Source organism: Azospirillum brasilense (assembly GCF_007827815.1).
Classification (GTDB): Bacteria; Pseudomonadota; Alphaproteobacteria; order Azospirillales; family Azospirillaceae; genus Azospirillum; species Azospirillum brasilense_C.
Genome location: NZ_VITH01000004.1, coordinates 113123 through 168981, shown reverse-complemented (window position 1 = coordinate 168981; position 55859 = coordinate 113123). Strand labels below are relative to the sequence as shown.

At 69.2% G+C, this 55859-nt stretch carries 51 protein-coding genes and 1 tRNA gene (1 of these 52 cut by a window edge); 22 read left to right on the top strand and 30 right to left on the bottom strand.

Annotation, left to right across the window (positions count from 1 at the left end; translation table 11 throughout):
• Positions 1–1012, bottom strand: the 5' portion of a protein-coding gene (gene gltX / locus FBZ83_RS09780) for a glutamate--tRNA ligase (RefSeq protein ID WP_145682277.1). Its footprint begins 347 nt before the window's first position; only the first 1012 of its 1359 coding nucleotides appear in the window; it begins with the start codon at positions 1010–1012; its stop codon lies off the left edge, out of view.
• A gap of 399 nt (positions 1013–1411) precedes the next feature.
• Here gltX and ipdC point away from each other — a divergent pair, with 399 nt between their 5' ends.
• The 3 genes from ipdC (at position 1412) to FBZ83_RS09760 (ending at position 4201) form a co-directional block, all read left to right on the top strand.
• Positions 1412–3049, top strand: a complete 1638-nt coding sequence (gene ipdC / locus FBZ83_RS09770) for an indolepyruvate/phenylpyruvate decarboxylase (protein WP_145682276.1) — start codon at positions 1412–1414, stop codon at positions 3047–3049.
• A 176-nt stretch (positions 3050–3225) separates the two neighbouring features.
• Positions 3226–3795: a hypothetical protein gene (locus FBZ83_RS09765; RefSeq protein ID WP_014239485.1), complete on the top strand. Its 570-nt coding sequence runs from the start codon at positions 3226–3228 to the stop codon at positions 3793–3795.
• 157 nt (positions 3796–3952) lie between these two features.
• A complete protein-coding gene (locus FBZ83_RS09760; RefSeq protein ID WP_145682275.1) occupies positions 3953–4201 on the top strand; it encodes a hypothetical protein in 249 nt (82 codons plus the stop codon).
• 79 nt (positions 4202–4280) lie between these two features.
• Here the strand turns inward: FBZ83_RS09760 and FBZ83_RS31875 are convergent, their stop codons facing one another.
• The 3 genes from FBZ83_RS31875 to FBZ83_RS09745 form a co-directional block, all read right to left on the bottom strand.
• Positions 4281–7007, bottom strand: a complete 2727-nt coding sequence (locus FBZ83_RS31875; RefSeq protein ID WP_145682274.1) for a NahK/ErcS family hybrid sensor histidine kinase/response regulator — start codon at positions 7005–7007, stop codon at positions 4281–4283.
• A complete protein-coding gene (gene nosP / locus FBZ83_RS09750) occupies positions 7004–8140 on the bottom strand; it encodes a nitric oxide-sensing protein NosP (RefSeq protein ID WP_247888241.1) in 1137 nt (378 codons plus the stop codon). Before nosP ends, FBZ83_RS31875 begins: the two co-directional genes overlap by 4 nt.
• Before the next feature lie 304 nt (positions 8141–8444).
• Entirely contained in the window at positions 8445–9641 is a 1197-nt protein-coding gene (locus FBZ83_RS09745) for an acyltransferase family protein (RefSeq protein WP_186466029.1), read from the bottom strand.
• Between the two features lie 315 nt (positions 9642–9956).
• Between FBZ83_RS09745 and FBZ83_RS09740 the strand changes: the two genes are divergently transcribed.
• The gene (locus FBZ83_RS09740) at positions 9957–10421 is read left to right on the top strand and encodes a preQ0 transporter (RefSeq protein ID WP_137102420.1); all 465 of its coding nucleotides are present in this window, start codon (positions 9957–9959) and stop codon (positions 10419–10421) included.
• 114 nt (positions 10422–10535) lie between these two features.
• Here the strand turns inward: FBZ83_RS09740 and FBZ83_RS09735 are convergent, their stop codons facing one another.
• Together FBZ83_RS09735 and FBZ83_RS09730 are read right to left on the bottom strand one after the other, a co-directional pair.
• Positions 10536–12389, bottom strand: coding sequence for a CHASE domain-containing protein (locus FBZ83_RS09735; protein WP_145682271.1), 1854 nt, complete (start codon positions 12387–12389; stop codon positions 10536–10538).
• Between the two features lie 14 nt (positions 12390–12403).
• Positions 12404–12817 carry a response regulator gene (locus FBZ83_RS09730; RefSeq protein WP_014239494.1) on the bottom strand — a complete coding sequence of 138 codons (414 nt, stop codon included), beginning with the start codon at positions 12815–12817 and terminating at the stop codon, positions 12404–12406.
• Between the two features lie 313 nt (positions 12818–13130).
• Here FBZ83_RS09730 and cimA point away from each other — a divergent pair, with 313 nt between their 5' ends.
• The 6 genes from cimA (at position 13131) to rpsD (ending at position 17905) form a co-directional block, all read left to right on the top strand.
• On the top strand, positions 13131–14735 hold the full coding sequence (gene cimA, locus FBZ83_RS09725) for a citramalate synthase (RefSeq protein WP_145682270.1): 1605 nt from the start codon (positions 13131–13133) through the stop codon (positions 14733–14735).
• Positions 14736–14751: 16 nt separating this feature from the next.
• A complete protein-coding gene (locus tag FBZ83_RS09720; protein ID WP_145682269.1) occupies positions 14752–15522 on the top strand; it encodes an RNA methyltransferase in 771 nt (256 codons plus the stop codon).
• Between the two features lie 74 nt (positions 15523–15596).
• Positions 15597–16289: a PAS domain-containing transcriptional regulator gene (locus tag FBZ83_RS09715; protein WP_247888260.1), complete on the top strand. Its 693-nt coding sequence runs from the start codon at positions 15597–15599 to the stop codon at positions 16287–16289.
• A 156-nt stretch (positions 16290–16445) separates the two neighbouring features.
• Positions 16446–16658 (top strand): hypothetical protein, encoded by a 213-nt coding sequence (locus FBZ83_RS09710; RefSeq protein WP_145682267.1) that lies wholly within the window; start codon positions 16446–16448, stop codon positions 16656–16658.
• Between the two features lie 153 nt (positions 16659–16811).
• Positions 16812–17108, top strand: a complete 297-nt coding sequence (cowN, locus tag FBZ83_RS09705; protein ID WP_094303160.1) for a N(2)-fixation sustaining protein CowN — start codon at positions 16812–16814, stop codon at positions 17106–17108.
• A 182-nt stretch (positions 17109–17290) separates the two neighbouring features.
• Positions 17291–17905 (top strand): 30S ribosomal protein S4, encoded by a 615-nt coding sequence (gene rpsD, locus FBZ83_RS09700; RefSeq protein ID WP_014239501.1) that lies wholly within the window; start codon positions 17291–17293, stop codon positions 17903–17905.
• A gap of 398 nt (positions 17906–18303) precedes the next feature.
• Here rpsD and FBZ83_RS09695 read toward each other — a convergent pair whose 3' ends face one another.
• Positions 18304–19407 (bottom strand): alkene reductase, encoded by a 1104-nt coding sequence (locus tag FBZ83_RS09695; protein WP_145682266.1) that lies wholly within the window; start codon positions 19405–19407, stop codon positions 18304–18306.
• Between the two features lie 205 nt (positions 19408–19612).
• Between FBZ83_RS09695 and FBZ83_RS09690 the strand changes: the two genes are divergently transcribed.
• A complete protein-coding gene (locus FBZ83_RS09690) occupies positions 19613–20284 on the top strand; it encodes a TetR/AcrR family transcriptional regulator (RefSeq protein WP_145682265.1) in 672 nt (223 codons plus the stop codon).
• 6 nt (positions 20285–20290) lie between these two features.
• On the opposite strand, the gene rarD is transcribed toward FBZ83_RS09690, so the two are convergent.
• The 7 genes from rarD to FBZ83_RS09655 all read right to left on the bottom strand — a co-directional run bounded on the left by rarD (position 20291) and on the right by FBZ83_RS09655 (position 26834).
• Complete coding sequence (gene rarD / locus FBZ83_RS09685) at positions 20291–21295, bottom strand: EamA family transporter RarD (RefSeq protein ID WP_145682264.1); 1005 nt, start codon at positions 21293–21295, stop codon at positions 20291–20293.
• Between the two features lie 100 nt (positions 21296–21395).
• The gene (locus tag FBZ83_RS09680) at positions 21396–21830 is read right to left on the bottom strand and encodes a hypothetical protein (RefSeq protein ID WP_145682263.1); all 435 of its coding nucleotides are present in this window, start codon (positions 21828–21830) and stop codon (positions 21396–21398) included.
• A gap of 143 nt (positions 21831–21973) precedes the next feature.
• Positions 21974–22315 (bottom strand): Grx4 family monothiol glutaredoxin, encoded by a 342-nt coding sequence (gene grxD, locus FBZ83_RS09675; RefSeq protein WP_014239508.1) that lies wholly within the window; start codon positions 22313–22315, stop codon positions 21974–21976.
• Positions 22316–22374: 59 nt separating this feature from the next.
• On the bottom strand, positions 22375–22614 hold the full coding sequence (locus FBZ83_RS09670) for a BolA family protein (RefSeq protein ID WP_038531271.1): 240 nt from the start codon (positions 22612–22614) through the stop codon (positions 22375–22377).
• A 306-nt stretch (positions 22615–22920) separates the two neighbouring features.
• Complete coding sequence (gene purL, locus FBZ83_RS09665; protein ID WP_145682505.1) at positions 22921–25101, bottom strand: phosphoribosylformylglycinamidine synthase subunit PurL; 2181 nt, start codon at positions 25099–25101, stop codon at positions 22921–22923.
• 32 nt (positions 25102–25133) lie between these two features.
• The gene (gene purQ, locus FBZ83_RS09660; RefSeq protein ID WP_014239512.1) at positions 25134–25838 is read right to left on the bottom strand and encodes a phosphoribosylformylglycinamidine synthase subunit PurQ; all 705 of its coding nucleotides are present in this window, start codon (positions 25836–25838) and stop codon (positions 25134–25136) included.
• A gap of 99 nt (positions 25839–25937) precedes the next feature.
• The gene (locus FBZ83_RS09655; protein ID WP_145682262.1) at positions 25938–26834 is read right to left on the bottom strand and encodes a LysR substrate-binding domain-containing protein; all 897 of its coding nucleotides are present in this window, start codon (positions 26832–26834) and stop codon (positions 25938–25940) included.
• A 101-nt stretch (positions 26835–26935) separates the two neighbouring features.
• Between FBZ83_RS09655 and FBZ83_RS09650 the strand changes: the two genes are divergently transcribed.
• Positions 26936–28111: an MFS transporter gene (locus FBZ83_RS09650; protein WP_145682261.1), complete on the top strand. Its 1176-nt coding sequence runs from the start codon at positions 26936–26938 to the stop codon at positions 28109–28111.
• A gap of 4 nt (positions 28112–28115) precedes the next feature.
• Here FBZ83_RS09650 and FBZ83_RS09645 read toward each other — a convergent pair whose 3' ends face one another.
• The 5 genes from FBZ83_RS09645 to FBZ83_RS09625 all read right to left on the bottom strand — a co-directional run bounded on the left by FBZ83_RS09645 (position 28116) and on the right by FBZ83_RS09625 (position 31491).
• Positions 28116–28805, bottom strand: a complete 690-nt coding sequence (locus FBZ83_RS09645) for an MOSC domain-containing protein (protein WP_145682260.1) — start codon at positions 28803–28805, stop codon at positions 28116–28118.
• On the bottom strand, positions 28802–29455 hold the full coding sequence (locus FBZ83_RS09640) for a DNA-3-methyladenine glycosylase family protein (protein WP_145682259.1): 654 nt from the start codon (positions 29453–29455) through the stop codon (positions 28802–28804). Before FBZ83_RS09640 ends, FBZ83_RS09645 begins: the two co-directional genes overlap by 4 nt.
• Positions 29456–29532: 77 nt before the next feature.
• Complete coding sequence (purS, locus tag FBZ83_RS09635; RefSeq protein WP_014239518.1) at positions 29533–29775, bottom strand: phosphoribosylformylglycinamidine synthase subunit PurS; 243 nt, start codon at positions 29773–29775, stop codon at positions 29533–29535.
• A 61-nt stretch (positions 29776–29836) separates the two neighbouring features.
• Positions 29837–30601: a phosphoribosylaminoimidazolesuccinocarboxamide synthase gene (gene purC, locus FBZ83_RS09630; protein WP_014239519.1), complete on the bottom strand. Its 765-nt coding sequence runs from the start codon at positions 30599–30601 to the stop codon at positions 29837–29839.
• A gap of 116 nt (positions 30602–30717) precedes the next feature.
• Complete coding sequence (locus FBZ83_RS09625; protein WP_145682258.1) at positions 30718–31491, bottom strand: NRDE family protein; 774 nt, start codon at positions 31489–31491, stop codon at positions 30718–30720.
• Between the two features lie 152 nt (positions 31492–31643).
• Between FBZ83_RS09625 and FBZ83_RS09620 the strand changes: the two genes are divergently transcribed.
• Positions 31644–31964: a DUF1476 domain-containing protein gene (locus FBZ83_RS09620; RefSeq protein WP_145682257.1), complete on the top strand. Its 321-nt coding sequence runs from the start codon at positions 31644–31646 to the stop codon at positions 31962–31964.
• 157 nt (positions 31965–32121) lie between these two features.
• Here FBZ83_RS09620 and purB read toward each other — a convergent pair whose 3' ends face one another.
• Positions 32122–33417: an adenylosuccinate lyase gene (gene purB, locus FBZ83_RS09615; protein WP_035671612.1), complete on the bottom strand. Its 1296-nt coding sequence runs from the start codon at positions 33415–33417 to the stop codon at positions 32122–32124.
• A 337-nt stretch (positions 33418–33754) separates the two neighbouring features.
• On the opposite strand from purB, the gene FBZ83_RS09610 reads away from it, so the two are divergent.
• On the top strand, positions 33755–37009 hold the full coding sequence (locus tag FBZ83_RS09610; RefSeq protein WP_145682256.1) for a bifunctional diguanylate cyclase/phosphodiesterase: 3255 nt from the start codon (positions 33755–33757) through the stop codon (positions 37007–37009).
• Positions 37010–37034: 25 nt separating this feature from the next.
• On the opposite strand, the gene FBZ83_RS09605 is transcribed toward FBZ83_RS09610, so the two are convergent.
• The 4 genes from FBZ83_RS09605 to sfsA all read right to left on the bottom strand — a co-directional run bounded on the left by FBZ83_RS09605 (position 37035) and on the right by sfsA (position 40042).
• Positions 37035–37460, bottom strand: a complete 426-nt coding sequence (locus FBZ83_RS09605; protein WP_038529309.1) for a TerB family tellurite resistance protein — start codon at positions 37458–37460, stop codon at positions 37035–37037.
• Positions 37461–37544: 84 nt separating this feature from the next.
• Positions 37545–38336, bottom strand: coding sequence for a RadC family protein (gene radC, locus FBZ83_RS09600; RefSeq protein ID WP_145682255.1), 792 nt, complete (start codon positions 38334–38336; stop codon positions 37545–37547).
• Positions 38337–38408: 72 nt separating this feature from the next.
• Positions 38409–39242 (bottom strand): type I methionyl aminopeptidase, encoded by an 834-nt coding sequence (map, locus tag FBZ83_RS09595; protein WP_145682254.1) that lies wholly within the window; start codon positions 39240–39242, stop codon positions 38409–38411.
• A gap of 71 nt (positions 39243–39313) precedes the next feature.
• Positions 39314–40042 (bottom strand): DNA/RNA nuclease SfsA, encoded by a 729-nt coding sequence (sfsA, locus tag FBZ83_RS09590; protein WP_145682253.1) that lies wholly within the window; start codon positions 40040–40042, stop codon positions 39314–39316.
• Positions 40043–40133: 91 nt separating this feature from the next.
• Between sfsA and FBZ83_RS09585 the strand changes: the two genes are divergently transcribed.
• Together FBZ83_RS09585 and FBZ83_RS09580 are read left to right on the top strand one after the other, a co-directional pair.
• Positions 40134–40910: a competence/damage-inducible protein A gene (locus FBZ83_RS09585; protein ID WP_145682252.1), complete on the top strand. Its 777-nt coding sequence runs from the start codon at positions 40134–40136 to the stop codon at positions 40908–40910.
• 85 nt (positions 40911–40995) lie between these two features.
• Positions 40996–41256, top strand: coding sequence for a hypothetical protein (locus tag FBZ83_RS09580; RefSeq protein WP_247888259.1), 261 nt, complete (start codon positions 40996–40998; stop codon positions 41254–41256).
• A gap of 51 nt (positions 41257–41307) precedes the next feature.
• On the opposite strand, the gene FBZ83_RS31400 is transcribed toward FBZ83_RS09580, so the two are convergent.
• Positions 41308–41475: a hypothetical protein gene (locus FBZ83_RS31400; RefSeq protein ID WP_186466028.1), complete on the bottom strand. Its 168-nt coding sequence runs from the start codon at positions 41473–41475 to the stop codon at positions 41308–41310.
• A gap of 187 nt (positions 41476–41662) precedes the next feature.
• On the opposite strand from FBZ83_RS31400, the gene FBZ83_RS09575 reads away from it, so the two are divergent.
• The 4 genes from FBZ83_RS09575 (at position 41663) to FBZ83_RS09560 (ending at position 43717) form a co-directional block, all read left to right on the top strand.
• Positions 41663–41745: transfer RNA gene (locus FBZ83_RS09575), tRNA-Leu, on the top strand.
• A 175-nt stretch (positions 41746–41920) separates the two neighbouring features.
• Positions 41921–42538, top strand: a complete 618-nt coding sequence (locus FBZ83_RS09570; protein WP_145682251.1) for a hypothetical protein — start codon at positions 41921–41923, stop codon at positions 42536–42538.
• 273 nt (positions 42539–42811) lie between these two features.
• Entirely contained in the window at positions 42812–43288 is a 477-nt protein-coding gene (gene bfr / locus FBZ83_RS09565; protein WP_145682250.1) for a bacterioferritin, read from the top strand.
• 159 nt (positions 43289–43447) lie between these two features.
• Positions 43448–43717, top strand: a complete 270-nt coding sequence (locus FBZ83_RS09560) for a hypothetical protein (protein WP_145682249.1) — start codon at positions 43448–43450, stop codon at positions 43715–43717.
• Positions 43718–43816: 99 nt separating this feature from the next.
• Here the strand turns inward: FBZ83_RS09560 and FBZ83_RS09555 are convergent, their stop codons facing one another.
• The 3 genes from FBZ83_RS09555 to hisS all read right to left on the bottom strand — a co-directional run bounded on the left by FBZ83_RS09555 (position 43817) and on the right by hisS (position 50394).
• Complete coding sequence (locus tag FBZ83_RS09555) at positions 43817–46843, bottom strand: transglycosylase domain-containing protein (RefSeq protein ID WP_145682248.1); 3027 nt, start codon at positions 46841–46843, stop codon at positions 43817–43819.
• A gap of 218 nt (positions 46844–47061) precedes the next feature.
• Positions 47062–48987 carry a tetratricopeptide repeat protein gene (locus FBZ83_RS09550; protein WP_145682247.1) on the bottom strand — a complete coding sequence of 642 codons (1926 nt, stop codon included), beginning with the start codon at positions 48985–48987 and terminating at the stop codon, positions 47062–47064.
• 57 nt (positions 48988–49044) lie between these two features.
• Positions 49045–50394, bottom strand: a complete 1350-nt coding sequence (gene hisS / locus FBZ83_RS09545) for a histidine--tRNA ligase (RefSeq protein ID WP_145682246.1) — start codon at positions 50392–50394, stop codon at positions 49045–49047.
• A gap of 159 nt (positions 50395–50553) precedes the next feature.
• Here hisS and pyrC point away from each other — a divergent pair, with 159 nt between their 5' ends.
• Positions 50554–51609: a dihydroorotase gene (gene pyrC / locus FBZ83_RS09540; RefSeq protein WP_145682245.1), complete on the top strand. Its 1056-nt coding sequence runs from the start codon at positions 50554–50556 to the stop codon at positions 51607–51609.
• Positions 51610–51625: 16 nt separating this feature from the next.
• On the opposite strand, the gene FBZ83_RS09535 is transcribed toward pyrC, so the two are convergent.
• Positions 51626–52504 carry an ion transporter gene (locus FBZ83_RS09535; RefSeq protein ID WP_145682244.1) on the bottom strand — a complete coding sequence of 293 codons (879 nt, stop codon included), beginning with the start codon at positions 52502–52504 and terminating at the stop codon, positions 51626–51628.
• Positions 52505–52659: 155 nt separating this feature from the next.
• Positions 52660–54276 (bottom strand): exodeoxyribonuclease VII large subunit, encoded by a 1617-nt coding sequence (xseA, locus tag FBZ83_RS09530; RefSeq protein ID WP_145682243.1) that lies wholly within the window; start codon positions 54274–54276, stop codon positions 52660–52662.
• A 75-nt stretch (positions 54277–54351) separates the two neighbouring features.
• Here xseA and purD point away from each other — a divergent pair, with 75 nt between their 5' ends.
• A complete protein-coding gene (gene purD, locus FBZ83_RS09525) occupies positions 54352–55641 on the top strand; it encodes a phosphoribosylamine--glycine ligase (protein WP_145682242.1) in 1290 nt (429 codons plus the stop codon).
• Positions 55642–55859: the final 218 nt, after the last annotated feature.

Genomic DNA, 55859 nt, shown 5'->3' with positions numbered 1-55859 from the left:
CCAGGCCGAGCGCAGCCAGCTCCCCGGCGACCCGCTCGAAGGGCAGCAGGTGGAGGATGCGGGCGTTCAGCCGCAGCAGCTCCTCCGGGTCGAACTTCGGGGTGGCGCGGGACACCTTGGCGATGTCGAACTCGGCCACCAGTTCGTCCAGCGTCAGCCGCGGCTCGATTGCGTCGGAGGTGCCGAGCTTGGCGAGCAGGCTGGCCAGCGCCATCGGCTCGATCCCCTCCTCCTCGCGCAAGCTGGCCACGGACAGGCTGCCCAGCCGCTTCGACAGGCCCTGTCCCGTCGCGTCGGTCAGCAGCGGCAGATGGGCGAAGACCGGGACCGCTCCGCCACCCTCGATATTCGCGAGCGCCTCGAAGATCTGGATCTGCACCGCCGTGTTGGCGACGTGGTCCTCGCCGCGGATGACGTGGGTGATGGTGAGGTCGGCGTCGTCCACCACGCTGGTCAGCGTGTAGAGCGGCCGCCCGTCCTCGCGGATCAGCACCGGGTCACTGAGCGCCGACCCTTCGAAATGCACCGGGCCGCGCACGAGGTCAGTCCATTCGACCGGTGTGTGCTCCAGCTTGAAGCGCCAGTGCGGCGTGCGCCCCTCCGATTCGAAGCGGGCGCGGTCGGCGTCGGTCAGGCGGAGCGCCGCGCGGTCGTAGATCGGCGGGCGGCCCTGCGAGACGAGGCTGGCGCGCTTGAGGTTCAGCTCCTCCGGCGTCTCGTAGCAGGGGTAGAGCCGCCCGCTGGCCTTCAGCGCCGCCGCCACCTCGTCGTAGCGGCCGTAGCGGTCGCTCTCCCGCGCGAAGCGGTCCCAGGTCAGGCCAAGCCAGGTCAGGTCCCGCTCGATCCCCTCCGCGTATTCCGGCTTGGAGCGCTCCTCGTCCGTGTCGTCGAGGCGCAGCAGGAAATTGCCGCCCGCCTTGCGCGCGAACAGCCAGTTGACCAGCGCGAGGCGCACATTGCCGACGTGGAGGAGACCGGTCGGGCTGGGGGCGAAGCGGACGGCGACGGACATGCGGGCATCATTCGGAAGTCGGGACAGGGCGGCAGTCGTAGCACGCCGCGCGCCCGTCCGAAAGACGCCCATCAGGCGCCAAGGAGCCTATCGCGTTCGGAGAAAACCCCTCTCCCGACCCGGGAGAGGGTGCCCGCGAAGCGGGCGGGTGAGGGTCAGGCGAGGATCAAGACACCAGTCCTTGGCGGCACCCTCACCCTTCCCACGCTTCGCATGGGCCCCTTCCCTCTCCCGGGGCGGGAGAGGGAGGATCACGCGCGGCTCCCACCCCTCCACAATTTCCGGCGCATAAGAATTGTTTCGGATGAAACAATTCTTGCGCGGAGCGGTGGCGGAGGCGATGCTGTCCCCCTGTGCGGGTTTTCGGCCCGCGAAACCAATTGGAACGGGAGAGCGGCCATGAAGCTGGCCGAAGCCCTGCTGCGCGCGCTGAAGGATCGCGGCGCACAGGCCATGTTCGGGATTCCGGGCGATTTCGCCTTGCCCTTCTTCAAGGTGGCGGAGGAAACGCAAATCCTGCCGCTCCACACACTGAGCCACGAGCCGGCGGTGGGCTTCGCGGCGGACGCGGCGGCCCGCTACAGCTCGACGCTGGGGGTGGCGGCGGTCACCTACGGGGCGGGCGCCTTCAACATGGTGAACGCGGTGGCCGGCGCCTACGCCGAGAAGTCGCCGGTCGTCGTCATCTCCGGCGCTCCGGGCACGACGGAGGGCAACGCCGGCCTGCTGCTGCACCACCAGGGCCGCACACTGGACACGCAGTTCCAGGTGTTCAAGGAGATCACCGTCGCCCAGGCCCGGCTGGACGACCCGGCCAAGGCCCCGGCGGAGATTGCCCGGGTGCTGGGGGCCGCCCGCGCCCTGTCGCGCCCGGTCTATCTGGAAATCCCCCGCAACATGGTCAACGCCGAGGTCGAGCCGGTGGGCGACGACCCCGCCTGGCCGGTGGACCGCGACGCGCTGGCCGCCTGCGCGGACGAGGTGCTGGCGGCCATGCGCTCGGCCAAATCGCCGGTGCTGATGGTGTGCGTCGAGGTCCGCCGCTACGGGCTGGAGGCCAAGGTGGCGGAGCTGGCGCAGCGGCTGGGCGTGCCGGTGGTCACCACCTTCATGGGGCGCGGCCTGCTGGCCGACGCGCCGACCCCGCCGCTCGGCACCTACATCGGCGTCGCCGGCGACGCGGAGATCACCCGGCTGGTCGAGGAATCCGACGGGCTGTTCCTGCTCGGCGCCATCCTCAGCGACACCAACTTCGCGGTGTCCCAGCGCAAGATCGACCTGCGCAAGACCATCCACGCCTTCGACCGGGCGGTGACGCTGGGCTATCACACCTACGCCGACATCCCGCTGGATGGGCTGGTGGACGCGCTGCTGGAGCGGCTGCCGCCGTCCGACCGCACGACGCGCGGCAAGGAGGCCCACGCCTATCCGACCGGTCTCCAGGCGGACGGCGAGCCGATCGCCCCGATGGACATCGCCCGCGCCGTCAACGACCGCGTGCGCGCCGGGCAGGAGCCGCTGCTGATCGCGGCGGACATGGGCGACTGCCTGTTCACCGCCATGGACATGATCGACGCCGGGCTGATGGCGCCGGGCTATTACGCGGGCATGGGCTTCGGCGTGCCGGCGGGCATCGGGGCGCAGTGCGTGTCGGGTGGCAAGCGCATCCTGACCGTGGTCGGTGACGGCGCCTTCCAGATGACCGGGTGGGAGCTTGGCAACTGCCGACGGCTGGGCATCGACCCCATCGTGATCCTGTTCAACAACGCCAGTTGGGAGATGCTGCGCACCTTCCAGCCCGAATCCGCCTTCAACGACCTGGACGACTGGCGCTTCGCTGACATGGCGGCGGGCATGGGCGGCGACGGTGTGCGCGTGCGCACGCGGGCGGAGCTGAAGGCGGCGCTGGACAAGGCCTTCGCCACGCGCGGGCGCTTCCAGCTGATCGAGGCGATGATCCCGCGCGGCGTGCTGTCCGACACGCTGGCCCGCTTCGTCCAGGGGCAGAAGCGCCTGCACGCAGCGCCCAGGGAGTAGGCGCGGGAACCGCATTCGCAGGCGGCCGTGCTAAGCTGTTGTTGCGCTTGCGCTAAGGGGCGGGTGCCGAAGCGGGATACCCCCTTCGGCACCGCCGCGGCGCAACAATTCGTTAACCATAAAAGCCCACCCTGTCCCTGCTTTCGGGCGCAATTGATTCAGGGACGAGGACGGCGATGACCTGCATTGTTGGCTTGGTGGACGGCGATCGTGTGTGGATGGGCGGTGACAGCGCGGGCGTGAACGGCCTGGACATCACCGTGCGCGCGGACACCAAGGTGTTCCGCAACGCCGACCTGCTGATCGGCTTCACCAGCAGCTTCCGCATGGGCCAGCTTCTGCATTACCGGCTGGAGCCGCCGCACCGCGACCCCGAGGCCGACGTCTTCCGCTACATGGTCGTGGATTTCGTGGACGCCGTGCGCGGCTGCCTGAAGGACGGCGGCTACGCCCACCGCTCCAACGACGTGGAGACCGGCGGCACCTTCATGGTCGGCTACGAGGGGCGGCTCTTCTCGATCCAGTCCGACTATCAGGTGGGCGAGGCGGTGCGCGGCTATCACGCCATCGGCTGCGGGTCCGACTACGCGCTGGGCTCGCTCGCCTCCACGGTCGGCCTGCCGGCGGAGGAGCGGGTGCTGAAGGCGCTGGAATGCGCCGAACTGTTCAGTGGCGGCGTGCGCGCCCCCTTCACCATCCAATCGATGGTCCGCCGCCCGCATCTGGCGCTGACCGAAGCGGCGTAAAGCCACAATAAAATTCAGGACTTCCCGCGCCGTTTTCGCCATCCGGCAAGACGGCGCGAAGTCGTGTCCGCGCCACGGCAAGCTGTGTTATAGAGGCTGCGCTCCATCTTCCAGTGATGGAGAAGAAAAAGACCATAAATGCAGTGGGTGCTAGAGAATGGTGGACCAAACTGTTGGCGATGCGGATCGTTTGATTGGCGAAGAGTCGCGTGACGTCTCGGATCGGGTCTCGGGCCGGGTGCATGGCCTGCCGGCTTACTGCAATTCGCCTTATTTCGTATTCCCGGCGCTGATCCTTCTGCTGATCATGCCGCTGTCGATCCTTTTCCACCCGTCCTGGATCGTTCCGCTGGCCGAGCTGTACGCGGTCGGCATGATGGTGACGATCATCCGCCTGACGCGCTGAGTCCCTGGGTCTTCCGCCACCCCGGCCCTTCGCTCCCGCTTCCCAGGGAGCGGCCGGGGTGGAGGCTCATCGCGTCCCCTTACGCCAGCAACCCCGTCATCACCGCGCGAAGCTGCGCCGGCCGCACCGGCTTGTTCAGCACATGGCAGCCCCTGGCCTGCGCCTCCTCCACCACTTCGGCGGTGCGGTTGGCGGTGATGAGGACCGACGGCAGGTCCGCCCCGCAGCGCTCGCGCACCCGCGCGATCTCGGTGAAGCCGATCACCCCGTCGTCCAGGTGATAGTCCGCGAACAGCACGTCCGGCGCCACCGCCCCCAGCCCGGCCAGAGCCTCGTCGCCCGACGCCGCGGTGGCGACGCTGCACCCCCAGCCTTCGAGCAACGCGCGCATCCCGGCCAGCACCGCCGGCTCGTTGTCGATCACCAGCACCCGCGTGCCGGCCAGCCGGTTCGAGGCGGTCTGCACCGGCGCCTCCAGCGCGCGCACCGGGCGGGCGTAGCGTCCGAAGGGCACCGTCACCGCGAAGACCGAGCCTCGCCCCGGCTGCGACCGCACGGTGATCGGGTGGTCGAGCATCCGCGCCACCCGCTCCACGATGGCAAGGCCGAGGCCCATGCCGCGCACCCGCTCGTTGGCGCAGGGCGTGTCGAGGCGGCGGAACTCCTGGAAGATCTCGTCCAGCTTGTCGGCGGGCACGCCGGGGCCGGTGTCCCACACCTCGATCCGCAAACCTTCCGGCGTCCGCCGGCAGCCGACCAGCACACGCCCGGCGCCGCCCTTTGCCCCCCTTTTCGCCTGGGTGTAGCGCAGGGCGTTGGACAGGAAGTTCTGCAGGATGCGGCGGAGCAGGCGGATGTCGCTGCGCACCACGGCGTGGCTGGGAACGACGCAGAGCTCCAGCCCGCGCTCCTTCGCCACCGCCGCGTATTCGGTGGCCAGCGCGCCGAACAGGCTCTTGATCGGGAAATCGGCGATCTCCGGCCGCACCGCCCCGGCGTCCAGCTTGGAGATGTCCAGCAGAGCCGACAGCAGGTCCTCGACCGAAGCCAAAGCGACGTCGATGTTGTCGACCAGCCCGCGGTTGGGCTCCGGCTGCTCCAGGTCGCCCAGCGCCGAGACGAACAGCCGCGCCGCGTTCAGCGGTTGCAGCAGGTCGTGGCTGGCCGCCGCCAGGAAGCGCGTCTTGGACAGGTTGGCCTGCTCCGCCTCCGCCTTGGCGAGCCGCAGCGCCTCCTCCGCCGCGATGCGCTCGGCGATCTCCTGCTGGAGCTGGCCGTTGAGCCGGGTCAGCTCGGCGGTGCGCTCGACGACGCGGCGTTCCAGGCTGTCCTTGGCGTCGGCCAGCGCCTCCGCCGCCATGCGCCGCTCGGTGATGTCGTGGATCAGGCCGAAATAACCCAGCACCTCCGGCTTGCCGCCGCCGCGCCGCTCGCCGAAATGCGGGATGTAGGTGGCGACGGCGTAGCGCGGCGCGCCGTTCTCGCCGGGCAGCTCCAGGTCGAAGGTGACCTCCTCGCCGGCCAGTGCCCGCAGCACGTAGGAGCGCCGCACCTCGTAATAGAGATCGCCCAGCGCCGCCCACATGGGCTGGCCCTCGATCTCCTCGCGCTTGCGGTTGAACCAGCCCTCGTAGGCCTTGTTGACGAAGCGGAAGCGCTGCTCGGCGTCGACGTAGGCGATCAGCGCCGGAACCGCGTCGGTGACCAGCCGGATGCGCTCCTCGCTGTCGCGCAGGGCCTGCTCGGCGCGCTTGCGCTCGGTGATGTCGGTGAAGGTCAGGACGAAGCCGCCGCCCGGCATGGGGTTGCGGCTGATCTCCAGCACCGTGTCGTCCAGCCAGGGCTGCTCGACGAGGCAGCTCGGCATCATCAGCGCCTTCAGCGACAGGCCATGGTCGCCGAGCGCCGCGTGGTGCAGCACGAAATCGGCGAAGCCCGCCCCACGCTCCGCCACCTTGGCGGGCAGGCGCAGCAGGCCGGTGAAGCGCTCGTTCCAGGCGACCAGCCGCTGGTCGCGGTCGTACACCCCGACGCCCTGGGCGATGTTGTCCAGCGTCGCCTGGAGCAGCGCCGACTTCTCGGCCAGCTCGCGCTCGCGGCGGCGGGTTTCATGCTCCTTGATGTCGGTGATGTCGGTGTAGACGCCGACCACCCCGCCGTCGCGGGTCCGCCGCTCGTTGACCTGGACCCAGCGCCCGTCGGCCAGCCGGTAGACGTAGGGACCCTTCAGCGCCCGGTGCTGGGCCAGCCGTTCCGACAGCCAGCGGTCGGGCCGCGGGTAGGCGTCGGCGATGGTGCGCGAGGAGGCCGCCAACTCGGCGATCTCCTGGAAGCGGATGCCCGGCAGGATGCGGTCGCGGATCTCCGGCCACAGGGCCAGATACTTGCTGTTGCACAGCACCAGCCGGTCGTCGGCGTCGAAGATGGCGAAGCCCTCGTTGACCGACTCGATGGCCTCCGACAGGCGGCTGCGCATGGTGTCGGCCAGCTCCTTGGCGCGGGCCAGCGCGCGGTGGCTGTCCTCCAGCTCGCGCAGGGCGCGCTCCAGCTCCAGCGTGCGCTCGCGCACCTTCTGTTCCAGGACGATGGCGGTCTGGAACAGGGAGAAGGCGCCCCCCTGCACGTCCATCGACCGCTCCACCCGGTCCATCAGCACCTGGTTGATGCGGCGGAGCTTGGCGTTCTCGCGCTCCAGCGCCTCCAGCCGCTTGTCCTCGCCGGTGGGGGGAGGGGTGGCCGGGAGGGTGGCGGACGGCGGGTCGGCGGGTGGGCGGGACGGTTCCCGCCAGTCGAAGATGAGCGTCATCGCGCACCTATCGCGACACCGGTGAAGGTCTGGTTGACGTGCATGGCGTTGTACTGCTCGCCGTAGGCGCAGAAGCCGACGACGTTGTGCCGCGCCAGCGCCGCCGACATGACGTGCTTGAGCTGCCGCTGCTCCAGCTCCAGCCGGCGCAGGATGCAGTCGCAGCCGAGCACGAGGTCGGGCGGCCCGCCGACCTCCGCGGCCAGCTTGCGCATCATCTCCTCAAGATTCTCCACCGGGTCGACGCCGCGGGCGACGGTCAGCACGATGCCCTCGTCGATGGCGCAGTAGAAGGTCAGGCTCTCGTCGTCGTTGACCTTCTGGATGGAGCGGACATGGTACTCGCCCCCCACCCGCACGACGACGGGATAGGCGGCGAAGATCAGGGGGGTCAGCGGCTCCCCCTCCAGCCCGACCATGCGGGCGTACTCGCGGCCCGCCGGCTCGGCGTTGATCTCGGTGACGATGCGGCGCTGCGGGTCGGCGCCGGTCACCACCATCTTGGCGTCGGACGCCACGAAATGCTCGGTCCGGAAGACCACGAAGCGGCGCGCCGTGGTGACCAGCATCAGAACGGCGGCGTTGGTGTGGAACCGCCCCTCGTGCAGGACGAAGGTGCGCTCGAAGCGCAGTTCGTCCCCGGCGGAGCCGCCGAACAGCGGGATGTCCATCAGCACGCTGTGCAGCGCGCTGACCACCATCTCCTCCGCCCGCGACATGCCGTCGATCATCAGGAAGGCGAAGCTGCCATGGTCGGGGAAGGCCTCGGTGCGGGCGGCCAGGGCGACATCGCGCTGCTCCATCAGGCTGCGCAGGACGCGCGGCGCGTCGGCGATGGAGAAACGGTCGAGGTCGTCGATGCGCTGGGTGGCGATGGTGAAGTCGGCGCGCGGGAAGCCGATCCCGACCAGCGACCCGGCGGCGTAGCCGAAGGGCGTGATCTCCCCCGCCGTGGTGCAGCCGACCACCGGCACCGGCCCGAACAGCTCGGCCAGCGCCGCCGCCAGCTCCACGCGGTCGTAATGGGCGGAGCAGAAGACCAGCACCATCTCCAGCTCCGCGACGGCGGCGGGGTTCCGTCCGCACAGCCCCTCGAAGAGGTCCCGCGCGGCGGTGCCGGCGTCCTCCGCCATCGAGACGGCCCGCGGCAGGGACGGGCTGGGCGTATGGGCGCTTGGCACAGGGGCGCTGGGCGGAGCATCGGAAAGGAGAGCGTCCGAGGCCGGATGGCTGGTCACAATGCGGGTCCCGAAAAGCATCGGCATGGCATCCAACACCCCAGACCGCCACCCGACGCCGGAAGGCCGGCCGGGGAACGTGGGCGGATGACCTATAGGTTACTTCACCACCGCCCGCCGGGCAAAGCCGGCGCGGGGGTGCGGGCATGCGACCATGGTCTAAGACCGCCCGATTCCGAGTGTGCTCAACGGGTCCTGCTCAGCCGGCCCGGCGCGCCATCGCCTCGCGGTCGTGCGCCGGGCCGGTCCGCTTCTTCGCTTCCCCCGGCGGGACGCCGTTCATCAGGAAGCGCAGCGTCGGCGAGCGGCGGACCAGCCCGTGATGGACCGCCAGCGGCACGATCAGCCCCACCGCGGTGATCGCGGCGAACTCCAGCAGGGGCGGGGCGGTGACGGCCAGCAGGGCGAAGCCGAGGGCCATGACCACCAGATGGTGCAGCAGGTAGATGGTGTAGGACGCCTGCGACAGCGCCCGCACCCGGCGGCTCTCCGCCGAGAAGAAGGACTGCGTCAGGCCGAGGACGAAGCGGAAGGCCGACCAGGCGGCGACGGCGCGCAGCGCCTCGTCGAGGAAGCGGACCGGCATGGGCTTCTCGACGCCGACCATGCCGATGTGGATGGCGAAGCACACCAGATAGGTCAGAGCCACGCCCCAGCTCGCCTTGGCGTAGCGCGCGGCTCCGCCCGGCCAATGGGCGATCAGCACGCCGACCGCGAAGAAGCCCCCCGAGACGACGATGCTCACCGCCGTCGAGTTGGTCGGCACCAACGGCGTCACCAGCCAGTCGGAGATGTTGTCGAAACCCAGCACCCCCATCATGACGAGGCTGAGCAGGAGCGGCGGCAGCCAGTCCGGCGGATCGGCCAGCCAGCGGGCCAGCCCCGGCGCGCGCTCCGCCATCCGCCGGTGCAGCGCGACCAGCAGCGGGTAGGCGAGGCAGAGCGCCAGCACGCTGATGAACAGCTCGACCAGGAACCACAGGTGATAGACGAGCCCGCCGCTCCGGAACGCCGCGGGAATGGTCTGGGTGACGAACTCACCAGCGGTCAGGCCGGGGTCGATCGCGCGGCTTTCCATCCACAACTGCGCGACGTTCAGCGTCGCCGCCATGGCGACGAGCGGCACCAGCAGCCGCGAGGCGCGCGAGGTCAGCACCGCCCGCGGCCCGTGGCGGCGCAGGCTGTGGGTGATCAGCAGGCCGGAGATCAGGAAGAAGGCGGGCATGCGGAAGCTGTGGATGAAGTCCGCGAACAGCCCGATCCAGGCGATGCCGTCGGGGGAGTTCATCACCCAGTCGTAGCCCGGCGTGTAGATCAGCGCCGCGTGGTAGGGCACGCCGAGGATCATCAGCAGGCTGCGCGCCGCGTCCAGCGAATGATCCCGTGTGCCGCCCATTCCAATTGATACGCCCGCCGCCGCCATCGCCCTCACCTTTCGGGGTCTCTTTCGTTTCGCCTCTCCGAACGAACGCGCCAGGGCATCGTCCGGACGCGCTAGGGACGGTGGCGCATTCGGGGGACCGAGGTGGTGGTAAGCCGTTCTTGGCGGTTGCGCTCCCTCCGCACCGGCGCGCGCCGCGGGTTCACGACGCAAGGGTTCACGGCGATGGCCTGGACCTGTTACAAGACCGCTGCGGAGCGCTCGCATTCACGCGGGTGGCGCCGTCGTTCGCGCCCGTATTTCCGCGGGTGGCTTTTGGAGGATTCCGTCATGCTCTGGCTCGCCGCCTACATTGGCAGCGTACTCGCCATCAACTACGCCTTCAGCCTGGCGCCGCATCTGGATCTGGTGTGGTCCTGCTGGGCCGGGTTGATCTTCATCCTGCGCGACATGGTCCAGGTCCGCTACGGTCACTGGTCGCTGGCCGCCATGCTGGCTGCCACGCTGCTGTCCTTCCTGCTGGCCGACCCCTTCGTCGCGACCGCCAGCGTCACCGCCTTCGCGGTGTCGGAACTGATCGACTGGGGCGTCTTCACCGTCACCCGCCGCCCGCTGCGCGACCGGCTGTGGATCAGCGCCGCCCTGTCGGTGCCGGTGGACACGGCGCTGTTCTTCGGCATGCTCGGCATCTGGGACCCGACGGTCTGGGCGGCCAGCCTCGCGTCCAAGCTGGCCGGCGTGTCGGCGGTGTGGATGCTGATGCGCGCCCGGTCGGCGCGGCCGGCGACGGCCTGATCCGGTCCCGGATTTGGCAATCGCCGACTCGGCGACCCGCCGGTTCCGGCGCGGCTGGTCCCGGCCGTGCCGGGACAAGGCGGCGTCGGCGATTGCCAAAAGGATCGCAGGGCGTCAGGCCACGGAGGTCGCGGTCTCGGTTGTCTGGCAAGGGGAGGGCGCCTCGTCGGGGATCTCGACCAGGAAGATGGCGCCGCGGCCCGGGCGCGACAGCACCCGCACCCGGTAGCCGAGCAGGCGGCTGAGCCGCGCCACCGTGGCGAGGCCGAGGCCGAGGCCCTTGCGCCGGTCGCGCTCCGGATTGCCGATCTGGTAGAAGTCCTCGAAGATCAGGTGCAGCCGGTCCTGCGGGATGCCGGGGCCGGTGTCCTGCACCTTGATGGCGGTGAAGCCGCGCGCCTGCCGGCAGGTCACCCGGATGGTGCCGTCGTGCGTGTATTTCAGCGCGTTGCTCAGCAGGTTGCGGACGATCCGCTCCAGCATCGCCGGGTCGGTCGTCACGCGGGCGCCGCCGCAGGTGACGCGGAAGCCTAGGCCCTTGCCGGCGGCCTCCAGCCGGCCCTCCTCGCAGATGCGCTGCAGGAAGACGGGCAGGTCCAGCTCGGACAGCTGCGGGCTGATCACCCCGGTTTCCAGCGTGGCGATGTCCATCAGCGAGTTCAGCAGGCGCTGCGTCGCCTCGAACCCGTCGCGGGCGGCGTCCACCAGCTTGCGCTGCCGCGGATTCTCCGCCTGCTCGCCGATCATGTGCAGATAGATGCCCAGCGTCTGGAGCGGCTGGCGAAGGTCGTGGCTGGCCGCGGCCAGGAAGCGCGACTTGGCGGCGTTGGCCTGCTCCGCCTCCGCGCGCGCCAGCGCCAGCGCGTCGTAGCTGCGGCGCAACTCGGCCATGCGGTCGCGGTCCTGCAGCACGGAGTTGACGGTGGCGACCAGCAGAAGCGTGATGATCAGGCCGGCGAACAGCACCCCCCGCGGCGTGGCGCTGGCCACGCTCTCCTCGAAGGCGTGGGTGCCGGACAGGACCAGCGTCCAGGGGCGCCCGAACACCTCGATGCGCAGGACGTCGCGAAAGGCGTCCCGGCTGGGCGCGGAATCGAACATCAGCGAGTCCGGCGAGGTCTCCGTCCCGTCATAGACGCGGATGTCCAGCAGTTGGGACGCGCCCTGGCCCATGATGCTGCGCATCAGGTCGTGCGCGCGGAAGGGGCTGTAGACGAAGCCCAGCAGCGCCTCGCGCCGGTCGGCGGCGGTGGTCAGCGGCAGGGTCTGGTCGTAGACCGGCACATAGATGAGGAAGCCGGGCTGCACGTCCTCCTCGGTTTCCTGGACCAGCCGCAGCCGGGCGGTCGCCGCGGCGGTGCCGGTGCTCCGGGCGCGCTCCATAGCGGCCTGGCGGGTCGGCTCGGCGTGCATGTCGAAGCCGAAGGCCCGCAGGTTGCGGCTGGCGAAGGGCTCGATGTAGACGATCGGGAAATACTCGGGCCGCTCCCCCTCCGGCGTCACGCGGTAGCTGTAGAAACCGGCGGCGTGCAGCGAGGCCTCGTGCTGCTCCCGGTCGTGGGCCTTCACGCGCCGGGCGTAGCCGATGCCCTGGATGCCGGGATAGCGGTCCTCGACATGCAGGCCGGTGACGTAGGCCCGCCATTCGCTGCGGCTGACCTGCCCGCCGCCGGCGTCCACCATCGCCACGGCGCCCTGGAGCATCTGTTCGTAAGTGTCGAGCCGCTCCCTGACGTCGCCCGCCAGATCGCGGGACAGCGCGCGGAAGCGCGCTTCGGCCAGCCGGTGGTTCTGCTCGGTCAGCAACAGCCAGGCGAGGCCGGTCAGCAGCAGCCCCAGCCCGAAGACCACCCAGCTTTCCCAGGAACGGAACAGCCGTCCGTCGGGAACGGCGGCGCGCTTGCGCTTCGGCTCGTTGGGCCTTGGCTTGGGCGGCGCGGCGGGTGCTGAGGGTAATGGAACATCCATGGCGGCCCGGCCCGTCACGCCGTGCCGGCGGGCTGCTCCCGCAGCACCTTGGTCAGCACCGCCTGGAGATGGGGCGGCAGCACCGGCTTCTGCAGGACGGTCAGCCCGCGGGCGCGGGCGTCGCGCAGCCCTTCGGTGGAGGTGTCGCCGGTGATGATGACGCCCGGCACCTCGGCCCCGGCCTCCGCGCGGATGCGGTCGATGGCCTGGACGCCGGTGCGCCCCTCGCGCAGGCGGTAGTCGGCCAGGATGGCGTGCGGCGTTTCCCCGGCGACGGACAGGCGGTCGACGGCCTCGCCCTCGCTTTCGGCGGTGACGACCCGGTATCCCCACATCTCCAGCAGGAGGTTGAGGGCCTGCAGAACCGTCCGCTCGTCGTCGATCACCATGACGAGCTTGTCCTGGTCGTCGTCACCCGCGGGAGTCACTGTGTCCAATCCATCCGTTCACAAAGGCCGGTGATCATACAGATCAACAGGCGTCCGGCCAGAAAAGAGTACCGCACCCGTGAGATGGGCGCCATGCAGAGGGGCGGCTGTGTAGCACAGACGATGGTTTATTCGGTCAGTACATTTGTCCTATTACCTCCATTGCGCGCCTATGGCCGGAGCGGCAAAGCCCCGCATTCCTGGCGGGTTCGATCAAAAGCATTGAGATGGCGAAGCGCATCGTCCATTCTTCCGGCCCTCCGGACAGTCCTATGACCTTCCTTCGGGCGACCAATATCTTCGGGCGGCGGCAATGACGGGCGAACGCATCTATCTGTACGACACGACGCTGCGCGACGGGGCGCAGACCCAGGACGTGGATTTCTCCGTCGCCGACAAGATCGCCATCGCCCGCGACCTCGACCGGCTCGGAATCGACTATGTGGAAGGCGGCTGGCCCGGCGCCAACCCGACCGACGACCAGTTCTTCGCCGAGGCGCCGGACCTCGCCCGCTCGACCTTCACCGCCTTCGGCATGACGCGCCGTCCGGGCCGCAGCACCGCGAACGACCCGCAGCTCGCCGCCCTGATCCAGTCCAAGGCGCGCGCCGTCTGCATCGTCGGCAAGACCTGGGACTTCCACGTCGACGTGGCGCTGGCCATCCCGCGCGAGGAAAACATCGCGCTGATCGCCGACAGCATCGCCGCGCTGAAGGCCGCCAAGGGCGAGGCGCTGTTCGACGCCGAGCATTTCTTCGACGGCTACAAGCGCAACCCGGCCTACGCCGCGTCCTGCATCAAGGCCGCCTACGAGGCCGGGGCGCGCTGGGTCGTGCTGTGCGACACCAACGGCGGCACGCTGCCGCACGAGATCGACGAGATCGTCCGGCAAGTGATCGGGGAGCACGGCATCCCCGGCGACCGGCTGGGCATCCATTGCCACAACGACACCGAGAACGCCGTCGCCAACTCGCTGGCCGCGGTGCGCGCCGGGGTGCGGATGGTGCAGGGGACGATCAACGGGCTGGGCGAGCGCTGCGGCAACGCCAACCTCGTGTCGCTGATCCCGTCGCTGATGCTGAAGATGGGCTGCGACGTCGGCATCAAGCCCGCCGACCTGCCGCTGCTGACCGAGATCAGCCGCAAGTTCGACGAGCGGCTGAACCGCGCGCCGAACCGCCACGCCCCCTACGTCGGCGCCAGCGCCTTCGCCCACAAGGGCGGGCTGCATGTCTCCGCCGTGGAGAAGGACCCGTCCTCCTACGAGCATGTCGAGCCGGAGGCGGTCGGCAACCGCCGCCAGATCGTCATGTCGGACCAGGCCGGCCGCTCCAACGTCATCGCCCGGCTGCGCGAGATGGGCATGGCCGTGGACCCGAAGGACGAGCGGCTGAACCGCCTGCTCGACGTCGTGAAGCAGCGCGACACCGAGGGCTACGCCTACGACACCGCCGAGGCCAGCTTCGAGCTGCTGGTCCGCCGCGAACTGGGCGAGGTGCCGGACTATTTCACCCTGAAGCGCTTCCACGTCACCGACGAGCGCCGCTACAACGCCAAGGGCGAGCTGGTGGTCGAATCCGAGGCCGTCGTCCGCGTGAAGATCGGCGGCAAGGAGTATCACGAGGTGGCGTCGGGCAACGGCCCGGTGAACGCGCTGGACACCGCCATGCGCAAGGCGCTGGAGCCGCTGTACCCGCTGCTCGACGGGGTGAAGCTGTCCGACTACCGCGTGCGCATCCTGGCGGCCAAGGACGGCACCGGCGCCATGCCGCGCGTGCTGATCCGCTCGCGCAACGGCGACGGGCAGGAATGGTCGACGCTGGGCGTCTCCACCAACATCATCGAGGCGTCGATGGAGGCGCTGGTGGACAGTTACACATTCAAGCTGTTTAAAGGCGGTGCAACACCGCGAAGCTGAGACCAAAGTTCAGATCATGACCTCCGGCAAAGACCCCAACCGCCCCTCCGTCCTGGGCGGTCCGACCATCATCCTCGTGCAGCCCCAGCTCGGCGAGAACATCGGCGCCTGCGCGCGGGCCATGCTGAATTGCGGCCTGACCGAGCTGCGTCTGGTGAAGCCGCGCGACGGCTGGCCGAACGAGAAGGCGGTGGCCGCGGCGTCGGGCGCCGATCCGGTGCTGGATGGGGCCAAGCTCTACGAGACGACCGCGGAGGCCGTGGCCGACCTGAACGTGGTCTTCGCCACCACCGTCCGCACCCGCGGGATGATCCAGGAGTTCGTCACCCCGCGCGTCGCCGCAACGGAACTGCGTGCCCACGTCGACTCCGGGCACAAGACCGGCGTGCTGTTCGGGCCGGAGCGCACCGGTCTGGTCAACGACGACCTGACGCTGGCGTCAACGCTGATCACCGTTCCGCTGAACCCGGCCTTCTCCTCGCTCAATCTGGCGCAGGCGGTCCTGCTGATCGGCTACGAGTGGTTCCAGACCGGCGAGACTCCGCCGGACCGCGTTCTGCACACCGGCCAGACCCGCCCGGCGACCAAGGCGGAGCTTGTGAACTTCTTCGAGCATCTGGAAGGCGACCTCGACCGCACCGGCTTCTTCACCTCGCCGGAGAAGCGCCCGTCGATGGTCCGCACCCTGCGCAACGCGCTGGAGCGGATGCAGATGACCGAGCAGGAGGTCCGCACCTTCCACGGCGTCGTCGCGGCGCTGACCGGGCGGCGCAAGGGCGAACCGTAACCCTCATCCCTAACCTCTTCCCTTTCGGGGCCAATCGCTGCCTATACTGCCGCATGGAATACACCTTGCAGCATATGGACGTTGGCCTCGTCCTGCTCGACGGCGACCGGCGCGTGGTGTCGGTCAACGCCTCCGTAGCGCGGATGCTGGGGCGCGACCGTCCGCTGCTGGGGGCCAGCCTGCACGACCTGCATCCGCCGGGCAGCCGCGCCAAGGTGGAACTGCTGCTGGCCGCGGCGCACGACCCGGACTCCCCGGCGGCGGCCAGCTCCATGATGGTGGCCCTGCCGGGGCGGACCATCGTGGTGAAGGCCACCGCCCTGCCGCCGGGCGGCGGGGCCGCGCTGGCCCTGATGCTGTTCGAGGTGAACGGGAAGGCGTTTCCCGAGCCAGTTCCGCCCGTGCCTGTGGACGCGGCGCCCGAACCGGTCACGCCGCTGGTCAAGCTGCCGATCACGACGCGCCAGGGCGTGGTGCTGATCGACCCCTCCGACGCGGTCTATGTGCAGGCCGACGGCCATTACACGCGGGTCCACACGGCGGATGGCGCCTTCTTCTGCTCGCTCTCGCTGTCGGAGCTGGAGGCGCGGCTCGACGTGCGGCAGTTCGTGCGGGCGCACCGCCGCTATTTGGTCAATCTGCGCCACGCCCAGGCCATCGACCGCAGCGACGGGCGGGCCGCCTTCGTCATGGCCGCCCCCGGATCCCCCCGCGTGCCGGTCAGCCGCGGCCGGATCGAGCAGTTGAAGAAGCTGTTGGCCCTTTAGCCTTTCCCCTTGCGCGCATCAGGGTTGTTCCCGCCGGCCTGTGACTTCGGGTGTCGGTTGATCCGCCTCAATCGTTCGGGCCCGCCGCAGGCGTAGAACAAGGCCATGGCCGGCGCCCGCATCGGGTGGGCGCCACGATGACGAGGAGATACGGCCATGGCTTTCCTGGACGACGACCGCGCCTATGTGGACCAGCTGGTGGTGGAATATTATGGCGACCGTCTGAGCGCGCTCTCGCCGGAACGGCTCGCCGCCCTGCACGCCCTGTTCGGCGAGGTGATGTGGCACGAGGGGATCGAGGCGCTGACCCCGCAACGGCTGAACACGCTGCTGGAGTTCACCGAGGAAGAGCTGTCGCACGCCGCCTGAATGGGGCGCCTGAATGGTAAGAGCGCGAACCGTTCGCGCAGAACACCCGCCGTTCACGCCGCCCGCCCGCCGTTCGTGCAGCGGGTCTTGTTCCAAGACCCGCCTTCCGCGAAGAGGAATGTCAAGACATCCTCCTTTGTGGGAATCACGACCGTGGACGCAACCGACACCCCCGACCGCTACGTCTCCTTCAAGGGCATCGACTGCGAGGGCAACTCCCGCCGCATCATCGAGCGCCTGTACATGCACATCGACGACCCGGCCAAGACCAACGCCTTCTGGGAACGCTTCCGGGCGAAGCTGGCCGTCGCCGACGATCCGTTGAAGCGTCAGGCGGACGGGCTGTGCCTGCTCTGCGCCAACGTCTATTACATCTCCGACCTGTTCGAGGAGCATGAGGACGAGGAAGGTCTGGCCATGCTGCGCCAGCTCGAGGACGAGTGCTGCTGACGCCGTGTGGTGGACACGACTCATGGTTTGACCCGACTCATGGTTTGACAAGGCGCGCCGAATCCGTATAGTGCGCGCCTTCACTCCTGGGAAAGCGGGCGTGCCTCTTGTTTGCGCCCCGTCCGCGGCCTGTTCCGCGGAACTACCGGGACAAAACCAACTCGTGTTCCATCGAGGATCAAATGGCCAAGCGTCAACAGTCCAAGTACAAGATCGACCGCCGCCTCGGCGTAAACCTCTGGGGCCGTGGCAAGTCGCCGATCAACAAGCGTGAGTATGGCCCCGGCCAGCACGGCCAGCGCCGCAAGAAGCCGTCCGACTACGGCCTGCAGCTCATGGCGAAGCAGAAGCTGAAGGGCTACTACGGCAACATCGGCGAGAAGCAGTTCCGCCGCATCTACGCCGAGGCCGTGCGCCGCAAGGGCGACACCGGCGAGAACCTGGTGGGCCTGCTGGAGCGCCGCCTGGACGCGGTGGTCTACCGCATGAAGTTCGCGCCGACCCCGTTCGCCGCGCGCCAGATCATCAACCACGGCCACATCCTGGTCAACGGCCGCCGCCTGAACATCCCGTCGGCCCAGATCAAGGAAGGCGACACCATCGAGGTGCGCGCCAAGTCCAAGCAGATGGCCCTCATCCTCGAGGCCACCGCCTCGGGTGAGCGCGACACCCCGGACTACCTGGAAGTCGACACGGGCGCCCTGAAGGGCCGCTTCGTCCGCGTCCCGCTGCTGGCCGACATTCCGTACCCGGTCCAGATGGAACCGAACCTGGTCGTCGAGTTCTACTCGCGCTGACCGTTCGGCCCAACCGACACGCGAAAGGCCGCGCCTCCGGGCGCGGCCTTTTTCGTTTGGGCCCTTTTCGTTTGAGGATGGGCGGTCGGATTGAGTTCCCTCTCCCCTCTGGGGAGAGGGCTGGAAGGCGTCGTTGAGTACTGTGAAATAGGTTGTAAAGGTTCTGAGCGGTGTTCAAGAACCTTTCTCTGTCGCGGTCAGCGTGGCCCGGCATTCGGCCCGCATGGCCTCGGCATCCCACTCGTCGCCGTCTCCTTCGCTCGGTTCAGGATAACAGTCGATTCCCGGAATGGGCAACGTCCGCGCTGGAGGGACGGCGGAAAGAAAAAAGCCGGAACCCTTGCGGGTCCCGGCCTTGAGGTGCGGGGATCGGGGGCAATCCCCGCGGGGGAGAGGGATCAGGCGTCGGCCGTTTCCAGCGCCGGATAGTCGGTGTAGCCACGGGCGTCGCCGCCGTAGTAGCTGGCCTTGTCCGGCGTGTTCAGCGCCGCGTCGCGGCGGAAGCGCTCCGGCAGGTCCGGGTTGGCGATGAAGGGCTCGCCGAAGCTCACCGCATCCGCAGCACCGGCGGCGATGGCCGCCTCGGCCTGTTCCTTGCTGTAGCCGCCGTTGATGATGAAGGGACCCTTGAAGATCCGGCGCAGTTCCGCCGCCAGATGCGGGGCGCCCTCCGGCGGGGCCATGTGGTGGCCCGGCTGGCCTTCGATGACGTGCAGGAAGGCGAGGCCGAAGGGGTTCAGCGCCTCGGTGACGTGGGTGTAGAGCGCCCGCGGATCGCTGTCCGCCATGTCGTTGAAGGTGCCGGTCGGCGACAGCCGCACGCCGACCCGGCCGGGGCCGACGGCGGTGCTCACCGCGTCCAGGATCTCCAGCAGGAAGCGCGCCCGGTTCTCCACGCCGCCGCCGTAGCGGTCGGTGCGCTTGTTGGTGCGGTCGCGCAGGAACTGGTCGATCAGGTAGCCGTTGGCGCCGTGGATCTCCACCCCGTCCAGCCCGGCGTCGAACACCGCGCGCTTGGCGGCGTCGGCGAAGGCCTTGACCAAGCCGGGGATCTCGTCGGTTTCCAGGGCCCGCGGGGTGGGGAAGGGCACCAGTCCCTTGCTGGTGTAGGACTGACCGGCGGCGGCGATCGCCGAGGGAGCGACCGGCAGGGCGCCGTTCGGCTGGAATTCCGTGTGGGAGATGCGGCCGACGTGCCAGAGCTGCGCGGCGATCAGCCCGCCCTTGGCGTGGACCTCCTCGGCGATGCGGCGCCAGGCGAGCGTCTGCGCGTCGGTGTGGATGCCCGGCGTGCTGGGATAGCCCTGGCCGGTGGCCGAGACCTGCGTCGCCTCGGTGATAATGAGGCCGGCGGAAGCGCGCTGCCCGTAATACTCGGCCATCAGCGGGGTGGGGACGTTGCCCTCGCCAGCGCGGCTGCGGGTCATCGGCGCCATGATGACGCGGTTCGGCAGCTCCATGGAGCCAAGACGCAGCGGCGTGAACAGATCGGCGGTGGTCATGATGCGGTTGCCCTCTCGATGTGGCATCGGGTCCCAAGTTGGGGTGTCCCAAAGCGGGGTCCGGGGTTCCGCGGGTTGGGCGGCGCCCGGTATGTATGTGCGTACATACTTGCCAGCGCCATCCGGCCTTGTCAAGTATGCACGTGCATACCTATTATCATTTCAGCCGCCGCACGGATCGGCGGCCAGTGAGAGGGCCTGCATCGTGGACAAAACCGACACCCCCGCCACCGACCCGGCGACTGACGACGGCTGTTGCGGCACCGGGGCCGACGCGCCCGCGCGCAAGCGCGACCGCGAGGCAACCAAGGGCGTGCTGCTGGACGCGGCCAAGATGGTGTTCGCCGAGCGCGGCTTCGACGCCGCGACCACGCGCGACATCGCCGGACGCGCGGGCGTGAACGAGCAGTTGATCCAGCGCTATTTCTCGGGCAAGGCCGGGTTGCTGCTGGCCGTCGTCGAGCGCTACGGGCGCGAGGAGGGGAGCGGCTGCGCCATGCCGCCGCCCGGCGACGACCTGGAGGAGGATCTGGCGGCCTTCCTCTTGCACCAACTCCGCCACGCCTGGAAGTGCCGCGACTTCACGCGGGTGATGCTGGCGCGCGCGCTGGTCGATCCGGACATCGCGAACGAAATGGCGCGCACCCTGTCGGAAAGCCGCATCCCCTGCCTGCTCAGCCGGCTGGAGATCTTCCGCGCGCGCGGGGCGATCGCGGCGGACGCCGACCTTGCCCACGTCGCGGCGGGTATCGCCACGCTCAGCTTCGGGCTGGGCTTCCTCGATCAGGTGGTGTTCGGGCGCTGCCCGGACCGCGTCAACGAGGTGGTGAAGACGCTCGCCCACACCATGGCCCACGGCCTCGCGCCGCGGGCCTGAGCCGCCTCAATCGGCGCGGCAGGCGGCGGCGCGGGCCTGCTCCGCCCGGTTTTGTTCGGCCCGGTTCTGCTCTGCGCGGGCCTCGGCGCGGGCGGCCCGGTGTGTGAACAGCGCGTCCGCCGAATAGAGCGCCAGCGCCACCCAGATGCAGACGAAGGCCACGAGGTGTGAGGAGGTGAAGGCCTCCCCATAGACCGCCACGCCGAGCAGGAGCTGCCCGGTCGGGCTGATGTATTGCAGGATGCCGATGGTCGACAGCTTCAGCCGGGCGGCGCCGACCATGAACAGCACCAGCGGGATGGCGGTCACCGGGCCGGTCAGGATGATCAGCAGGTCCGTGCCCAGCCCGTGCGCGCCGAAACTCCCCAGTCCCTGGGCGTTCAGCCACAGCAGATAGACGATGGCCGGCGGCACCAGCAGCACCGTTTCCACCAGCAGCCCGATCAGCGGGTCGATGGCCGCCTTCTTGCGCACCAGCGCGTAGACGCCGAAGCTCAAGGCCAGCGACAGCGCCACCCAGGGAACCTCCCCGTAGGACAGGACGAGGCTCAGCACGCCCGCCGCCGCGATCAGAACCGCCAGTCCCTGCCGCTTCGACAGCCGTTCCTGAAGGAAGGCCATGCCGAGCAGCACGTTGATGATCGGGTTGATGTAGTAGCCGAGGCTGGACTGCACCAAATGGCCGTTGTTCACGGCCCAGATGAAGATGGTCCAGTTGCTGCCGATCAGCGCCGTCGTCACCAGGAAGATGCCCAGCCGCCGCCAGCTTCCCACCCCGCGCACGATGCCGGACAGGCCGCGCGTCGGCACCAGCCACAGCCCGACCAGCACCACCGTCCACAGCACCCGGTGGGCGACGACCTCCACCGCTCCGACGTTGCCGAGCTGCTTGAAGAAGATCGGCGCCACCCCTCCCCAGATCAGGAAGGCGGTCAGGGCGGCGGCGAAGCCCAGGGTGGCGGGGTTGCGCCCGTCGGCCTGCGGCAGGGAGGGGGAGGGAGTCTGGGCCATGACTCCCCTTTACCATGCCCAAGAAATGGGCGATAGGAACGCCCCCTCATGCCCGCACTGCGCGCCGGGAATGCCGCATTTCCCGCAGGGGTTTTCCCGATCAGCCCCCTCCGCCGCCTGCGGTGCCGCCTCCGCTTCCGCTGGCGTTGGGGGCTCCGTTCCGCGGCATCGCGCCGGACGATCCCGACGAGCCCCGGCCGATCGGGACGTTGGTGCCGACACCCTCGTTGCGGACCAGCGCGCGGGCCTCGCGCAGCCGGTCCACGCATCCGTCCGGATCGCCCTTGCCGGCGGCGGACCGCGCGTCGCCCAGCAGGCCGCGCAGCCGGTCCTTCTGCTCACCGGTCAGGGCGGTGTGGTTGCGCCCGCCGGCCACCACCTTGTCGCCCAGGAACAGGTCGGAGAAGCGGGACACCTCGTCCCGGCAGGCGGTCAGCCGCTCCTGCTTGGGAACCGTTCCGTCCTGGCCTTGCGCTTGGACGGGAAGAGCCATCAGAGCCAGCAGCGCCGCCGCTGGGAACACACGCCTGTCCATGACCGGGCCTCCTTTTCCGTGCCGACACCTCCGCGGGGTTCGTCGATGGAAAAACAGGGTTGGGCCGGGGCCTGTTCCGCCAAAGGAAAAGGGCCCCGCGCTGGCGGAGCCCTTTGTCACACGTCTGCGGCGCGGCTGGCCGATCAGGCGTTGGCGCCCGTCGCGACGCCCTTGTCGGCCAGCAGCGACTGCAGCTCGCCCGACTCGTACATCTCGCGCACGATGTCACAGCCGCCGACCAGCTCGCCCTTAACGTAGAGCTGCGGGAAGGTCGGCCAGTTCGAGTAATCCTTCAGCCCCTGGCGCAGGCCCGGGTCCTCCAGGATGTTGATGCCCTTGAACTTCACGCCGACGGTGCTGAGCACCTGGACGACGGCGGCGGAGAAGCCGCACTGCGGGAAGACGGGCGTGCCCTTCATGTACAGCACGACATCGTTGCCCTTGATGTCCTGCTCGATGCGATCCTTGACGTTCTGGTCAACCATGTCTCTCGGCCTTCTTACGATGTCGTCGTGTCTTGCGGAGTGTCTTGCGGGACGGCGTCCTACGCGCCTTCCGGCACGGCGGTGGTCAGGGCCAGGGCGTGCAGCTCCCCGCCCATCCGGCCCTGGAGGGCGGCGTAGACCATCTGGTGCTGCTGCACGCGCGACTTGCCCTTGAAGGCGGCGGAGGTGACCAGCGCGGCGTAATGGTCGCCGTCGCCGCGCAGGTCGGCGATCTCCACCGTCGCGTCCGGGATGCCTTCCCTGATGAGCTTCTCGATCACCGCGGCTTCCATCGCCATGGCCGTCATCCTGTTCCGTCAATCCCTGCCCATGCGGGCGCTGCCCGTATAATTAGGCGGAGCGGCCGGGTTTGTCACCGGAGAAGCGACGACATTCCGCGGTGCGAAGGGTTCGCCCCCTCCCTAACCCTCCCCCGCTCTCGCAGGGGAGGGGATCAAGTTCCCTCTCCTGCGAAGCGGGGGAGGGAAGGGGCCCGCGGCGAAGCCGTGGGAAGGGTGGGGGCAACACCGAACCCCAAAACGAAAAGGCCGGGCGACGCATCCGCCGCCCGGCCTTCCGTTCTTCGACCCCTCAACCGCGTCCGATCACTCGGCGGCGGCCATGTAGCCGGGCAGCCAAGCCTCGTTGGCCGCCTTCAGGCGGGCGATGGTGATCGCCTCGCCGCCGCGGCCGGTCAGGGCCGTGCCGTTGGTCTTGCCGAGCACGCTCATCGGCACGCCGGCGGCCTTGGCCTTCTCCTGCACCGCCGCGGCCTTGTCGGCGCGGACGGCCAGGACGTAGCGGCCCTGGTCCTCGCCGAACAGGGTGCCGGCGTCGGCGCCGTCGAGGCCCGACAGATTGGCGCCGATGCCGCCGGCCATGGCCATCTCGGCCACGGTGACCAGCAGGCCGCCGTCCTGGATGTCGTGGCTCGACACCACCAGACCCTCGGCGATCAGGCCGCGGACGAACTCGCCGTTGCGGCGCTCCACCGCCAGATCGACCGGCGGCGGCGGGCCGTCCTCGCGACCCAGGATCTCCCGCAGGTAGAGCGACTGACCGAGATGGCCGGTGCCCTCGCCGACGAGCAGGATGGTGTCGCCCTCGTTCTTGAAGGCGATGCCGACGGCGATCATGGCGTCCGGCAGCAGGCCGACGGCGCCGATGGCCGGGGTCGGCAGGATCGCCTCGCCGTTGGTCTCGTTGTAGAGCGACACGTTGCCCGACACGACCGGGAAGTCCAGCGCGCGGCAGGCGTCGGCCATGCCCTGGATGGCGCCGACGAACTGGCCCATGATCCGCGGCTTCTCGGGGTTGCCGAAGTTCATGTTGTCGGTGACGGCCAGCGGCAGGGCGCCGACGGCGGACAGGTTGCGGTAGGCCTCGGCCACCGCCTGGGCGCCGCCGCGCACCGGGTCGGCGAGGCAGTAGCGCGGGGTGCAGTCGGTGGTGACGGCGATGCCCTTGCTCTGGCCGGGCAGCCGCACCACGCCCGCGTCGGCCTGACCGGACATGAAGCGGGTGTCGCCGTTCACGAGGCTGTCATACTGCTCCCAGATCCAGCGCTTGGACGCCTGATCGGGGCAGGACATGATCTTTTCCAGGATGTCGCCCAGCGTCTTGTCGGCCGGCAGGGCGCGCACGGCGTCCTCCAGCTCCGCGGCGGCCGGGGTCGGCTCCCACGGGCGATCGTAGAGCGGCGAGGCGTTGGAGACCGGCGCGATCGGCATGTCGCACCAGGTCTGGCCGTGCATCTTGATGACCAGCTTGCCGGTGTCGGTCAGCGTGCCGATCACGGCGAAGTCCAGCTCCCACTTGTCGAAGATCGCCTTGGCGACCTCCTCGCGGCCGGGCTTCAGGATGATCAGCATGCGCTCCTGGCTTTCGGAGAGCATGATCTCGTAGGGGGTCATCCCCTCCTCGCGCATCGGCACGTCGTCGAGCACCAACTCGATGCCGAGCCCGCCCTTGCCGGCCATCTCGACCGAGGAGGAGGTGAGGCCGGCCGCGCCCATGTCCTGGATGGCGACGATGGCGTCCGTCTCCATCAGCTCCAGGCAGGCCTCGATCAGCAGCTTCTCGGTGAAGGGGTCGCCGACCTGCACGGTCGGGCGCTTCTCCTCCGAATCCTCGCTGAACTCGGCCGACGCCATGGTGGCGCCGTGGATGCCGTCGCGGCCCGTCTTGGAGCCGACGTAGACCACCGGGTTGCCGATGCCGGCAGCCGCCGAATAGAAGATCCGGTCGGCCTTGGCCACGCCCACGGTCATCGCGTTGACCAGGATGTTGCCGTTGAAGGCCGGGTGGAAGTTGGTCTCGCCGCCGACCGTCGGCACGCCGACGCAGTTGCCGTAATGGGCGATGCCGGCGACCACGCCCGACACCAGATGGCGGGTCTTGGGATGCTCGGGCGCGCCGAAGCGCAGCGCGTTCATGTTCGCGATGGGCCGGGCGCCCATGGTGAACACGTCGCGCAGGATGCCGCCCACGCCCGTCGCGGCGCCCTGGAAGGGCTCGATGTAGGACGGGTGGTTGTGGCTCTCCATCTTGAAGATGATGGCGTCGCCGTCGCCGGCATCGACCACGCCGGCGTTCTCGCCGGGGCCGCAGATGACCTGCGGGCCGGTGGTCGGCAGCGTCATCAGCCACTTCTTCGACGACTTGTAGGAGCAATGCTCCGACCACATCACCGAGATGATGCCCAGCTCCGTGTAGGTCGGCTGGCGCCCCAGGATCTCCAGGGCGTTGTTGTATTCCCCTTCGGACAGGCCGAACTCGCGGGCCATCTCCAGGGAGACTGCGGGCTGCTGCGCGGTGGTCACGACAGGGCCTCCACCAGACCATCGAACATGGGCTTGCCGTCGGTGTTGCCGTGGAAGGCGGACACCGCGTCCTCGGGGTGCGGCATCAGGCCGAGCACGGTGCGCTTGGCGTTGAAGATGCCGGCGATGTTGTCCAGCGAACCGTTCGGGTTCCAGTCGTTCCGGTTCCAGCGCGGGGCGGCGTCGCCCTCGTCGCTGACGTAGCGGAAGGCCACCTGGCCCTCGCCGTCCAGCCGCTTCACCGTCTCGGCGTCGGTCCAGTAGTTGCCGTCGCCGTGCGCCACCGGGTAGCGGACGATCTGGCCCTTGCGGTACTTGGCCGTGAAGGGGCTGTCCGTGTTCTCCACCCGCAGATGCACGGTGCGGCAGATGAACTTCAGCTTGGCGTTGCGCATCAGCGCGCCGGGCAGCAGCCCCGCCTCGGTGATGATCTGGAAGCCGTTGCAGATGCCGAGCACCCGCACGCCCTGATCGGCCCGCGCCTTGACCTCGCGCATGATCGGCGAGTGCGCCGCCATGGCGCCGGAGCGCAGATAGTCGCCATAGGAGAAGCCGCCCGGCACGAGGATGAGATCGACCTTGGGCAGTTCGGTGTCGCGGTGCCAGACCAGATGCGGCTTGGTTCCGCTGGCGGCCTCCAGCGCGGCGACGGCGTCGCGTTCGCGGTTGGAGCCGGGGAAAACGATGACGGCGGCCTTCATGGGGCTTGGAAAATCCGGCGTCGTGGGGGGAACGGTTCGAGGCCGGACACTAAAGGCCCCGCCCCGCCAAAGCAAGGGCAAGGACCCCGCCATTCTCCCTTATCGGCCCTGCGTTGACGCGCCGGCGGCCTGTTCGCGCAGCCAATCGGGGAAGGCCGGCGCCTCGGTGTGGCCGCGCTGGCGGCTTTCCAGCAGGTAATAGTGGCCGGATACCACCCCTTCGGCCCCCAGCGGGGCGGTCAGCCGCCCGGTTTCCAGCGGGCGCTCCACGAACAGCCGCGGCACGATGGCGACGCCCAGCCCGTCCTCCGCCGCCTGGATGGCGAAGTAGGTGTGGTCGACCTCCATCCGGTTGCGGAAGGCGTCCAGCTCCAGCCCGTGCGCCGTGCTCCAGGCCGGCAGCAGGTCGGCGCGGGCGCGGATGGTGATGACCGTGCGGCGGGTCAGGTCGGCGGGGCTGCGCAGCGTCTCCAGCCCCGGCAGGGACGGGCTGCACACCGGAACGCAATGCTCGCGCATCAGGGGCAGCGGCTTCAGCCCAGCAAAATGGGCGGGGTCGCGGCGGATGGCGTAGTCGAAGGGACGGCCGATGTCGATCGGGCCGGGGGCGGTGGACAGCGACACCGCCAGTTCCGGGAAGCGCTGCTGGAACAGGGGCAGGCGCGGCAGCAGCCAGTGCATGGCGAAGGTTGGGATGCAGTCCACCCGCAACGTCCGCCGCCCGTCGCCGTCGAGCAGCGTGTCGGTCGCCTGCTGGATCTCTGTGAACAGGTCGGCGATGCGGGTGAAATAGCGCGCCCCGGCCTCGGTCAGCCGGACCTGCCGTTGACTGCGGTCGAACAGGGGAACGCCGAGGAAGAGTTCCAGGCTGCGGATCTGGCGGCTGATCGCGCCGGGGGTGACGTTCAGCTCCTCCGCGGCGAGGCGGAAGCTGGAATGGCGGGCGGCGGCGACGAAGGCGCGCAGGGCGTTCAGCGGCGGGAAGCGGGAGGACATCCGTTGAGTTTTTCTCACCGGTCGGCGGAAGACAAGTCGTTTGTCGGTGCCCGACCGGCTGGCTAGGGTGCCTGCCGCTTTCCGTCGCCTCCTGGTCCGTCATGTCGCACATCACCCGCCGGCTGGTCTGGTTCCTCGGCGTCTCGCAGCTGCTGTGCTGGGGGATTTCCTATTACCTGATCGCCATCTTCGGGAACCCCATGGCCGCCGACCTGGGGCTGAGCCTGCCGGTGGCCTTCGGCGGCTTCACGGCGGCGCTGCTGGTCATGGGCGTGGTGTCGGGCAGCGTCGGGCGGGCCATCGACCGCTGGGGCGGCCGCCCGGTGATGGTCATCGGCTCGCTGCTGACGGCGGCGGGCTGCCTGGGGCTGGCCTCCTCCACCGGGCTGGTGAGCTATTACGCCTCCTGGCTGGTGCTGGGGCTGGCGATGCGGGCGAGCCTCTACGAGGCGGCCTTCGCCGCCCTGGCCCGGCTGGGCGGCCCGCTGGCGCGGGTGCCGATCTCGCAGATCACGCTGCTGGGCGGGCTGGCCTCGACGGTGCTGTGGCCGGTGGGGCAGGCGATGGCCGACGCCTGGGGCTGGCGCGGCGCGCTGGTCGCCTACGCGGTGATCGCGCTTCTGACCATCCCGCTGCACGCCGCCATCCCCTCCGACCGCTACGTGCGCCCGCCGGTGCCGGCCGGGACGGAGCCCGCCGGACCCGTGGACCCGCGACGGCGGGCCTGGGTGGCGCCTGTGTTCTACATGGTGATGACCACGGCGGTCGGCGTGCTGACCTCGGCGATGTCGGCGCACATGATCGGCATCCTGGTCGGACTGGGGGCGGCGCCCGCCGCGGCGGTGTGGATTTCCACGGTGCGCGGCGTCGGCCAGTCCTCGGCCCGGCTGTGCGAGGTGCTGTCCGGTGGGCGCCTGCACCCCACCGTCCTGGCGCTGCTCGCCTGCGGCCTGCTGCTGCCCGGCTTCATCATCGGTTTGTGGAGCGGCGCGGTGCTGGCCGCCGGCGTCGCCTTCTCGCTGCTGTTCGGGGCGGGGGCCGGGCTGGCGACCATCGTGCGCGGCACGCTGCCGCTGGTGCTGTTCGATCCGCAGAGCTACGGCCGGACGGTCGGGCGGCTGCTGGTGCCGAGCTTCTACGCCGCCGCCCTGGCGCCGATGGGCTACGCGGTGATCATCGAGCGGGCGGGGGAGACGGCGGCGCTTCTGCTCTCCGCCGTCCTGGCGCTGGTGGCGGTGGGAGCGGCGTGCGTGCTGTGGGCGACCGCCCGCCGCTGAGGGATCAGTCGCCGCCGTTCAGCCGCTTGCTCCAGTCCTCGACGCCCTGGGTCAGCCGGCGCTCGGCCAGCGTGCGCCAGCTCTGGGCCAGCACGGGCAGGGCGGCCATCTCGGCCAGCGCCTCGCGGTTCTGGGTGTCCACATAGAGGACGTGCAGCAGCCGGGCGAGCGTCCATTGCGGGTAGGGGCGGTCGACCAGGGCCAGCCGGTCACCGGGGCCGATCACGCCGGGTTCCGGCACGCGGTAGTACCAGCCGGTGCGCCCGGTGGTCTGGACGCGCTTGGCCATGTCGGGCACGGCGAAGCGGTGGTTCAGCTTCCAGCAGGGCTGGCGGGCCTGGGCGACCTCCAGCAGGGCGGTGCCGGCGCGGAAACGGTCGCCGACGCAGACGTCGGCCTCGGTCAGGCCCAGCGTCGCGAGGTTCTCGCCGAAGGCGCCGGGCTGGCCGAGCAGCGGCACGTCCCCGCCCAGCTCCTCCCGCCACGCCGGGTGGTGGTCCAGCGGGTAGTGGTGGATGGCCTTGTCCGGCCCGCCATGGACGCGGCGGTCGGCCTGCTCGTCGTCCAGGAAGCCTTCGGGGCCGACCGCGCGCGGGCCGTCCACCGGGGACTTGGCGATGGCGCTGGTTCGCCCCGGCGGGCCGAAGGGGGCGGCCTTGCCGACGAGGACGGCGGTGATGGTGGTCTCGGTCACGGTGTCGTCTTTCCTTTGGGCGTCTTCTTGCTCTTGGCCGGCTTGAGGGTCCTGGCCTGCTCCTGCAGGGCCACGTAATGGTGCCAGACGAGTTGCGCGGCGAGGCTGCGGTGCGGGCGCCAGGGCTCGGCGACGGCGAGGAGCTGCGCCTGGGTCGGCTTCTCCGCCCAGCCCTTCAGCCGCTGCACGCCGAGCTGGATGGCGAGATCGCCGACCGGCCAGATGTCCGGCCGGCCGAGCGCCATCATCAGGTAGATCTCGGCGGTCCAGCGCCCGATGCCCTTCAGCGCGATCAGGGCGGCGATGGCCTCCTCGTCGTCCATCTTGTGAATGGCGTCGAAGTCCAGCCGGCCGTCGGCGACGGTCTGGGCCAGCCCGCGGGCGTAGCCGATCTTCTGGCGCGACAGCCCGCAGGCCCGCAGATCCTCGTCGGGCAGGGCCAGGATGGCATCCGGCGTCACCACCCCGACCATGCCCTGGAGCTTAGCCCACAGCGCCGCGGCGACCGTTGTGGAGAGCTGCTGCTCGATGATCAGGCAGAGCAGACCGGAGAAGCCATCCGGGCGGCGGAAGTCGCGCACCGTCGGGCCGCCGACGCGCAGGGACTCAGCGAAGATGGGGTCGAGCGCGGAGAGATGGTCGATGGACATGGCCGAACGAAAATGGGGGATGCGCAGCGGTTGCGCATCCCCCATTTTCCGACAGGCAGGATTGAGCGCGGACGGCCTCAGGCCACCAGCTCGATCGCGTAGTCTTCGATCACGGTGTTGGCCAGCAGCTTGCTGCACATGGCCTCGACCTCCTTGCGGGCGGCGGCCTCGTCGGTGCTCTTGAGCTGAAGCTCGATGACCTTGCCGGCGCGGACGTCCTCGACGCCGTCGAAGCCCAGCGTGTGCAGCGCGTGCGCGATGGCCTTGCCCTGGGGGTCGAGAACGCCGCGCTTGAGGGTGACGTGAACCTTCGCCTTCATCGGATGTCCGCTCGCTTGATGGTGCTGATGGGGTGGGGAAAACGGATTGTTGGACGGTCTTTTACTGGACGGTCTTGGGCCCCTTGACGTCCACCGGGCCGCCTTCGGGCAGGATGCCGAGGCGCCGGGCGACCTCCTGGTAGGCCTCCTCGACCTGACCGAGGTCCTGGCGGAAGCGGTCCTTGTCCAGCTTCTCGTTGGTCTTGATGTCCCACAGGCGGCAGTTGTCGGGGCTGATCTCGTCGGCCAGGACGATGCGCATCTCCTCGTTCTCCCACAGCCGGCCGAACTCCAGCTTGAAGTCCACCAGCCGCAGGCCGATGCCGAGGAAAAGGCCCGACAGGTAGTCGTTCACGCGGAGCGACAGCGCCACCATGTCGTCGAGGTCCTGCGGAGCCGCCCAGCCGAAGGCCGTGATGTGCTCCTCGGTGACCATGGGATTGTTCAGCTCGTCGGACTTGTAATAATACTCGATGATCGAGCGCGGCAGCGGGGTCCCCTCGGGGATGCCGAAGCGCTTGGACAGCGAACCGGCGGCGGTGTTGCGCACGACCAGCTCGATGGGGATGATCTCGACCTCGCGAACCAGCTGCTCGCGCATGTTCAGGCGGCGCACGAAGTGCGTCGGCACGCCGATTTCCGACAAACGGCTCATCAGGTATTCGGAGATGCGGTTGTTCAGCACCCCCTTGCCGGTGATGATGCCCTTCTTCTGGTTGTTGAAGGCGGTCGCGTCGTCCTTGAAGTACTGCACCAGCGTGCCCGGCTCCGGACCTTCGAACAGGACCTTCGCCTTGCCTTCGTAGATGCGCCGACGTCGTGTCATGAGAGATCGTCCAAAAACGTGTAGCCCGGGCCGATGGGTGACCGGTCCAGGGGATATGCACGAGTGATATAGCAAGCTGGCCCAGGGAACACAATGCGCGGGGTCCGCGGCGGCTCCTACCCGAAGGAGACGGGCTGCCATGGCGCCTCGTGCGGCCGGCCGGGGGCGAAGTGCCAGACCGGGTCGAGGTCCGGGCGCTCCACGGCGGGCAGGGCGATCAGCGCGCTCGACACCGTGCCGAAACCGGTCGGCAGCAGGAAATTCATCGCGCCGCGCTCGCCGCGCTCGCCGTCGTCCCAGATGCGGCTCGCCAGCAGCTCCGGCCAGCCGCCCCACTGGTCTCCGGCCCGCTCCGGGGCGGGCGGAGTGGCGTGCCGGAAGAGGGGGAGATACTGGGCCTGCCGCGGGTCCTCCGTCACGTCGTCGAGGTCGCTGGCGGTGACCATGTGGACACCCTCGGGAATCTCGATCATCTCCGGACGGTTGCGCGGGGAGGGGCCGCGATGGACGAGCAGCCGGGCGTCGCGGTTGTCGGCGATCAGCAGGTTGAAGGGGCGGTAGGCCCGCGTGTCGAGCTGCGCCATGGCCTCCGCCGCCTCCGCCGCGTCGGCGAAGTCCAGCGCGTCGAGAACCAGCTCCCCGCGCGACCGCTTGCCGGCCTCCGGCCCCAACGTGCCCATGCGGTTCAGCACGGCGGCGACGACGCCCTCGTCGTTCATGCCCAGCCAGGAGCCGCCGGCCAGTTCGTCCAGTCCGGCGACCACGTTGGGACGGTCGGGCCAGTGGCGCGCCGGCGCCTTCCAGGGCCGTCCGGCCATCTCGTCGCGGTTGGCGCCCAGGATCAGGGGCCATGTTGCGTCCGGTCGTCGCAGGAGGATCACGCTGCACATGGGGAATCTTGCCTTCCGCTTCCCTCTTGGGTATGTCGCCGCACGCCGGATTCGCCGATTGGCCGGTGGGTGGGGGCGATGACGACGCCCGTTCCACCGGCTATATAGTCTTGTATCTGGGAGCGCAAAACCAATCCAAGGAGCCGGGTCCCATGACGACCTTCGACGAGCGCGAGAGGGCCTTCGAGAACAAGTTCCAGCACGACCAGGACCTGCTCTTCAGGATTCGTGCACGCCGCAACCGGCTGGCCGGGTTGTGGGCGGCGAGCCTGCTGGGTCTGACCGGGGGCGAGGCCGACGCCTACGTCCGTCAGGTCATCGACGCCGACATCGGCGCCACCGGCCCGCACGACGTCCGCGACCGTCTGGCCGCCGACCTGCACGCCCGGGGCGTCGACATCTCCGACCACCGCGTGGAGAAGGAATTGGCCCAACTGCTGGACGTCGCCCGCCAGCAGGTGCACGCGGAGTAGAGTTTTCGTGGGGGAGGTGTTGCCCCCTCCCTGACCCTCCCCCGCTCTCGCAGGGGAGGGGATAAAAACTCCCTCTCCCGCGAAGCGGGGGAGGGAAGGGGCCCGCGGCGAAGCCGTGGGAAGGGTGGGGGCCCCGAAGACCGAAGCCCCCGACTCCTCACTCCCCGAACACGCGCTTGAACACCATGTCGACGTTCTTCGTGTGGTAGGTCATGTCGAACATCGGGGCCAGCGTCTCGCGGGAGATGTGCTTGGCCACGTCGGCGTCCGACGACAGCAGATCCAGGAAGTTGCCGCCCTTTTCCCACACCTGCATGGCGTTGCGCTGCACCGCCTTGTAGCTGTCCTCGCGGCTCATCCCGGCCTGGGTCAGGGCCAGCAGGACGCGCTGCGAGAAGACCAGGCCGCCCAGGTCGTCCAGGTTCTTTTGCATGCGCTCCGGATAGACCACCAGCTTGTCCATCATGCCGGTCAGGCGGGCCAGCGCGAAGTCCAGCGTCACCGTGGCGTCGGGGCCGAACATGCGCTCGACCGAGCTGTGGGAGATGTCGCGCTCGTGCCACAGGGCGACGTTCTCCAGCGCCGGGACCACGGCGGCGCGGACGATGCGCGCCAGACCCGTCAGATTCTCCGACAGCACCGGGTTGCGCTTGTGCGGCATCGCCGAGGAGCCCTTCTGGCCCGGATGGAAATACTCCTCCGCCTCGCGCACCTCGGTGCGCTGCAGGTGGCGGATCTCCACGGCCAGATTCTCGATCGACGAGGCGATGACGCCGAGCACCGAGAAGTAGAAAGCGTGGCGGTCGCGCGGGATGACCTGGGTGGACACCGGCTCCGGCGTCAGCCCCATTTTGGCGGCGACGTGCTGCTCGACCCGCGGGTCGATGTTGGCGAAGGTGCCGACCGCGCCCGAGATGGCGCAGGTAGCGATGTCGGCGCGGGCCTGGACCAGACGCTCGCGCCCGCGGGCGAAGGCGGCGTAATGGCCGGCCAGCTTCAGGCCGAAGGTCGTCGGCTCGGCGTGGATGCCGTGGCTGCGCCCGATGGTGACGGTGTCCTTGTGCTCATAGGCGCGGCGCTTCAGCACGGCCAGCAGCTTGTCCATGTCGTCGAGCAGCAGGTCGGCGGCCTGGGTCATCTGTACGGCGAGGCAGGTGTCCAGCACGTCCGACGAGGTCATGCCCTGGTGGACGAAGCGCGCCTCCGGTCCGACATGCTCGGCAAGGTTGGTCAGGAAGGCGATGACGTCGTGGCGGGTCTCCCGCTCGATCTCGTCGATGCGGTCGATCTCCCACTTGCCGCGCTCCCACACGGCGGCGGCGGCCTCCTTCGGGATGACCCCCAGCTCCGCCTGCGCGTCGCAGGCGTGCGCCTCGATCTCGAACCAGATGCGGAACCGGTTCTCCGGCTCCCAGATGCGGGCCATTTCGGGGCGGGTGTAGCGGGGGATCATCGGACTCTCCGGGGGTGGCGGACCTGAACGCTTCGGCGGCGGGCGGGGGGCGCGTCGGGACTGTGCGGCGGCGGAAACCGCCCCCGGCTGCCCGCGCGCGGGACCATAACCGCGCCGGACGGCGCTGCAAAGCCCCTTCGGAACTCCGAGGAAAGCGGGCTGCGCGTCATAAGGTTTCTGCGCGCGCGGCACTCTTCGCGGAAAAGTCGCAGAGACTGGCAATTCGTCGCGCCGTCTTCTTCACCTTGATCTTGCCGAGTCCCGGCTACGCGCACTAATGATGTGGAATATGCGCCGCGGCCGGGCAACGCCGGGCGTGGTTCCAGGAGGGCTCTCGTTGTCCGATCCGATCGCCGAGTTGATGCGCGAGCCGTCCCGGACTTCGGACGAGAGGCGCCTGTACCGTCTCCAGTTCCTGGCCTCCCTGTTTCTGGTCGCGGCGGTGGTGCTGGGCTTGGGCGCCTACTTCATCTGGCAGCACCGGATGGATTTCGAAGCCGACCTGATCCAGACCGAGGCCCGCTACCGGGAGGAGCAGCGTCGGACCCTGCAGGAGGAGCTGGAGAACGCGCGCTCCTACCTCGCCTACATGCGGTCGCGCACCGAGCCGCTGCTGCGCGCCGAGCTGCGCGCCAAGGTGGACGAGGCCTACGGCATCGCCTGGACCATCTACGAGCGTGAGAAGGAGTATCTGCCGGAAGTGTCGATCCGGCAGTCGATCAAGGAGACCCTGCGCCCCCTGCGCTTCTTCGGCGGGCGCGGCTACTACTTCATCGACGACATGCAGGGCACCTGCGTGCTGCTGCCCACCGACCCGCAGCGGGAGGGCCGCTCGCTCCTCGACAACCGCGACGACCAGGGGCGCCCGATCATGCGCAACCTGATCCGTGCCGTGGATGATCCGGAGATGCAGGGCTTCACCCGCTACCGCTGGTACGCGCCGGGCAACCCCCACAGCATGTCCGACAAGTTCGCTTACGTCCGCCGCTTCGAACCGTTCAACTGGCTGATCGGCGCCGGCGACTACATCGGTGCGGTGGAGGAGAAGCTGCAGCGCGAGACGCTGGAGCGGCTGCGTGCCCGGCGCTTCGGGGATTCGGGCTTCATCGCCGTCCTGCGGGAGGATGGCGAGGTGCTGCTCTCGCCGACCTCTCCGGCGGCGGAGGGGAAGAACGCGCGCGACCTGCCCTGGGAGACCGAACGGGACCTGGTCACCCGCCTGCTGCAGGCCGGGCTGTCGGGCGGCGGGGAACTGCGCTTCGACTGGGTGCATCCGGTCACCGGGCGCCCGGCGCCGAAGCTGTCCTACGCCACGCCGCCGGACGTCTGGGGCTGGGTGCTGGTCGCCGGCTTCTACGCCGACGACGTCGACGCCGTGATGGCGCAGCGGCGGGCCGAGATCGGCGCCGGCATGAAGAAGCGCATCCTGACCACGGTGGCGGTGCTGGCGCTGGCGCTGGGCGCGTCGGCCGGGGTGTCCTGGCTGGTCACCGGCTGGGTGCGCCGCATCGTCCGCGGCTACCAGTCCAACATGCGGGAGAGCGACAGCATGCTGCGCGAACGGGCGCGGCAGCTCTACCTCGCCAACTTCTTCGTCGACCATGTGTCCGAGATCGTCGTGCTGGCGGACTCGGAGCTGCGCATCGCCTACGTCAATCCCTTCGGCTGCGCCGCGCTGGGCGCCCCGCTGGCCGGGCTGGCCGGCGGCCATGCCGACCTTCTGGAACGCTTCCGCGACGCGGCCTCCGAGGCGTCGGCCCATTACGAGACGCTCTACCGCACCCGCGACGGGCGCGTTCTGGAACTGGAGGTGACGGCCAGCCGGGTCACCTACGAGGGCGACGCCTACTACTGCGCCATCGCCCGCGACATCTCCGAGCGCAAGCGCGCGGAGTGGGAGCTGCGGCTGTCCGCCAAGGTGTTCGACAACGCCGCCGAGGGCATGGTCGTCACCAACGAGAAGAACCGCATCGTCGCGGTCAACGATGCCTTCTGCCGGATCACCGGCTACAGCCGCGAGGAGGTGATCGGCGGCGATCCGGCCATGCTCGCCTCGGGCCGCCAGGACGGGATCTACTACGCCGACATGTGGGCGAAGCTGAAGGAGGAAGGCCACTGGTCCGGCGAGATCTGGAACAAGCGCAAGTCCGGCGAGGTCTATCCGGAGTGGCTCAGCATCCAGGTCGTGCGCAACGAGGCGGGGGAGGCCGTCAACTACATCGCTGCCTTCTCCGACATCACCGAGAAGCGCGCCCAGGAGGAGCGCATCCGGCATCTGGCGCAGTACGACTTCCTGACCGACCTGCCCAACCGCTTCCTGCTGCGCGACCGGCTGGAGCGCGCGATGCTTGCCGCCGACCGGCACGGCAGCAAGGTGGGGCTGCTGTTCGTCGACCTCGACCGTTTCAAGACGATCAACGACAGCCTGGGGCACGGCGTCGGCGACCGGCTGCTGCGCGCGGTGGGGGCGCGGCTGCTGGAGACGGTGCGGGCCAGCGACACGGTCAGCCGCCAGGGCGGCGACGAGTTCGTCATCCTCCTCAACGACCTGGACGGTCCCGACGCGGCCTGCTCGGTGGCCCGCAAGGTGCTGCGCGCGATGACCGAGTCCTTCCCGGTGGACGGGCACGAGTTGCAGATCTCCCCGTCCATCGGCATCGCGCTCTATCCCGACGACGCGCCGTCCATCGACGCGCTTCTGAAATGCGCGGACATGGCGATGTACGCGGCCAAGGAGGCGGGGCGCGCCAACCACCAGTTCTTCACGCCGGAGCTGAACAAGCGGGCGTCGGAGCGGATGTGGCTGGAGAGCAACCTGCGCCACGCCCTGGCCGACAACGAGTTGGAGCTGCATTTCCAGCCGCAGTTCGCGGTGGACGGCCGCCGTCTCGTCGGGGCGGAGGGTCTGCTGCGCTGGCGCCGCCGCGACGGCACGATGATCCCGCCCGGCCAGTTCATCCCGGTGGCCGAGGACACCGGCCTGATCCAGCCGATCGGCGACTGGGTGCTGGGCGAGGCCTGCCGCCGCGCCGCCGATCTGCTCGCCCGCGGCCATCCGCTGCTCATCGCCATCAACCTGTCGGCGGTCCAGTTGCGCCGCCCCGGTCTGGCCGACCGCGTGGCCTTCTGGCTGGACGCCTACAAGGTGCCGGCCCGCTGCCTGGAGCTGGAGGTGACTGAAAGCGTCCTGATGGACGAGTCCGACATGGTGACCGGCACCTTCGCCCGGCTGCGCGAGATGGGGGTGGCGCTGGCCATCGACGATTTCGGCACCGGCTATTCCAGCCTCAGCTATCTGAAACGCTTCCGCGTCGACAAGCTGAAGATCGACCGCTCCTTCGTGACCAGCCTGACCGACGGGTCGGACGGCGGGGCCATCGCCGAGGCGATCATCGGCATGGCGCGCTCGCTGCGCATGCAGACCCTGGCCGAGGGGGTGGAGACGGAGGAGCAGTTCGGCGGGCTCGCCCGGCTGGGCTGCGACCAGATCCAGGGCTATCTGCTGGGCCGCCCCATGCCCTACGACGATTTCGTGGCCTTCATCGCCCGCCATGCCGACACCCCGGAAGCGGTCGGGGAGTCGGTCGGCTGACGGGCGATGCGCCGCGAGGTTGGTCCTACGCGCCCAGCACGCTGCGGTCGTTCTTGGCGACCAGCGCCTGGAAATAGGGGCCGAGCTTCGCGTCGTCGAGGCCGAAGGCCTGCTGGAAGCGCGCGATCAGGTCGCGCTCGCCCTGTTCGGCCTGGCCGTCGGCCATGGCGCTGTCGATCATGTTCAGCAGGATGCACAGCCGCTGCTGTTCGTTCAGGTTCGGCGTGGCGGCGGCCAGGAAGGCGTCGGGCGGGGTGCTGCGCGCGTACTTGAAGCAGCGGTCCAGCTCCTCGCGCGTGGCGCTGCGGCCCATCACCGACAGCAGATGGCCGACCTCTTCCGGGTCCAGCTCGCCGTCCGCGCCCATGCAGTAGATCAGCGAGACGACCAGCGTCCGGCGGGGGGTGAGATCCAGCGGCGCCGATCCCTTGAACATGTCGAAAAGGCCCATGGTGCTACCTCTGTGGTGACGAACGCCGCACATATGGGGGCGTCGGTCCGGGCAACAAGATGGGACTGCAGGACAGGGTTGCGGCTACAGCAAGCCTTGGGCTTTGAAGCTGACGTGCTTGCCCTTGCCGACGATGACGTGGTCGTGCACCGCGATGCCCAGGCTGTGGGCGGCGCGCAGGATTTCCTTGGTCATCTCCACGTCGGCGCGGCTGGGGGTGGGATCGCCGGACGGGTGGTTGTGCACCAGGATGATGGCGCTGGCCGATAGTTCCAGCGCTCGCCGCACCACCTCGCGCGGGTAGACTGGGGTGTGGTCGACCGTGCCGGTCTGCTGCACCTCGTCGGCGATCAGCTTGTTCTTGCGGTCGAGGAAGAGCAGGCGGAACTGCTCCGTCGGCTGGTGCGCCATGGCGGCGGTGCAGTAGTCGAGCAGGGACTGCCAGTTGGCCAGCACCGGCCGGTCCATCACCCGCTGCCGCATCCCGCGCAGCGCCGCCGCCCCGACCGCCCGCAGCGTCGCGACGGCCTTGTCGGAGGCCAGCGAGACCTCCCCCACGCAATAGCCGCGCAGGCGGGGCGGCGGGGCGTTGACCACGCTCCAGAGGTCGCCGAAATCGCGGATCAGCGCCTTGGCCAGCGGCTTCACGTCGCGGCGCGGGTTCACCGCGAAGAGGATCATCTCCAGCAGCTCGTAGTCCTGGAGCGCGTCCGGCCCGCCGTCGAGGAAGCGGGTGTAGAGACGCTGGCGGTGGCCCTTGTGATGGGCCTCATGATGAGCCTCCTCCGCGGAGACGTCCGCGGGCGGCTCCAGCCCGGGAAGTTCCTGGGCCTCCTCCGCATCCCCCGACCGCTTCGCGCGTTTCCGTCCCGCCATCCCGACGCCACCATACGAGTGTGTGCGTCGGGACTATACCTCTTCCGCGCGAAAATCACATCCGCGGGGATATCAAACGGCGGCGGTCGCTTCCTCGGCCGGGACGGCGTAGGGGGGCTTGTGGAAACCGGCGGGGGACAGGGTGAAGATCTCGCAGCCGTCTTTGGTCACGCCGATCGAATGCTCGAACTGGGCGGACAGCGACTTGTCCTTGGTCACCGCGGTCCAGCCGTCGCCGAGGATCTTCACGTCGTAGCGGCCGGCGTTGATCATCGGCTCGATGGTGAAGATCATGCCCTCGCGCAGGACGGCGCCGGTGCCGGGGTTGCCGAAATGCAGGACCGACGGCGGCTCGTGGAAGACGCGGCCCAGCCCGTGGCCGCAGAAGTCGCGGACCACCGAGTAGCGGTGGCCTTCCGCGAAGGTCTGGATGGCGTGGCCGATGTCGCCCAGCGTGGCGCCCGGCTTCACCTGATCGATGCCGATCATCAGCGCGTCGTAGGTGACGTCGACCAGCTTCTTCGCCTTCACGCCGACGTCGCCGCACAGATACATGCGGCTGCTGTCGCCGTACCAGCCGTCCAGGATCGGGGTGACGTCGATGTTCAGGATGTCGCCGTTCTGCAGCCGCTTGTCGCCGGGGATGCCGTGGCAGACCACATGGTTGACGGAGATGCAGTTGGCCTTCGGGAAGCCGCGGTAGCCGAGCGGCGCCGGGACGCCGCCATGGTCGCGGATGTATTGCTCGAGCAGCCGGTCCAGCTCGCCGGTGGTGACGCCCGGTTGGACGTAGGGCGTGATGAAATCGAGCGTGGCCGCGGCCAGCCGTCCGGCCTTGCGCATGCCCTCGAAATCCTCCGGCCCATGAATCCGGATGCGATGGGAATCGAGGTCGTCGTGGTCCAAGAGAATCGTCCCCTACAGATCAGGTCCCAGGAAAATGCGCCGGCGGGCCCGGCGGTGAACATGTAGCGCGGTCAATCCGTGCGGATCGGCAGCGGCCGTTCCAGCTCGATCGCCTGCGGGGTGATCCTACAGGACCAGCACACGGCTTCCACCCCCGATTCGAGCGCGAGGCGCAATCCGGCGGCGTAGGCGGGGTCGATGTCGGCGGCGACTCGGAAGTGGGTGCAGTCGGCGCGCTGCACAAGGTAGACCATGACCGCCCGCGCGCCCTGGCGGACCATCTCGGCCATCTCCACCAGATGCTTGGCGCCGCGGGCGGTCACGCAGTCCGGGAACTCCGCGGCCCGTCCGTCGCCCCGCGCGGGGCGGCGCAGATGCACGTTCTTGACCTCGACGTAGGCGGGCGGCCGGGCCTCGTCCTCCAGCAGGATGTCGATGCGGGAATTGCGCCCGTACGTCACCTCGCGGCGCAGCCGGGCGTAGCCGGCCAGTTCCGGGATGGTGCCGGCGGCGATGGCGGCGGCGACCAGCCCGTTGGGATGCGACGTGTTGACGCCGACGAGGCAGGGCGCGTCCGGATCATCCAACGCCTCGACCAGTTCCAGCGTGTGGGCGAGCTTGCGCTTGGGGTTGTCCGACCGCGACAGCCAGACGGCGGAACCGGGGATGTCCACCCCGATCATGCTGCCCGAGTTCGGCACATGGGCGGTGACCAGGGCGCCGTCGAGCTCCACGTCGGCGAGGAACCGCTTGTAGCGGCGGACGAGGCGGCCTTGCAGGAGGGGGGTGGGGAAGAGCATCTTGGGCCCTAGGTTAAAGCGCGCCCCCGCCGTCCGGCAAGCCCGCCGGTCCCGTCATCCCCGCATCAACCGAGAACGGAGCCGACTCCGCATGTCCTCCCCCGCCGCCGCTCCCAACCCGACCGCCGCCGTCCTCGTTATCGGCAACGAGATCCTCTCGGGCCGCACCAAGGACGCCAACCTGCCGCACATCGCGGAGAAGCTGGCCGGCATCGGCGTCCGCCTGCGCGAGGCGCGTGTCGTGCCGGACGTCGAGGAGGAGATCATCGCGGCGCTGGACGCCCTGCGCGGCCGCTACGGCTACGTCTTCACCACGGGCGGCATCGGGCCGACCCACGACGACATCACGTCGGCCTGCGTCGCCAAGGCCTTCGGCGTGCCGCTGGAGCGCAACGCCGAGGCGGTGGCCCGGCTGGAGCGTCATTACGGCGACCCGTCGAAGCTGAACGAGGCGCGGCTGCGCATGGCCAACATCCCGGCCGGCGCCTCGCTGATCGACAACCCGATCAGCGCCGCGCCGGGCTTCCGCATCGGCAACGTCTTCGTCATGGCGGGCGTGCCCAACATCATGCAGGCGATGCTCGACGGCGTGTTGCCGCAGCTGGAGGGCGGGCCGGACCTGCACGCCCGCACGGTGGCCTGCGAACTGGCCGAGGGGCAGATCGCCGCGGACCTCGGCGCCCTGCAGGACCGCTACGCCGACCTGGAGATCGGCAGCTACCCCTATTTCCGCAACGGCTTCTTCGGCGTCAGTCTCGTGCTGCGCGGCACCGACGAAGCCCGCGTGGTGGCGGCAACGGAGGAGTTGGCTGGCATCGTCCTGCGCTTGGGCGGTACGCCGAACGTCACGGTGGGGACCAAAGGCTAGACAAGTCTCTAGGACGCCAAGCCGTCCTTGGTCATATTGTCGCCGCCATGGGTAATTCTATGTTGAGGACTGGGACGTGACGGTCATGAAAAGTCGTGCCATGAAACCCTTCGAAAAAGCGGCGATCCTGTTCTTGCTGAAGCATCTGGCGTCCGGCGTGGCCGGGGCTGTTGTCTTGGCGACGGGGCTTTTGATTCTCGACGTCGCCAATTTGGCGACTCTGATCGGAAACAGCGATCACGGCGTTGTTGCCGCGATCATGCTGTATGCCAGCCTCATCCTCACCTTCGGCAGCGTGGCGATGGGCATCGGCATCATGACGATGAACGAGGACACGCGTCCCTGATAGCATGGCCCTGACCGGGGCCGGGCGGCTCCCCGTCCGGATGCGGGCCGCTCAGAACGGCCCGAAGCTGTCGTAAGCCCAGACCAGCGCCACGATGGCGGCGATCCAGACCGCCGCGTAGGGCAGCCAAGTTGTGCGGTTGCGGCGCAACGCTGCCGGCACGATCAGCACGGCGACCATCAGCACACTCACGACACCCAGCCAGTTGATCGATTCCAAGCTCACCTCCCTTGAACGCCAGGGTTGCGGGGATTTTTGCGTGTCCGGCGCTTTAAACGCGCTCAATCCTTGACCAAACGCCCGCGGATTGTCTAAGTCAATCCAGCGGAACGGCGGGCTGCATACAATGATATGCAACTCCGGCGGGCGGGTGCAACCCGTCTTCCAAGCCGAGCCGCGACGGTGCGCGGGCGTGGCGGAATTGGTAGACGCAAAGGACTTAAAATCCTTCGCTTCGGCATGCGGGTTCGAGTCCCGCCGCCCGCACCATACCTCCGGTGACGAAAACCCCATGGCGGCACATGTGCCGACGGCGGCGTTGATGCAAGAGCCGTGAGGCAAACCGTCTCGGATTGAATTCCCCGTTCGCCCCGTCGCGTCTGGTTCCTATACTCGCATCGGTGGTGTTGAGCGGGGCCGGTGCCCCCTGACATGGAAGGGGGCGATGGTGCGTTGGGGCTTGCTTCGTGGTGTGACGGTGTCCGGTTTGATGACGCTTGCGGCGTCGTGCCAGACGACGGGCTACAACAGCGGTGAGCGGGTGGAGATCGATTGTGAGCGTTCGCCGATCCAATCCGGTTGGGGCGACGTCTTCACGCCGCCTTGGGGCAAATGTCACCGCACCACCGCAAGCAAAGTGGAACTGATGATAACCTCGCACAGCCGGTACTTCGAAATTCCGGGTGGCTATGGTTATGCGGCTTATCAGAGCGCCGATAAGAACACGTATATTTTCCAGCAGAGCGTGCGAGACATCGCGCGTCTCTACAAAAACAGGACAAGAGGTTCGTTGGGTTGGGAAGAGCCAAGGACGGAGTCCTTTGCCGGGCTGGATTACCAAGTGCAGCGTTTTACGCTGCGCCGGCAGTCCTGCGCGGTGTATCTGCTCAACGGCGCCCCGATGCCGATGTATCCCGGCTACCGGGACAGAGCGTTCGGGTATGTCTGTGCCAATCGCTTGGAGCGGGAGGTGCTGGAGCGGCTGCTGACCTCCTTCAGCTACGATATTTCCCGTGCGGAGAACGCTCCCGTCATCCTTCTGCCTGTGAAGAAAACCGGATGAGCGCCGCTTCGACTTGCAGGCACGGGGACGCCACGCTTGTCTGCAAAGAAGATCATTAAGGATTGGTCGCATCAGTCTCTGTCATATGGCGCGTCACGGTCGTTCATGACAGTCGGTTCTGAGATTCACTCTCAGTGTCATCGCTGGATTTAGCAAAAGCTGATGCGATTGTTCTGACTGTTGCTTTCCAATCGGTTGCCAAGACTCCGCAAATGGGGCATGGTCATTCCAGAAGCGTTGCGATTCAACCAACAAACCGCATGGAGGCAGGACGTGAAGGGCGATCCGCAGGTCATCACCCATTTGAACAAGATCCTGACCAATGAGCTGACGGCGATCAACCAGTACTTCCTGCATGCCCGCATGCTGAAGAACTGGGGTCTGAAGCGCATTGCGCACAAGATCTACGAAGAATCCATCGACGAGATGAAGCACGCCGACAAGATGATCGAGCGCATCCTGTTCCTGGAAGGTCTTCCCAACCTTCAGGACCTGGGCAAGTTGATGATCGGTGAGGACGTGCCGGAAATGCTCGGCAACGATCTGAAAGTGGAGCACAAGGCCCGCACCGACCTGATCGACGCCATCACTCTGTGCGAGCAGGCCCGCGACTACGAGACGCGCGCGCAGCTCACCGAACTGCTGGACGACACCGAGGAGCACATCGACTGGATCGAAACGCAGCTCGACCTGATCCAGCGCGTCGGCATCGTCGCCTACCAGCAGGAGCAGATCTACGGCGAGGGCTGATCCGCTCGAAGCCAGCCGGAGTCCGATTGGGGGGAGGCGTGGCCGGGGGCTGCGCCTCCCCCTTTTTCGTGGGGCGGCGGGGTGGTTTCGGCAACGCCTTGTTAACCATGGTCTCGTAGCGTGCCGGTTTCCGCTTCAGTTTGCACGGGAACCGCCATCATGCTCCCCATCACGTCCTTGCAGGTTGACGACCTGACGCCGGAGGAGACCGCCGCCGTCGCGCACGCCTATCTGGCGGCGCTGGATGAGAGCGACCTGGACCAGGGCGATCACGAGAGCGCCTTCGACCGGGCGCTGGAGACGCTGCGCGGTTACCGTCCCGGCCTGCCGCAGAACATCGCCGCGGCGGAGCTGGAGTTGCTGCTGGCCTCCCTGCCGGCCGCCGTGCCCCCGGGCGTGTCCCCGGCGCAGGAGCCCGCCCTGGCGTAAGGCGCGCCCGGCCGCCCTTCCCCGGTTCATGAAAAAGGCCCGCTCCGGTTTCCCGGGGCGGGCCTTTTCAATTCCGGGTGTGGGCCATAGGCCCACCGGTCACAGCCCGGTCTGCGGCTTGCCGGTGTCGGCCGTCTTGGTCACGCCGGGGTCGATGAGGGGCTGCAGCGCCGGGGCGATGCTCTTCAGCAATTGGGCGGGCAGGGCGCTGGTGAAGCGGTAGTTGTCGGCCTCCGGCCCGTGGACGAAGGCGGTCATGGTCCCGAAGAAGCGGTCGCCGATGTAGAAGGCGAAGGTCGCCGTCCGGTTCACCGCCCGCGATTCGATCAGGTGCCCGCCGGGGCCGTAGCGGTCCAGCCGGTGGTCGCCCGTACCGGTCTTGCCGCCGATCGGGATGACCGCCCCTGAGGAGTCCTTGAAGGAGCCCCAGACGCGCTTGGCCGTGCCGTTCTGCGCCACGTCCATCAGCGCCTTGCGCAGGGTGGCCGCGACCTCCGCCTTCATCACGCGCTGGCCGCGCAGCTCGCCCAGCCCGACGACGGCCTCGTAGGGCGTGCCGGCGGCGAAGTGCAGCTTGCGCACGCGCACGGTCGGCTGGCGGACCCCGTCGTTCTGGATGATGCCGACCAGTTCGGCCAGCGCCGCTGGGCGGTCGGCGGAGCTGCCGATGGCGGTGGCGAAGGACGGGACGAGCGTCTCGAAGGGGTAGCCCAGCTTGCGCCACTGCTCGGTGATGCGCTGGAAGGCTTCCTCCTCCAGCCCGATGCGGATGCGGGTGTTCTGGGCCGACTGGCCCTTCTTGAACAGCCAGCGGTAGCTTTCCTGGCGCTCCTGCACGCTGGCCTCCAGCACCTCCTGCCGCTTGGCGTCGGGGCGCTTCTGCAGGTAGGAGACCAGCCACAGCTCCAGCGGATGGATGCGCGCCAGATAGCCGAGGTCGTTGAGCGGAAACTTGTCCGGCCCGTATTTGCCGTAGAGCGACGCGATGTCGCCGTCGTCCAGCTTGGCGTCGGGCAGGCGGGCGCGCAGGAAGGCGCCGAACTCCTTCACCCCGGCCTGCGGGCGGACGGTGCGGAAGATCACCGACAGGCGGTGCGGCATGGGCCGCGACCGGGCGGCCAGCATGTTCAGCATCGCGTCCGGCGTGTGCTTCCGGTAGCTGTTGTAGAAGCGGTTCAGGAAGTCGCTGCCTTCCTTGTCGGCGAAGCGGGCGAGATAGGCCTGGCGGGCGGGGTGGTCGGGGTTGTGCAGGATGTCGGTGCTGTCGTCGCCGCCCTCGGACAGATAGAACTGCACGACGTCGCGCATCATGCGGATGAAGGGCAGGTTGACCGAATTGCGCAGCGACTCGGTCACGCTCAGGATGCTGCCGTTGTCCCGCGGGTTGAAGTTCACGAAGCTGTGCAACCCGCCGCCGGTAAAGAAGGCCTCGCCGGGGTTCGCCGAATAGCGGCGCTCCATGGCGGCGTCGAGCATGGCGCTTAGACCGCGGTTGGCGGAGGTTGCCAGCCAGTTCGCCGCCCAGCGTGTCAGGTTGTCGGACGCCTCCTCCTCCACGTCGGCGAGGAAGTCCTTGGGCAGGTGGGCGTAGCGGGTGTGCAGTTCCGCCACGATCTCCAGATAGGTCGCCAGCGTGCGCAGCTTCGCCGTGGAGCCGAGGTCGAGCTTGGCGCCCTCGTTGATGTCCAGCGGCTGGTCGAGGTTGTCGGCCTGGACGCGCAGGTAGTTGGCGTCCGGCCCGCGCTCGTACAGCGTGACCGAGTAGATGATCTTCGACAGGTCGCTGCCCTTGGTGTCGAGCAGACGTTCGCCGGTCAGCCCCATCTGCGCGGCGAAGGCCGGGTCGCCGAGCTTCGCCAGCACCTCCACCACGCGCTGCTGCGCCGGGGCGTCGAGCGTCGATTCGGCGGTCAGGTCGATGCGGTCGAGCTGGTAGAGGCTGGACACGCCGAGCATGGAGAGAAGCCGGGCGCGGATGGCGTTGGGGGCCTTCTGCTCCACGAAATTGGCGGTCTGGGCCTGCGGCGGGTCCTCGCGGAACTTCAGCGTCAGGCCGAGCGCCGCGTCGCGCAGCGCGGTGTCGATCACGCCCGCGCCGTGCAGCACGCGCAGATGGCTGTCGGCCAGCCGCTCCAGCGCCGGACGGTCCTGAATCAGGTAATGGGAGGGGCGGCGCTGGGCGAGCAGAAGGCTCAGCACCTGCTTGTAGGCCAGCGCCTTCAACTGCAGGGCGCGGGCGTCGGCGGGCTCTTCCGACAGCACCTTCTCGGCCATGGCGAGGTCGGTGCCGAACCAGGCCCACAGCCCGTCGCCCAGCCCGTTCACCTCGCCGAAGCCGGGGCGTCCGGTCAGCGGGGTGGAGTTCAGATAGTCGATCAGGATGCGGCGGCGGTGGGCGCCGGTGTCCTCGCCGTCCAGATAGGAGCGGGTGCTGGCCGAGATCATCTGGCGCAGCTTTTCCGTTGCACCGCTGGTCTGGCCGTCGGGGGAGTGGCGGTACTTCTCGATCTGGGTCGCCAGGGTCGAGCCGCCGGGGGAACGCTGGCCCGGCTTGACCCACTGCACCGGCAGCATGGCCACGGCGCCGGCGAAGCGGTCCCACTCCACGGCGGGGTTGCGGCGCGGCTCGTCGGTGTTCAGCAGCTCGCGGTTCTCGATGAACAGCAGCGTGGCGGCGACCAGCGGCGGCACGTCCTCGAACTTGGCGAAGACCCGCTCCGGGTAGCGGGCGGAGAACAGCGCGGTGCCGTTGCGGTCCAGCAGGGTCAGGCCGGCGCGCGTCTTCTCGTGGTAGATCGGGAAGCCGCCGGCGGCCATGAACTGGTCGAGCGTCGGCGACAGATGCGCCTGCATCTCCACCGCGTACATGTCCGAGGTCAGCGAGCGCAGGTAGCCGGGCAGCCCGACATAGCCCATCCGCTCGTTGTAGGGGCCCTGGGTGGGGTGGCGCGCGGCGGGGTTCGGCCCCTCGCCCAGCGTGTAGGTCATGTCCTTGGCGTAGCCGGCGAGCAGGCGCGCCTGCAATCGCGACGTGCGCATCTCCTCCTGCGCCAGGAGGGCGCCGCCGCCCAGCGTCGCCGCCAGCGTCACACCCCAGATCGCGCGTCGCACCCACAACCGTGTCATGTCCGGCTCCAGCCATGACCGCGGGGCAAGACCCGCGAATTGGTTAAAATGCTCGGTAAAATGGCCGAGCGATAGGACCGGAATGTAGAGGTGCCTTGGTTAACAACCGGTGTAATCCCTGGCCCTTCGGGTGTGCGAGTCCGCCCCGAAATCGGCGTAACTCAAATTCGTAGCGGACCGTTGCGGCGGCGCCACGAATGCGCCCATCGGTTGTGTGGTTAAGAAACGTGACCGCGCGCTTCCACGAAATCCGTTAACGCCGCGCGCAGGCGGGCGACGACGCCCGACCAGTCGCCCGAGCGGTCCTGGCCGAACACGCGCATGGTCGGGTACCAGGGATTCGCCTCCCGGTTGCCCAGCCAGCGCCAGCAGGCGTCGGCGCGCGACAGCGTCCAGGTCGGCCGTCCCAAGCCGCCCGCGAGATGGCAGACGGAGGTGTCCACCGTGATGACGAGGTCCAGCGTCTCGGCCAGCGCCGCCGTGTCGGCGAAGTCGCGGACGCCGGCCATGGGGTCATCGATGTCCATGCCCGCCGGAGCCTCGGCCAGCTGCGACGCGCCCGGCCCCATCTGGAGGCTGACGAAGCGCACCCCCGGCACATCGGCCAGGGGGGCCAGGGCGGCCAGAGGCAGGCTGCGCCGCCGGTCGATCGGGCTCGCCACCCCGCGCACCGTGCGCGGCGACCCCGCCCAGACCAGCCCGACCCGCGCCCTCCCGTCCGCCGGCACCCGCGCGCGCCACGCCGCGACGTCGGCGGGATCGGCGTGCAGATAGGGCACCGCGGCCGGGATGCTGTCCAGATCGGTCGCGAAGGCGCGGGGCAGGCTCATCATCGGGATGTGCCGGTCGAAGGCCGGAAGCTCGTCGCCCCAGGCGATGGCGGCGGTCACGCCGTCCACCTGTGCCATCAGCCGCACCAGGGCGGGGGAGCAGCCGACGATCACCCGAGCGCCCCGCGCGGCCAGCAGCGGCGCGTAGCGGACGAACTGCAGCGTGTCGCCCAGCCCCTGCTCGGCGTAGAGCAGGATGGTGCGGCCCGCCACATCCTCCGCCCCGGTCCATTGCGGCTGGGCGAAGCCGCGGTGGACCGGGTCGAGTTGCCGGGTCTCCCAGCGCCACTCGAACTCCTCCCACCCCTCGCGGAACTGGCCGGAGGCGAGCAGGGCGACGGCGAGCGCGAGATGGGCCTCGGCGTCGGTGGGGGCGAGGCGGATGGCCTCCCGCCCGGCGGCGACGGCCTCGTCGCGGCGGCCCTCGTGCAGCAGGAGGGACAGGCGGTTGCGGTGGAAGGCCGCCCGCTGCGGGGCGAGGCGCGTCGCCCGCGCGCCCTGGCGCAACGCCTCCGCGACGCGGACGGTCTGCTCCAGCAGCGGCACCATGTTGCCGTAGGCGTCGGCGTTGCCGGGGTCCAGAACCACCGCCCGGCGCCCGGCCCGCTCGGCGTCGTCGAAGCGGCCCAGCGTGACCAGCAGATGGACGAGGTTGGCCTGCGCCTCGGCCAGCGTGGGGTCGAGCCGCAGCGCCTCGTCCAGCGCCGCCACGGCGCCCTCCGGGTCGCCCGTCTGGGCCAGCGCGGCGCCGAGCATGCGGTGCGCCTCGGCGCGCTGCGGAGCGAGGATGCGCGCCTTGCGGAAGGCATCGGTGGCGCCCGCCCAGTCGGCGGCGGCGTAGAGCCGCAGGCCGGCCCGCTCGAAGGCCTCGGCCAGCGGTTCGCTGTCGGTGGCGGCGCTGGCCGTCAGGGCGCGGTTCAGGGCGCGGTGGGCGGCAGGGCCATCGCCGGCCTCGGTCAGGGCGCCGCCCAGGGCGAACCAGTCAGCGGCGCCGTCGGGCTTCAAGGCGAGAACGGTGCGGAAGGCGGCGGCGGCCTGCGCCGCCCCGTCCGGCGTGCCCAGCGCCATCAGGGCCTTGCCGAGATTGCCGTGGACATCGGCGGCGAGCGGCAGCCGGGCCGCCGCCTTGCGGATCATCGCCACACCGTCCGCCACGCGGCCGGTCTGGGCCGCCAGCAGCCCGCCGAAATGCAGGGCGTGGGGGTTGTCCGGGTCCGCCGCCAGGATGCGGCCGTAGAGCTGCCGCGCCTCCTCCAGCCGCCCGGACAGATGATGGTCGAGCGCGAGGTTCAGGGCTTCGGCGACGGTGGCCATGGGCGGGGCTCACTGCGGTGGACGATCCCTCTCCCCAAGGGGGGAGAGGGGACAGCGTTAGGCTCCCAGCAGGTCCTTCGCCTTGGCGGCGAGGTCGGCCAGCGGGACTTCGACCTGCTCGCCCTTCACCAGATGCTTCAGCGTCGCCGTGCCGCGCGCCTTCTCGTCGGAGCCCATCAGGACGACCAGCGGAATGCCCGCCTTGTCGGCGTATTTCATCTGCTTGGCGAGCTTGCCGCCGTCGAGCTGGATTTCCGTGTTGATGCCCGCCGCCCGCAACGCCGTCGCGAGGCCGTAATAGTCGGCGGACAGGGCCGGGTCCATCTGCGTCACCAGGACCTGGGCGGTGGCGCCGCCGTCCTTGATGATGCCGGCCTCCATCAGCTGGTAGAACAGCCGCGTCGCGCCGATCGAGATGCCCACCCCCGGCAGCTTCGACTTGGTGTAGTGGCTGGCGAGGTTGTCGTAGCGCCCGCCGGAGCACACGCTGCCGATGCCCGGATGGTCGTTCAGGAAGGTCTCGTAGACCGTGCCGGTGTAGTAGTCGAGGCCGCGCGCGATGGCGAGGTTGATGCGCACGATGCCGTCCGGCACCTGGAACGCCTTCAGCCCCTCGATGACCGTGGTCAGCTCCGAAACACCCTGGCGGAAGGTCTCGTTCTCGATGCCCAGCGCGCCCAGGGCGGCGAGCGTGTCCTCGTTGCTGCCCTTGGCGTCAATCAGCGACAGGATCTTCTCCGCCGCGTCGGCGGTCATGCCGAGGCCGGTCAGGCTGGCCTGCACCTTGTCGCGGCCGATCTTGTCCAGCTTGTCGATCTCGCGCAGGACCAGGACGCGCTTCTCCGCGTCGTCCACGCCCAGCCCGTCGAGCAGGCCGAGCAGGACCTTGCGGTTGTTCACGTTGATGGTGAAGCCGCCGAAGTCCAGTTCGCTGAAGACATGGTAGATGACCGCCGGGATCTCCGCGTCGTAATGGGCGGACAGGCTGTCCTTGCCGATCACGTCGATGTCGCACTGGTAGAATTCGCGGAAGCGCCCGCGCTGCGCCCGTTCCCCGCGGTAGACGCGCTGGATCTGGTAGCGGCGGAAGGGGAAGGCGAGGTCGCGCTCATGCTCCGCCACGTAGCGGGCGAGCGGCACCGTCAGGTCGAAGCGCAGCGCGATGTCCGGCTTGTTCCCCTGCTGGAGGGCGCCGGTGGACTGCACGAAATAGACCTGCTTCTCGGTCTCGCCACCGGACTTGGTCAGCAGGGTGTCCACCGTCTCGAACACCGGGGTTTCCACCGGCACGAAGCCGAACCGCTCGTAGCCGCGGCGGATGGTGTCGAGAAGACGCTGGAAGGCGACCTGCTGGCGCGGCAGCAGTTCCATCGTTCCGGGCGGGGTGCGGGGGGTAATGAGGCTCATCGGCGCGGGTCCGGCTTCGAATGTCCCTAGGGATTCGGCTAGGGTTCTAGCGGCTTTCGCCGCTTCCGTCACCATTGCCGTGGCCCGTTACCGTTGAGCGGGGAACCGTAAGGGGCTAGAACTCCGGCAAACCTCCCCATTCCGCGCCCCGGAGCCGCCATGCCCACCGACCGTCTCGTCCTCCGCCGTCCCGACGACTGGCATGTGCACCTGCGCGACGGCGCCATGCTCAAGGCGGTGCTGCCCTTCACCGCCCACCAGTTCGGCCGCGCCATCATCATGCCGAACCTGAAGCCGCCGGTGACCCGCACGGCCGACGCCGTGGCCTACCGCGAGCGCATCCTGGCGGCCCTGCCGGCGGGCCAGTCCTTCACGCCGCTGATGACTGCCTATCTGACCGACGGCACCGACGCCGACGATCTGGCTCAGGGCTTCGAGGACGGCGTGTTCGCCGCCGCCAAGCTCTACCCGGCCAACGCCACCACCAACAGCGCCCACGGCGTGACCGACCTCGGCAAGATCGCGCCGGTGCTGGAGCGCATGGCGGAGATCGGCATGCCGCTGCTGATCCACGGCGAGGTGACCGACTCCCATGTCGACATCTTCGACCGCGAGGCGGTGTTCCTGGAGCGCACCCTCGGCCCGCTGCTGGAGCGCTACGCGGCGCTGCGCGTGGTGCTGGAGCACGCGACCACCGCGGAGGCCGTGGCCTTCGTGCGCGCGCACGCCGCTTCCGGCCGGGTCGGGGCGACGATCACGGCGCACCACCTGCTGATCAACCGCAGCCACCTGTTCGCCGGCGGCATCCGCCCGCACCTCTACTGCCTGCCCATCGCCAAGCGCGAGACGCACCGCGTGGCGCTGGTCGAGGCGGCGACCTCGGGCGAGGGGCCGTTCTTCCTGGGCACCGACACCGCCCCGCACACGGTGACCGCGAAGGAGAGCGCCTGCGGCTGCGCCGGCTGCTTCACCGCCGCCAACGCCATGGAGCTCTACGCCGAGGCCTTCGACGAGGCGGGGGCGCTGGACAAGCTGGAGGCCTTCGCCAGCCTGAACGGCCCGCGCTTCTACGGCCTGCCGGTCAACGAGGACAAGGTGGTGCTGGAGCGCACGCCGTCCACGACGCCGGACATCGTGCTGACTGCGGACGGCGAGGCCGTGCTGCCCTTCCGCAGCGGCGAGACGACCCGCTGGAGCTTCGTCGGGGCCGCCTGAGGCCGGTCGCCCGGTATCAGTCGCCGGCACCGGAGAGGGCCGGGCGCGAAACCCGGTCCTCCGCCGTCCGGCGCTGCCCGTCCAGCGCCAAGCGCAGGGCGGCGACCTCTTCGCGCAGGCTCCGCAGTTCCTCGGCCACGGGGTGGGTTCCGTCGGGGATGGCGGCGTCGCCGCTCTCCGGGCTCCCCTGGTCCTGCAGGGCCTGCAGCGCGTTCACGATCACTGCGACGCACAGGTTCAGCATCGTGAAGGTCGCCGCCATGATGAAGGGCACGAAGAAGGCCCAGGCGTAGGGGTGGACCTCCATCACCGGCCGCACGATGCCCATCGACCAGCTTTCCAGCGTCATGATCTGGAACAGCGAGTAGAGCGACGCGCCCAGCGTGCCGAACCAGTCCGGGAAATCCGCGCCGAACAGCTTGGTCGCCATCACACCGGCCACGTAGAACAGCAGTGCCTGCAGCAGGATGATCATCGCCAGTCCGGGCAGCGATGTCACCAGGGCATGGACGATCATCCGCAGCCGCGGCATGACGGTGACGAGGCGGAAGACGCGCAGCACGCGCAGGGTGCGCAGGACCATGATTTCCGGGCCGACCGGGGCCAGCGTGATCACGACCACCGCGAAGTCGAACAGGTTCCAGCCGTCGCGAAAGAAGGAGCGCCCCTGGTGGCCGATGCGCAGGGCCAGTTCCACGGTGAAGGCGATCAGGATCAGGCTGTCGAGCGTGCCGAGCAATGGCCCGATGGCGTCCGACACCGTGGAGGACGTGTCCAGCCCCAGCACGACGGCGTTCAGCAGGATCAATCCGAAGACGGTCCTCTGTCCCCGCTCGCTGTCGATCCAGTCTCCGGCCCGCGCCAACGGGCCGATCGAGGCGGCGCGCTGCTCCATATCCTTCCCCTCCGGTATCGCCGGGCATCGGTCCGGCGGCGCACCACTATAAGTGATGCGGGGAGGGGGCTCGCGGTGGAATTGCCCAAGTCGTCCGGCAGTCCGCTCCAGTCCGGTGCTCCGGAATGGAGCAAATCCACCGTGGGGCCGATGGATTAGAACAGGCTTCCCTGTGTCGGCGGGCGCTGCGGCTTCTTCGGCTCCGCTTTTGGTCTGGCAGTCCTCGGCTTCGGCTCCGGAACCGCGGTGGGAGGTGGACCATCGACCCGCGGCCCGCCGTCCACCGTCGCGGCGGCTTTGCCGTCGGCGAAGACCAGCGACACCGCCAAACCCGGCGTGGCCTGGGCGGCGCTGGTCAGCGGCTTGCCGTCGCCGGACTGCACCAGGGCGAAGCCGCGCTCCAGGACGCCCTTGTAGGAGTAGCTTTCCAGAAGCTGCCCCACCGCCGTCAGCCTCGCCGCACGCTCCTCCACCGCCTTGCCGTAGCTGCGGTCGAGCCGCGGCGTCAGGTCGGACAGCCGCCGCCGGCCGTCGCCGAATTTCACGCGGATCGGGCCGAGCGTCAGCCGCCCGCTCACCCGCTCATACTGGCCGCGCGCGGCGACGACGGCGTGGCGCAGCGCGCCGTCGAGCGCGCGGGATTCCGACGCCAGCCGCTGCCCGGCCTCGGCCAGCTTCTCGCGCGGGTGGCGCAGCGCCGCACCCAGCTCGTTCAGGCGGGTGCGGCGGCGGTCGAGGAGCGAGGCGGCGGCCAGGGCCAGCCGCTCCGCCCGGTCGTCCAGCCGCTGGGCGTGGCTTTCCAGCAGCGCGCGCGGGTCGCCGAGGCCGCGGGCCAGCCCCTCCACCCGCGTCCGCCGCTCGGCCAGCAGGCGGGTGGCGGCGCCGACCATGCGCCGCTCGTCGTCCAGCACCTGGGCCAGCAGCTCCGCCCGCACCGGAACGGCCATCTCCGCCGCCGCGGTGGGGGTGGGGGCGCGGCGGTCGGAGGCGAAGTCGATCAGGGTGGTGTCGGTCTCGTGCCCGACCGCCGAGATCAGCGGGATGCGGCTGGCCGCCGCCGCGCGGACGACGTTCTCCTCGTTGAAGGCCATCAGGTCCTCCAGCGAGCCGCCGCCGCGCGCCACGATCAGCAGGTCCGGGCGCGGCACCGGGCCGCCGGGGGCGATGCGGTTAAAGCCCTCGATCGCCGCGGTGACCTCCGCCGCCGCCCGCTCGCCCTGGACGGCGACCGGCCAGAGCAGGACCCGGCGCGGGAAACGGTCGTGCAGCCGGTGCAGGATGTCGCGGATGACCGCCCCGGTGGGGGAGGTGACGACGCCGATCACGTCGGGCAGGAAGGGGATGGGCTTCTTGCGCCCGGCATCGAACAGCCCCTCCGCCGCGAGGCGCTTCTTGCGCTCCTCCAGCATCTTCAGCAGGGCGCCCTCGCCGGCCAGCTCCATCGACTCGATGATGAGCTGGTATTGCGAGCGTCCGGGGTAGGTCGTCATGCGCCCGGTGACGATGACCTCCAGCCCCTCCGCCGGCTGGATGGCCAGCTTCGACGCGGTGCCGCGCCAGCACACCGCCTCGATCACCGCCGTGTCGTCCTTCAGGCGGAGGTAGCAGTGGCCGGAGCTGTGGCGCTTGGGCTGGGAGATCTCGCCGCGCACGCGCACGAAGCCGAACTCCTCCTCGATGCTGCGCTTCAGGCGCCGGGCGAGGTCGCCCACCGAGAATTCCGGAAGGTTCGAGCCGGGGCGCGGTTCGGGGGCGATCAGCGGAGAGGTCATATCAAGGTCTTGAGTCATGGCGGCACCATGATACAAGGCGCGGTGTCGGCAACAAGCGTGGAAGGACGAGGTGCCATGAAAGTCCTGGTGGTCGGGTCGGGTGGGCGCGAGCATGCGCTGTGCTGGGCCATTCAGAACTCGCCGCTGTGCGACACGCTCTACTGCGCGCCGGGCAACGCCGGCATCGCGGATGTGGCCGACTGCGTCGCCATCGGCGCGGAGGACGTGGACGCCCTGGTCCGCTTCGTCCAGGACAAGGCCATCGACTTCGTGGTCGTCGGGCCGGAAGGGCCGCTGGTGCTGGGCCTCGTCGACAAGCTGACCGCCCTTGGCATCAAGGCCTTCGGCCCCAGCGCCGCAGCGGCGGAGCTTGAGGGCTCCAAGGGCTTCATGAAGGACATCTTGGCAAAGTACGGCGTGCCGACCGCCGCCTATGGCCGCTTCAAGGACGTCGAGGCCGCCAAGGACTTCGTGCGCAAGAACGGCGCCCCCATCGTGGTCAAGGCCGACGGTCTGGCCGCCGGCAAGGGCGTGACGGTCGCCCGCACCGAGGAGGAAGCCTTCGCCGCCATCGACGAGGCCCTGGTCGAGGGCCGCTTCGGCGCCGCCGGGGCCGAGGTGGTGGTCGAGGAGTTCCTGGACGGCGAGGAGGTCAGCTTCTTCGCGCTGTGCGACGGCGAATCGGCCCTGCCGCTGGCCTCGGCCCAGGACCACAAGGCGGTGGGCGACGGCGACACCGGCCCGAACACCGGCGGCATGGGCGCCTACTCCCCGGCCCCGGCGCTGACCCCGGACCTCCAGGCCCGCGTGATGCGCGAGATCGTCGAGCCGACGGTCAAGGGCATGGCGGCGGAGGGGCGCCCCTTCAAGGGCGTGCTGTTCGCTGGCCTGATGATCGGCAAGGACGCCGACGGCAATCCGGTGCCGAAGACGCTGGAATTCAACGTCCGCTTCGGCGACCCGGAATGCCAGACGCTGATGATGCGCCTGAAGTCCGACGCGCTGGCCGCGCTGATCGCGGCGGCGGATGGCCAGTTGAAGAACATCGACCTGCGCTGGCACGACGAGACGGCGCTCTGCGTCGTCATGGCCGCGAACGGCTATCCCGGCGACTACGTGAAGAACACGGAGATCAAGGGTTTCGAGGTGGCCAACGCGGTGGAGGGCGTGACCGTCTTCCACGCCGGCACGAAGCGGTCGGACGATGGCCGGGTGCTGTCGACCGGCGGGCGCGTGCTGGGCGTGACCGCCAAGGCCCCGACCGTGGCCGAGGCGCAGAAGCGCGCTTATCAGGGCGTGGACGCGCTGGATTGGCCGGACGGCTTCTGCCGCCGCGACATCGGCTGGCGGGCGGTGGGGCGCTGAGGAGCCAAGTCCGACGGAGTCTGAGCGCGGAGGAGTGGCGACGCTCCTCCGCTTTTGTTTGCGCGCTCGCTCCGGCCCCGGCGCGGCTGAGCGTCCTGCTTGTGGATGATGGCGTCGCTGCATATGGAGATATGCAGACTTGCGAAAACTAACTAAAAATTAACATTGTTCTTTGCCGCTGTCCCGTTAAAATTGCAACGGGTTTCAGCTTTGTTTTT

What these genes read in the sequence shown, in the direction of transcription:
- FBZ83_RS09745 (WP_186466029.1), bottom strand. Translation starts at nt 9,641, where the DNA reads ATGGGCGGCACACGGGATCATTCGCTGGACGCGGCGCGCAGCCTGCTG.
- FBZ83_RS09735 (WP_145682271.1), bottom strand. Translation starts at nt 12,389, where the DNA reads ATGGATGTTCCATTACCCTCAGCACCCGCCGCGCCGCCCAAGCCAAGG.
- FBZ83_RS09580 (WP_247888259.1), top strand. Translation starts at nt 40,996, where the DNA reads ATGAAAAGTCGTGCCATGAAACCCTTCGAAAAAGCGGCGATCCTGTTC.
- FBZ83_RS09680 (WP_145682263.1), bottom strand. Translation starts at nt 21,830, where the DNA reads ATGGACAGGCGTGTGTTCCCAGCGGCGGCGCTGCTGGCTCTGATGGCT.
- rarD (WP_145682264.1), bottom strand. Translation starts at nt 21,295, where the DNA reads ATGGCCCAGACTCCCTCCCCCTCCCTGCCGCAGGCCGACGGGCGCAAC.
- FBZ83_RS09640 (WP_145682259.1), bottom strand. Translation starts at nt 29,455, where the DNA reads ATGTCCATCGACCATCTCTCCGCGCTCGACCCCATCTTCGCTGAGTCC.
- radC (WP_145682255.1), bottom strand. Translation starts at nt 38,336, where the DNA reads ATGGCGGGACGGAAACGCGCGAAGCGGTCGGGGGATGCGGAGGAGGCC.
- FBZ83_RS09550 (WP_145682247.1), bottom strand. Translation starts at nt 48,987, where the DNA reads ATGGCCACCGTCGCCGAAGCCCTGAACCTCGCGCTCGACCATCATCTG.
- purD (WP_145682242.1), top strand. Translation starts at nt 54,352, where the DNA reads ATGAAAGTCCTGGTGGTCGGGTCGGGTGGGCGCGAGCATGCGCTGTGC.
- pyrC (WP_145682245.1), top strand. Translation starts at nt 50,554, where the DNA reads ATGCCCACCGACCGTCTCGTCCTCCGCCGTCCCGACGACTGGCATGTG.
- FBZ83_RS09720 (WP_145682269.1), top strand. Translation starts at nt 14,752, where the DNA reads ATGACCTCCGGCAAAGACCCCAACCGCCCCTCCGTCCTGGGCGGTCCG.
- FBZ83_RS09760 (WP_145682275.1), top strand. Translation starts at nt 3,953, where the DNA reads ATGGTGGACCAAACTGTTGGCGATGCGGATCGTTTGATTGGCGAAGAG.
- xseA (WP_145682243.1), bottom strand. Translation starts at nt 54,276, where the DNA reads ATGACCTCTCCGCTGATCGCCCCCGAACCGCGCCCCGGCTCGAACCTT.
- FBZ83_RS09535 (WP_145682244.1), bottom strand. Translation starts at nt 52,504, where the DNA reads ATGGAGCAGCGCGCCGCCTCGATCGGCCCGTTGGCGCGGGCCGGAGAC.
- purL (WP_145682505.1), bottom strand. Translation starts at nt 25,101, where the DNA reads ATGGCCCGCGAGTTCGGCCTGTCCGAAGGGGAATACAACAACGCCCTG.
- FBZ83_RS09740 (WP_137102420.1), top strand. Translation starts at nt 9,957, where the DNA reads ATGCTCTGGCTCGCCGCCTACATTGGCAGCGTACTCGCCATCAACTAC.
- grxD (WP_014239508.1), bottom strand. Translation starts at nt 22,315, where the DNA reads ATGGTTGACCAGAACGTCAAGGATCGCATCGAGCAGGACATCAAGGGC.
- FBZ83_RS09695 (WP_145682266.1), bottom strand. Translation starts at nt 19,407, where the DNA reads ATGACCACCGCCGATCTGTTCACGCCGCTGCGTCTTGGCTCCATGGAG.
- hisS (WP_145682246.1), bottom strand. Translation starts at nt 50,394, where the DNA reads ATGAGCCTCATTACCCCCCGCACCCCGCCCGGAACGATGGAACTGCTG.
- sfsA (WP_145682253.1), bottom strand. Translation starts at nt 40,042, where the DNA reads ATGCTCTTCCCCACCCCCCTCCTGCAAGGCCGCCTCGTCCGCCGCTAC.
- purC (WP_014239519.1), bottom strand. Translation starts at nt 30,601, where the DNA reads ATGACACGACGTCGGCGCATCTACGAAGGCAAGGCGAAGGTCCTGTTC.
- purB (WP_035671612.1), bottom strand. Translation starts at nt 33,417, where the DNA reads ATGATCCCCCGCTACACCCGCCCCGAAATGGCCCGCATCTGGGAGCCG.
- FBZ83_RS09625 (WP_145682258.1), bottom strand. Translation starts at nt 31,491, where the DNA reads ATGTGCAGCGTGATCCTCCTGCGACGACCGGACGCAACATGGCCCCTG.
- cimA (WP_145682270.1), top strand. Translation starts at nt 13,131, where the DNA reads ATGACGGGCGAACGCATCTATCTGTACGACACGACGCTGCGCGACGGG.
- FBZ83_RS09560 (WP_145682249.1), top strand. Translation starts at nt 43,448, where the DNA reads ATGCTCCCCATCACGTCCTTGCAGGTTGACGACCTGACGCCGGAGGAG.
- rpsD (WP_014239501.1), top strand. Translation starts at nt 17,291, where the DNA reads ATGGCCAAGCGTCAACAGTCCAAGTACAAGATCGACCGCCGCCTCGGC.
- ipdC (WP_145682276.1), top strand. Translation starts at nt 1,412, where the DNA reads ATGAAGCTGGCCGAAGCCCTGCTGCGCGCGCTGAAGGATCGCGGCGCA.
- FBZ83_RS09765 (WP_014239485.1), top strand. Translation starts at nt 3,226, where the DNA reads ATGACCTGCATTGTTGGCTTGGTGGACGGCGATCGTGTGTGGATGGGC.
- nosP (WP_247888241.1), bottom strand. Translation starts at nt 8,140, where the DNA reads ATGGCGGAGGACGCCGGCACCGCCGCGCGGGACCTCTTCGAGGGGCTG.
- FBZ83_RS09650 (WP_145682261.1), top strand. Translation starts at nt 26,936, where the DNA reads ATGTCGCACATCACCCGCCGGCTGGTCTGGTTCCTCGGCGTCTCGCAG.
- purQ (WP_014239512.1), bottom strand. Translation starts at nt 25,838, where the DNA reads ATGAAGGCCGCCGTCATCGTTTTCCCCGGCTCCAACCGCGAACGCGAC.
- FBZ83_RS09670 (WP_038531271.1), bottom strand. Translation starts at nt 22,614, where the DNA reads ATGGCGATGGAAGCCGCGGTGATCGAGAAGCTCATCAGGGAAGGCATC.
- FBZ83_RS09620 (WP_145682257.1), top strand. Translation starts at nt 31,644, where the DNA reads ATGACGACCTTCGACGAGCGCGAGAGGGCCTTCGAGAACAAGTTCCAG.
- FBZ83_RS09655 (WP_145682262.1), bottom strand. Translation starts at nt 26,834, where the DNA reads ATGTCCTCCCGCTTCCCGCCGCTGAACGCCCTGCGCGCCTTCGTCGCC.
- FBZ83_RS09570 (WP_145682251.1), top strand. Translation starts at nt 41,921, where the DNA reads ATGGTGCGTTGGGGCTTGCTTCGTGGTGTGACGGTGTCCGGTTTGATG.
- FBZ83_RS09715 (WP_247888260.1), top strand. Translation starts at nt 15,597, where the DNA reads ATGGACGTTGGCCTCGTCCTGCTCGACGGCGACCGGCGCGTGGTGTCG.
- FBZ83_RS09710 (WP_145682267.1), top strand. Translation starts at nt 16,446, where the DNA reads ATGGCTTTCCTGGACGACGACCGCGCCTATGTGGACCAGCTGGTGGTG.
- purS (WP_014239518.1), bottom strand. Translation starts at nt 29,775, where the DNA reads ATGAAGGCGAAGGTTCACGTCACCCTCAAGCGCGGCGTTCTCGACCCC.
- FBZ83_RS09605 (WP_038529309.1), bottom strand. Translation starts at nt 37,460, where the DNA reads ATGGGCCTTTTCGACATGTTCAAGGGATCGGCGCCGCTGGATCTCACC.
- FBZ83_RS09555 (WP_145682248.1), bottom strand. Translation starts at nt 46,843, where the DNA reads ATGACACGGTTGTGGGTGCGACGCGCGATCTGGGGTGTGACGCTGGCG.
- FBZ83_RS09585 (WP_145682252.1), top strand. Translation starts at nt 40,134, where the DNA reads ATGTCCTCCCCCGCCGCCGCTCCCAACCCGACCGCCGCCGTCCTCGTT.
- FBZ83_RS31875 (WP_145682274.1), bottom strand. Translation starts at nt 7,007, where the DNA reads ATGACGCTCATCTTCGACTGGCGGGAACCGTCCCGCCCACCCGCCGAC.